Source organism: Rhodococcus sp. 5G237 (genome assembly GCF_053764735.1).
Window position 1 is genome coordinate 114,462 of sequence record NZ_JBSNCD010000009.1, and the last position, 57,671, is coordinate 172,132.

Below are 57,671 nucleotides of genomic sequence, written 5' to 3' on the forward strand. Positions count from 1 at the left end.
CTCATCGAATCTCCATCGTGGCGTGGGTGAGCACCGGTTGCCCGTCGCGCTCGGGACATGTGGCGAGCAGGGTGAGGGTGTCGCCGTCTCGCCAGACCGCCGTCTCGATCGTCTCCCCGGGGTACAGCGTGCCGGCGAAGCGGACCGAGAACGACCGGACCCGGGTCGGGTCTCCGTCGAGCACACCGTCGACGACGGCCTTGCACACGACACCGTACGAGGCGAGTCCGTGCAGGATCGGCCGATCGAAACCGGCCGCCTTCGCGAATTCGGGATCGGCGTGCAGCGGGTTCATGTCGGCACTGAGCCGGTACACCAGTGCCTGTTGCGTGCTTGTAGGTGACACCAGGGTCTTGTCGGCGTCCCGTTCCGGCACTGCGTTCGACACATCGGGCCCGGCGTCTCCGCCGAAACCTCCCTCACCGCGCGCCCAGATCTGCATCGCACTGGTCCACAACGGGTTTCCGTCGGCGTCCACTGCGGACTGCTCGAGCACGATCACGGCGGCTTTGCCCTTGTCCCACACATCGGAGATGCGAGACGAGACGGTCGCCGAACCCGAGATCGGGATCGGGGCGTACACGGTGACGGACTGGCCACCGTGCAGGATCCTGCGCAGGTCGATGTCGATTCCCGGCAGGCTCAGTCCGGCCGGTGTCACCGCACCGGCGGAGACACCCTGACCGGCGACCATCGCGAAGGTCGGCAGGACCCGCAGGTCTTTCTCGTACACCCACCGCAGTTCGGCGGGATCGAGCGAGTCGGCACCCGCACCCAGACCGAGGTGGTAGAGGATCACATCGCGTTCGGTCCACGAGGCGTCGCGGACGGTGGGCGCAGCGGAGAGCGCGACATCGGTATCGATGGGCATGGGCGTCACTTTCCGGGTTCGGGATCGCGGGGCAGGCCGAGAAGCCTCTCACCGATGATGTTCAGCTGGACGTTGGTCGTCCCACCGGCGATGGACATGCACTGCACGTTGAGGAACATGTGGGTGGCCGAAGTTCGGTCCTGGTCGTCGAGCAACGACGCGGGACCGGCCCAGTCCATCGCGGTCTCCCAGACCTGCTGGAGGTGCTCGACGCCGAGGAGCTTGGCGACGGAGGACTCGGCACCCGGCTGTGCACCGGCCAGCGAGCGGAGAGCGGTGCGCAGCCCCATGAGGCCACCGGACGCGGCATCGCCGAGCACTTTGCCGAGAACGGTGAGCTGTTCGTCGTCGGGTCCGCCGGGCATGCCGTTCGCGAGCGCCATGAGAGTCTCGCAGCCGGCACCGAAAGTCGAATCGTGTGAGAGGGAGACGCGTTCGTTCGCGAGGGTCGTACGGGCGAGCTTCCATCCGTCCCCGGGCTCGCCGACGAGGCACTCGTCCGGCACGAACACGCCGTCGAGGAACACCTCGTTGAACAGGGCTTCGCCGGTGATCTCCCGCAGCGGCCGGATGTCGAGGCCTTCCGTGTTCCTGATGTCGATCAGGAAGTAGGACAGGCCTTTGTGTTTGGGCGCTTCCGCGTCGGTGCGGGCGAGGCAGATGCCCCAGTCCGCGACCCGCGCCATCGACGTCCACACCTTCTGACCGTCGAGCCTCCATCCGCCGTCCACCTTGACGGCCTTGGTGGACAGGCCCGCGAGATCAGACCCGGCGCCGGGTTCGGAGAAGAGCTGACACCACACGAGATCCCCGCGCAGCGACTGCGGGACGAATCGCTCGATCTGCTCGGTACTGCCGTGCGCGATCAGGGTCGGCACCACCCAGTTGCCGATGATCATGTCGTGCGGTTCGAGTTCGGCGACGCGCAGTTCCTCGGCGACGACGAGTTGCGTGACGGCGTCGGCGGCCTTGCCCCATGGTTCGGGCAGATGAGGAGCGGTGTAGCCCTTCTCCGCCAGATACGCCTTCCGCGCTGCGTTCTCCAGCGACTTCGCCGGCTCGAGTTCGGCACGGACGTCGGCGCGAATCCGTTCCGCCTCGGGCGGAAGATCGACGCTCAGCACGCGGCGGGCACCGTCGAGCGTGAGGTGGGCGACCCGGCGCCGCCACGACGCCGTGGAGCCGAGCAGGATCCGGAGCGACTGGGCGCGCCGCATGTACAGGTGCGCGTCGTGCTCCCAGGTGTAGCCGATGCCGCCGAGCACCTGAATGCAGTTCTTGGTGACCTGGAAGGCGGCCTCCGGAGCGATGGACGCGGCGACCGCCACGGCGAGCGATGACTCGTCGTCCGCCGCGTCCTCTGCCTGCGCTCGCGCGGCGTCCCAGGCCACGACCCGGGCCTGTTCGGTGAGACAGAGCATCCGGGCGACGGTGTGCTTGACACCCTGGAACTGTCCGATGACGCGGCCGAACTGCTTGCGGACCCGCGCATAGTCCGCGGCGGTGGTGGTCGCCCAGTCCGCGAGACCGGCGGCCTCGGCGGCGAACAAGGTCGCGGCGATATCGACGATCCGATGCGAATCCGACCTCAGCACGTCCCCGTCGGACAACGTCAGGGCGCTCGCGGTGATCTCGGCGTTGCGGCGGATCACGTCGTAGCTGGGCAGGTTCGTGACCTCGACCCGGTCACGGGTCACGACGACGAAGACCCGCTCACCACCGTCGTCGGCCGCGAGCAGGAACACATCCGCGACCTGGCCGCCGAGGGCGGCACCGGAGGTTCCCGAGAGCATGACGGAATCGCCGTCGCGCTCCACTCGCAGGTCCCCCGGCTGCAGGGCGACCGCACCGAACAGCGAACCGTCCGCGAGCCCATCGAGTTCGCTGCGACGGCCGGCCTCGTCGAGGACCGCGGACACGATCACGGTCGGAAGGAACGGGCCGGGCACCATGGCTCGTCCGAGTTCCTCTGCGACGATTGCTGTTTCGAGCAAACCGAAACCGGCGCCTCCGACCTCTTCGGGCAGGTGCAATCCCAGCATGCCGAGTTCGGCGAACGAGCTCCAGTACGTCGGGCGGGCTTCCGTCTTCGCTTCGACGGCCGTGCGGATCACGTCGGGTGTGGCGTGCCGTGCCGCCCAGCCGCGTACGGAATCGCGGAGCTCGCGGTCCTCGTCGCTCAATCCCAGAGTCATGATCGGGTCCCTTCGGATAGCAGAATGTCCGGCGTCAGATGCGCTCGATGATGGTGGCGGAGGCCATCGCGCCACCCGCACACATCGTGACCAGCGCCGTCGAGCGGTTCGAACGCTCGAGTTCGTGCAGGGCACTGGTGATCAATCGCGAGCCGGTGGAACCGACGGGGTGGCCGAGCGCGATGGCGCCGCCGTTGACGTTGACCTTGCTCATGTCGGCCCCGTGGACCTGAGCCCAGGACAACACGACCGAAGCGAAGGCTTCGTTGATCTCGACGATGTCGATGTCGGACAAGGACATTCCGGTGCGCTCGAGTACCGCGCGAGTCGCGTCGATGGGACCGTCGAGGTGGTAGTATGGGTCGGAACCGACGAGCGTCGACGCGAGAATCCGGGCCCGGGGCCGCAGGCCCGCCTCCCGCGCCTTGTCCTCGCTCATCAGCAGCACGGCGGCGGCACCGTCGCTGACCTGAGAAGAGTTGCCTGCTGTGTGGATTCCGTTCTCGATGACCGGGCGGAGGCCCGCCAGCCCCTCGGCGGTGGTCTCACGCAGCCCGCCGTCACGAGTCACTGTCGCGATCTCACCGGTGGGCTCACCCTCCTTGGTCACGATCGGCGCCTGCACCGGGACGATCTCGCGGTCGAAGCGCCCCTCGGCCCACGCGGCTGCGGCGCGACGCTGCGACTCGAGTCCGAGAGCATCGACATCGTCACGTTTGATGCCGCGCTTGTGGGCGATACGTTCGGCAGAGGTGAACTGGTCGCCCATGTCGATCGACCAGTCGTCCGGATAGGGGTTGCCGGTGCCCGGTGCGTTGGCCTGGCCGAGGAACACCCGGCTCATGACCTCGACTCCGCATCCGATTCCCGCGTCGATCTGCCCGGACGCGATCAGTCCGGCCACCATGTGGACCGCCTGCTGCGACGAACTGCATGCGCAATCGATGGTCGTCGCGGCGGTCGTGTACGGGAGACCTGCGTGGAGCCAGGCCTGGCGGGTCACGTTGTTGGACTGCTCCCCCGCCTGGGTGACGGCGCCTCCGACGAGCTGACCGACCTGGTCGGCAGGCAGTCCGGTGCGGTCGAGAACGGCCTTCTGGGCGGCACCGAGCAACACCGCGGGGTGGACCCCGGCCAGCTGACCGCGTCGGCGGCCGATCGGTGTCCGCGCAGCCTCCACGATGACGACCTTGCTCATGCCTGCTCCCAACTGCTCGACGATATTGAAATTTATTCTAGTGACGAGGGTCGCAGATTACCGCGCCGTCCCACCGACCGGGACCACCCTTGTGGAAGCTCCGCGAAACCCGCCGGCTCAGTTCCCGGCGACGGAAAGATCCACCAACAGCAGATCGCACGCAACACGCAGGTCGGATTCGACCTCCGGAATCGACATCCGCCCGTTGAGGGCCGACCGGACCAGCCCGAACCACAAGGCCACCAGGAGACGCACGACGGTCGCGTCCCGGACCGTCGGCTCGGCGATGCCGGCCGCGGCCAAGAGCAGTCCGTCGAAGTGCCGATCGATCTTCGCCGCGTCCGGAACAGAGGCGGCGTTCGACGAGGCCGCGGACTGGATCATCGCGTTCGCCAACAACGGTGCGCGCACCAACGCCCGGGTGGCCTGCAGCAACACGTCGTAGACGGAGGCGGCCGGGGAACCGCCTGCCCGTGGCCGACTGGACAACCGAATCCCCATTCGGTCGATCCGGTCGACCATGACCGCCACGAAGAGATGCGTCTTCGACGGGAAGTAGCGGTAGAGGGTTCCGATGGCGACACCGGCGAGTTCGGCGACCTCCTGCATCCGGACCCGTTCGAGCTCTTTCGCTGCCCCCAATTGTGCTGCCGCGTCGAGGATCCTGTCGTATCGCGCGTGTTGTTCCGCCGAATTCGGTTCGGCGGCATCGCGCACCTCCGCAACCCTGGGCATGCCCGGCCCTCCCTCCCTCGTCCGCCGTGATCTCGAACCACCGTCGCCGACGAACGTTCCAGGCAAGCCGGTCGGCGGTCCGCTCGATCCCGGCCACCGAGACCGTCGGCGTCCCCGGATCGCGTACGGCTCCAGACTAGAATGAATACTAATTCCGGCGCGGTGCACTGACGAACCGCCGCAATCGAACAGGAGACGTTCCATGGGTGAATCCGTAAGTCTGGCCGGGCGCGCGGCGGTCGTGACCGGCGCCGGGGCCGGCCTGGGCCGCGCCGAAGCCCTCGCCCTCGCCGAGGCAGGCGCCGCCGTCGTCGTCAACGACATGGGCGACGCGGCGCACGAGGTGGCAGAGGAAATCGTCGCGTCGGGAGGCCAGGCCATCGCCGTCACCGGCGACGTGTCCGACTGGGCTCTCGGCGGTCGCCTCGTCGAGGAATCGGTCAAGGCATTCGGGTCCTTCGACATCCTCGTCAACAACGCGGGCATCATCCGCGACAAGATGATCTTCAACCTCACCGAGTCCGACTGGGACGACGTGATCCGAGTGCACCTCAAGGGCCATGCCGCCACCTCACATGCGGCGGCGGTGCACTGGCGTCAGGCGAGCAAGGCTGCGGGTGGACCGGTCTACGGCCGCGTCGTCAACACCTCGTCGGAGGCCTTCCTCTTCGGTTCCGCCGGACAGCCGAACTATTCCGCTGCGAAGGCAGGCATCACGGCACTGACACTGTCCACGGCGCAGGGGCTGGCGCGCTACGGCGTCACCGCGAATGCGATCTGCCCCCGCGCACGCACCGCGATGACCGCGGAGGCCTTCGGCGAGGCCGGCGCCACGACCGGACTCGATCCCCTGGCGCCGGAGCGCGTGGCCACCCTCGTGCGTTACCTCGCCTCGCCGGCGTCCTCGGAGATCACCGGACAGGTGTTCGTGGTGTACGGAAAAATGGTCGCGCTCATGGCGGCGCCGACCGTCGAGAACCGTTTCGACGCAGCCGGTTCGGCATTCACGGTCGAGGAACTCGACGAGCAGCTCTCGTCGTACTTCACCGGCCGCGGCCCGTACGAGACCTACGCCGCTTACAGCATCGCGGAACTCGAGAAGGTCGCGCTGGCCGTCGACTGAGCGACGTGTTTCAGCGACTAACAGACCACCCGGTCCTTCAGACCGGGCTGACGTGAGCGACGTTCGCTTCGGCGGCGCCCCTCGGAGCTTGCACACCGCGACCGTTCGAGGGGCGCCGCCCTCTTCCTCCGACACCACCCGATACCGAACCGCGCCGACCCAGCAGGATGATCGTGCCGTCGCCCTCCACCCGGGCCATATCCCCGAGAATCGACACACGGACCCCGTCGACAACGGGGAAGGTCGCGGCCGTCTTCACAGGGTCGCCCCAGTAGCCGAGCGGGACGTGCCCGGACCGGGCGACATATCCGACGGCACCCGAGCCCGGCTCGATCGGACGCAGCTGCTCGTCGACCACCCGTACCGCCGGTGTGGGCGTGAGCCGTACCGTTCCGTCCTCACCGACGGTGACTTCGCCGTCCATGCCTGACTCCGAGGAACCGAAGTTGTCGCGCACGATCACGTTGGGGAGCAAAGCAGTCAAGTGCTCGCGGACGGGATGCGAGAACAGCGCACCGCCGGAACCGACCACGAACAACGAGCTCAGATCGAACTCCGAGCCGTACACCGCGATCGCGTCGGCGAGGGCACGGGCGCCGGCGTCACCGACAACGGTCATCGTCATCACCCGTTCACGCTCGACGAGCGTCAGCGCCTCCACGGGGTCGAAACCGTGCATCGATACCTGGGTTGCTCCGAGGCAGAAGGCGCTGAACATACTCTGCAGGGCAGCACCGTGTACGAAGGGGCCGGTGAGCATCCAGGTCATCTGCGGAATGCTGGAAACGACGGACACGACTGTTGCCCCATCGGCGTGGTGTGCCCCGAAGGGACTACCTCCCGACAAGGCCGCGTGGAAGAAGTCCTCGTTCCGCCACATCACGGCCTTGGGCAGACCCACCGCCCCGGCGGTGTAGACGATCAACAGGTCGTCACCGCTTCGCGCAGCAAAGCCGCGCTCTGCAGACTCCCCGCTCGTCGCCTCGTCGACGTCGACTACCGTCACGTCCTTCCATGCCACATCGCATGCCTCCCCGACGGTGACGACATGCCGCACGGTGGGTGTTCGCGGAAGGACCGCAGCCGCATGCCCGGCCAAATCACCATCGAGAACCATGGCCGCGAGCTCCACATTGCCGATCAGGTAGGCCAGTTCCGCGTCGGCGTAACGAAAGTCGATATTGATCGGTACTGCGCGGATCTTGAGACACGCGAGCAGCGCCCGAACGAATTCATTGCCGTTGCGCATGTACAGACCGACGTGTTCCCCCGGGCGAACTCCCGCACGAACGAAATGCCGGGCGAGACGATTCGCATCCGCGTCGAGTTCGCAGTAGGTCGGCCGCTTGTCCCCATCCACGAACGCTGTGCGCGTGGGTACGGCATCGACGATCGCTTCGAACAGATCCGCAAGATTCAGCGACATCGAAGTCCTTTCGACGCGGAACAGGGACGACTCCAATGTCCCACGCCATCCCTCCGGTGAGCTGCACCACTTCCATTCAACGGAATGGTTCCGGATCACATGTTCAGTTCTCGCGAAAAACGCCCCGGCACTCTGGTGCCGGGGCGCTCGTCGTAAATCTCGCAGGATCAGGCGCTCTTGTCGCGACGCTCCCGATCGGCCTTGCGCGGAACGATCGTCGGAAGGACGTTGTCGTTCACGGTCTCGGCGGTGACCACGACCTTCGCGACGTCGTCGCGGCTGGGGATGTCGTACATCACGGGCAGGAGCACCTCCTCCATGATGGCGCGGAGCCCGCGGGCGCCGGTGCCACGGAGGATCGCCTGGTCGGCGACCGCTTCGAGTCCGTCCTGGGAGAACTCGAGTTCGACGCCGTCCATCTCGAACAGACGCACGTACTGCTTGACCAGAGCGTTCTTCGGCTCCGACAGGATCTGGACGAGCGATTCCTTGTCGAGATTGGTCACCGACGCGAGGATCGGCAGACGACCGATGAACTCGGGGATCAAACCGAACTTGATGAGGTCCTCGGGCATGACGTCGGCGAAGTGGTCGGTGGTGTCGATCTCGGCCTTGGACCGCACCTCGGCGCCGAATCCGATGCCGCGCTTGCCGACGCGATCGGAGACGATCTTCTCGAGACCGGCGAACGCACCCGCCACGATGAACAGCACGTTCGTGGTGTCGATCTGGATGAATTCCTGGTGCGGATGCTTGCGGCCACCCTGCGGCGGGACGGATGCCTGGGTGCCTTCGAGGATCTTCAGCAACGCCTGCTGCACGCCCTCGCCCGACACGTCGCGGGTGATCGACGGGTTCTCGCTCTTGCGGGCGATCTTGTCGACCTCGTCGATGTAGATGATGCCGGTCTCGGCGCGCTTGACGTCGTAGTCGGCGGCCTGGATGAGCTTGAGGAGGATGTTCTCGACGTCCTCACCGACGTAGCCGGCCTCCGTCAGTGCGGTGGCGTCGGCGATGGCGAACGGCACGTTGAGCATCTTCGCGAGCGTCTGCGCGAGGTAGGTCTTGCCACAACCGGTGGGACCGAGAAGCAGGATGTTGGACTTCGCGAGTTCGACCGTCTCACCGCGGGAGTCTCGGCCCTTGTCGCCGGCCTGGATGCGCTTGTAGTGGTTGTAGACCGCCACGGCCAGCGTGCGCTTGGCGGCGTCCTGGCCGATCACGTAGTTGTCGAGGAAGTCGCGGATCTCGGCCGGCTTGGGCAGCTCGTCGAGCTTGACCTCGCTGGTCTCGGCCAGCTCTTCCTCGATGATCTCGTTGCAGAGATCGATGCACTCGTCGCAGATGTAGACACCGGGGCCCGCAATGAGCTTCTTGACCTGCTTCTGGCTCTTTCCGCAGAAGGAGCACTTGAGCAGATCTCCGCCGTCACCGATACGTGCCATCAGTCAGGTCCCTACTTCCTCGTGTGCGTGCAACCGGTCCCGCAACCACCACACGGGGCGGTCCCGGGGAGCGGGCCCTTTGATCGACCGTACCCGGATGTCGGCGCGCAGGTCGACCGGTTCTGCGCGTTTCCGGTCATATTTGTACAGCACAACATGTGTCGACGATCACAGTCCCGGCGTCGGCGGCTCCGGAAGACACCGTGTCTCCCGGAACCGCCTGCGACGTTCTACTTCTGGGCCGAGAGCTTCCGGTACTCGAGGACCCGGTCGATCAGACCGTATTCGACGGCCTGCTCCGCCGTGAGGATCTTGTCCCGATCGGTGTCCTTGCGGATCTGCTCGGGATCCTTCCCGGTGTGCTTCGAGAGCGTGTTCTCCATGAGGGTACGCATGCGCTCGATCTCGGCGGCCTGGATCTCGAGGTCGGAGACCTGACCCTGGATGCCACCCGTGGCGGGCTGATGGATGAGCACGCGAGCGTTGGGCAGCGCCAGGCGCTTACCGGGGGTGCCGGCGGCGAGCAGGACGGCCGCGGCGGAGGCTGCCTGACCGAGGCACACCGTGGTGATGTCGGCGCGGACGTACTGCATGGTGTCGTAGATCGCCATGAGCGAGGTGAACGAACCACCGGGCGAGTTGATGTACATGGTGATGTCGCGGTCGGGATCGAGCGACTCGAGCACCAGCAGCTGAGCCATCACGTCGTTGGCGGACGCGTCGTCGACCTGGACGCCGAGGAAGATGATGCGCTCTTCGAACAGCTTGTTGTACGGGTTGGATTCCTTGACGCCGTAGCTCGAGTGCTCGATGAACGACGGGAGGATGTAGCGGCTCGCGGGCGAGGCAGGAGCTGCGCCGCCGAGCTGGCGCGGATCGAACATGTTGGTCATCGCTTCTCCAAGAATTCGGTGGTGTGAGGGCAGATCGGGCCGGGACCTAGTTGGCGGTACCGCCGGCCTGCTGCGCCCGGGAGACGACGTGGTCGACGAAGCCGTATTCGAGCGCCTGCTGCGCCGTGAACCAGCGGTCGCGGTCGGAGTCCTTGGTGATCTGCTCCACCGACTGGCCCGTGTGCTCTGCGATGAGCTCGGCCATCTCGCGCTTGGTGTGTGCGAACTGCTCCGCCATGATCGCGATGTCGCTCGCCGTACCACCGATACCTGCGGACGGCTGGTGCATCATGATCCGCGCGTGCGGGAGCGCGTAACGCTTGCCCTTGGTGCCGGCGGAGAGCAGGAACTGACCCATCGAGGCGGCGAGGCCCATCGCGAAGGTCGCGACATCGCACTCGACGAACTTCATCGTGTCGTAGATCGCCATACCGGCGGTGACCGAACCGCCCGGCGAGTTGATGTACAGGGAGATGTCGCGGGTGGGGTCCTCGGCCGACAGCAGAAGGATCTGAGCGCACAGCTTGTTCGCGATGTCGTCGTCGACCTGGGTGCCCAGGAAGATGATGCGCTCGCGGAGCAGGCGTTCGTACACCGAGTCGCTGAGGTTCAGCCCAGCGGTGGCCGAGGTCATCGCGGGACCGATGGATGTCGCCGGATTCTGAGGAGTCACGGGTACCTGCCTTCTCGTCGATCGTGGGTTGCTGACACTGACACTAACGAAACGGGGCGGCACCGGATGCCCGGTGCCGCCCCTCTTCGCTGAAAGCGGAAATTCGTGCCCCTGGGGTTTCGAATCTCCGTGGGTCGTCCGACTACTCGGAGGCCGAGTCCTCGGTGGTCTCCGCCTCGGCGTTCTCGCCCTCGGCGTCGTCGTCCTTCTTGGTGCCGAACAGCTCGGCGGTGTCGACGGTCGCACCCGTGGTGTCGGTCACGTTGGCGCGATCGACGACGGTGCCGAGTGCCTTGCCGCGGCGGACGTCGGCGAAGACGGCACCGAGCTGGTTGGCCTGGCTGATCTGCTGGATGAACTGCTCCGGCGGAATGCCGTAGCGCTGCGCCTGGAAGAAGATGCGCTCGGTCAGCTCCTGCTGCTCGACCGTGGTGTTCTCCGCCTCGGCGATCGCGTCGAGGAGCAGCTGGGTCTTCACCGAACGCTCGGCGGACTCGCGTGCTTCCTTGTCGAACTCTTCGCGGCTCGTACCCTGAGCCTCGAGCAGCTCGTTCAGCTTGGTCTCGTCGTGATCGAGCTCGTGGATCGCGTCGTGCAGCGCGCTGTCGACCTCGGCCTGGACGGCGGCCTCGGGAACCGGGATCTCGACGGTCTCGAGGAGAACCTCGAGGACCTTGTCGCGGATCTGGCCGGCCTGCTCGACCTGCTTGACGCGCTGGACGCGCTCGCGGAGGTCGGCCTCGAGCTCGCCGATGGTGTCGAACTCGCTCGCGAGCTGCGCGAACTCGTCGTCGGCCTCGGGCAGCTCGCGCTGCTTGACGGTGTTGACCTTGACGGTGACGACGGCTTCCTTACCGGCGTACTCGCCGGCGACCAGTGTGGAGGTGAACTCCTTCGACTCGCCGGCGGACAGGCCGATGATCGCCTCGTCGAGTCCGTCGATGAGTTGGCCGGAGCCGACCTCGTGCGACAGGCCCTCGGTGGCGGCCTCGGGAACCTCGTTGCCGTCGACCGTCGCGGACAGGTCGATGGAGACGAAGTCGCCGTCCTGCACCGGACGCTCGACGCCCGTCAGGGTGCCGAAGCGCTGACGCAGCGACAGCATCTGCTCGGCGATGTCCTCGTCGGTGATCTCGACGGGATCGACGGTGACGGCGATCTCGGAGAAATCGGGGAGGGTGATCTCGGGACGGACGTCGACCTCGGCGGTGAACGCCAGCTCGACGTTGTCCTCGAGCTTGGTGACGTCGATCTCGGGCTGGCTGATGACCTTGACGTCGTTCGCGGTCACGGCCTCGCTGTAGCGGCTCTGGATGGCCTCGTTGATGACCTGGTCCAGAACGGCGCCGCGGCCGACGCGGGCCTCGAGGATCTTGCGAGGAGCCTTACCGGGGCGGAAGCCCGGGATGCGGACCTGGCCGGCGAGGGCCTTGAAAGCGCGGTCGAAATCAGGCTGGAGCTCCTCGAAGGGCACCTCAACATTGATACGGACTCGCGTCGGGCTCAGCTGCTCGACGGTGCTCTTCACGGACATGCTCCTTCTGTCGTGCTCTCTTGTCGGTCGTTCGTGTCACTACTGAGCGCGCTGACGCTGTTCGATCTGGTCGGGATGACAGGATTCGAACCTGCGACCCTCCGCTCCCAAAGCGGATGCGCTACCAAGCTGCGCCACATCCCGGTCGTGAAGGCACCGCATCCGACCGCGGGACCCATCGCAGAATCCTACGGCCCCCCGATTATGAAATCCAAAGCGAGGTCCGGTACAGTCTCATCTCGCAAGCCGCAGCACCGGTCTACACCGGCGCCGCAGCCGCAACGGGGATGTAGCTCAATGGTAGAGCCCCAGTCTTCCAAACTGGCTACGCGGGTTCGATTCCCGTCATCCCCTCCACGGAGGAAGCCCGCCGGGTGCGCACAGCACCGGCGGGCTTCGTCGTTCCGGACCGATCCCCCGACGTCCGGTTTCCGGCAGGTGACATGCACATTTCTGGACACATCGTCCCGAGGGGTGTCATCATGCCGTCGAGGTTGAGAAGCAGCCCCACCACAGGTCGTCCGAATGCGACCTCGGCTGCAGTCCGCCACCGTCTGTGACATCGACAGTTCACTATCGTCGGTCACATCGACAGTTCACTACCGTCGGTCACATCGACCTCCGTGTCGGTTCCGTTCGGGCCGGCCCTGCCCACCCGCATTCCGACGACCGCACGTACCACCGCGTCGCCATCCCCGTCGTGTCCCCCGAGCGGACGCGACCGCGAACCGGTGGGGCGTCGTCGGATGACACCGCAGGGGGGTGTCGAGGAACCGGCCTCGCCCCACCTCCGGCCGGCCGGAGTCGGGAACGGCTCCGGTCGGTCCCCGGTCCCCCACCGAACCCCGTTCTCCGGTGTGAAATCCGAGTATCGTCGTCTCACCCCCGTAGGTCAGCGGTCGGTCGAGAAGGCGCCGGCGTCTCCGACGGCGCCGGCTGTACCGACGGCGCCTCGCTATGCAGGGAGGCAACGATGCCTCGGTGGCACGGACCGAATCCCCAATCGCCTGCGGCCGCCGCGGGCGCCGGACACGGCCTCCCGACATCCGCTCCGACCGTCGGCGTCGAGGAGGAGTTCTTCCTCGTCGACCCCACCTCCGAACGGCTCACCGCGAGCAACGACCTCGTCGTGGCCGCCGCTGCCCGACTCGGACTCGACATGGACTACGAACTCAAACGCACCCAGGTCGAGGTGAACACACCGGTCTGCCACAGCTCGACCGAACTGCGCGCGCGTGTCGTCGAAGGCCGGACCATCGCAGCCGCGGCCGCACGGGAGGCGCACGTGGGTCTGCTCGCCTCGGGTGTCTCGCCCACGCTCCAACAGCTCGCGTCCGTCACGGATGTGCCGCGCTACCGGACGATGGCCGAGCGGTACGGACGTCTCGTCGAGGAGCAGGAGGTCTGCGGCTGCCACGTCCATGTCGGTGTCGCGGACCACGAGACCGCCGTTCTGGTGTGCAACCACGTCAGGGTGTGGTTGCCCACCCTGCTGGCCGCGACGGCCAACTCGCCCCTCCATCGGGGCCGCGACACCGGGTACGCCAGTTGGCGGGCGATCATGGCCTCCCGGTGGCCGTGCGCGGGTCCTCCCCCACGGTTCACGTCGGCGGAGCACTACGACGCGATCGTCGCCATGATGATCGACAGCGGCAACATCCTCGATCCGGGCATGGTCTATTGGGACGTGCGTCCCTCGGCGCATCTGCCCACCGTCGAGGTGCGGGTGAGCGACGTCCCGGCGACGGTGGACGAAACGGTTCTCCTGGCGATGCTCGTCCGCGCGCTCGTCGCTACCGCCGAACGGGAGGTCCGGGAGGGCATCGCTGCTCCCCCGGTCGCCGACGAGATCGTCCACGCCGCCTATCTGTGTGCCGCGCGCGAGGGGTCGACCGGACGTGCCGTCGACGTGTTCACCGGGCGGCCCACCACCGCGCAGCAGTCCTTCCGCGCATTCCTCCGGTACCTCGGCCCACAACTCGAGGAGACCGGCGACCGCCGGTGCGCGGTGGCGATGTGGGAGGCGATCCTCGCCCGCGGCACCGGGGCGATGCTGCAGCGACGCGCGTTCGCCCGCCGTCACGCCGTCGCCGACGTCGTCGATGCCCTGCGCCGGGCGTTCGTCGACGGACCGCAGACTCCTCCCCTGTCCGGCGGCGCCCACCCCGCCCCGGACGTCCCTGCGCTCTGATCCCGCGACCTGCCGTTTGGAGGTCCTTCCCTCGGGTATTCGCGACCACACGAGCCACGACGAGGGAGCACGTATGCGCGCGATGGTCTATCGCGGCCCGTATCGGGTCCGCGTCGAAGAGAAGGACATTCCCCGGATCGAACATCCCAACGACGCCATCGTGCGCGTCGAGTTGGCGGCGATCTGCGGTTCCGACCTGCACCTCTACCACGGGATGATGCCCGACACCCGCGTCGGTACGACCTTCGGCCACGAGTTCGTCGGGGTGGTCCACGAGGTCGGTCCGTCGGTGCAGAGCCTGAAACCCGGCGACCGGGTCATGGTCCCGTTCAACGTCTTCTGCGGGTCGTGCTTCTTCTGCGCGCGCGGCCTCTACTCCAACTGCCACAACGTCAACCCCAACGCCACTGCGGTAGGCGGCATCTACGGCTACTCGCACACCTGCGGCGGCTACGACGGCGGCCAGGCCGAGTTCGTGCGGGTGCCGTTCGCCGACGTCGGCCCCACGATCGTGCCCGACTGGATGGACGGCGAGGACGCCCTGATGCTCACCGACGCCCTCGCGACCGGCTACTTCGGTGCACAGCTGGGTGACATCGTCGAGGGCGACACGGTCGTGGTCTTCGGCGCCGGGCCGGTGGGCCTGTACGCGGCGAAGTCCGCCTGGTTCATGGGCGCCGGCCGGGTGATCGTGATCGACCATCTCGAGTACCGGCTGGAGAAGGCCCGCACCTTCGCGCACGCCGAGACCTACAACTTCGCGGAGTACGACGACATCATCGTCCACCTGAAGAAGATCACCGGTCATCTCGGGGCGGACGTCGCCATCGACGCCGTCGGCGCGGAGGCCGACGGGAACTTCCTGCAACACGTCACGGCCGCGAAGCTGAAGATGCAGGGGGGCTCGCCGGTCGCGCTGAACTGGGCCATCGACGGTGTCCGCAAGGGCGGCACCATCTCGGTGATGGGCGCTTACGGCCCGATCTTCAGTGCCGTGAAGTTCGGCGACGCACTCAACAAGGGCCTGACGCTGCGGATGAACCAGTGCCCTGTCAAACGCCAGTGGCCGCGACTGTTCGAACACGTCCGCAACGGCTACCTGAAACCGAACGACATCGTCACGCACCGCGTCCCGCTCGAACACATCGCGGAGGCCTACCACATGTTCTCGTCGAAGCTCGACGGGTGCATCAAGCCGATCATCGTCGCCGACGGGAGCTGAGGAGGACCACCATGGCCTACACGGCAGACAAGCCCGAACCGCCCGAGACCCCCGACCAGCTGCGGGCCCGCATCCCCGGGTGGGGAGTCGATCTGGATCCGCGCGACCGTCCGTCGGTGCCGAAGGAACGCTTCGCGCCCGAGGCGACCGGTGCGCACTGGGACTTCCCCGAACGCCAGCCGGGACACGAGAGCCGCGAACGTTCGATCGAGCACGCCTTCGTCACGCCGGTCTTCGGCACCACGGCGCCGCTGAAGGGACTGTCCGGTGTCGTGCGCAGGCACGCCTACCGCCGGTACAGCGAGGGTCGCGCCGCGCACTGGTTGCTCCTGATCGGCGCCGACCGCATCGACGTCGCCGAGAGCCGGGTGCGGGCGCTGTTGCAGGGCCGTCCCGACAATCCGGTGACCGAGAGCGGCCTCCGAGCGGAGATCACCGCGCACGGTGGGGCGTCGCGACGTCGGAGTTCGCGTGCCGACGTCAATCACCAGTGGCTCGATCCGTTCGTCTCGGGCGCACCGTGGATCGCCGCGGCGGGTCTGGGCGCAGTGGCCGTCGGACGTTGGAGAGGGCGAGCACGGAGGTGAGGACCGGCACGTGGGGACATCCCGAATCCAGCAACGACGTGTCACCTTTTCGACTCGATAGTGCAAAGCAAGAGTCAAGCGCGGGTGTGGGTCGTTCACGATATGAGACCGTCCCTGTTGTGAAGGACACCTCCGACGACCTCGCCCGGGACTGCTCCCCCGGCTCCTCGGTCGTCGCCGCCGTCCTTCTCGACGCCACCCCCGACTGGGATCGGGTCGCGGCGGTGCTCGCGCCGGGCAACCACGAATCGCCCAGCTTCCGCCACCGGGTGGTGGAACTGCCGTTCGGTCTCGACCCGCCGCGACGCACCGGGCATCCGGGCTCGGATCCACCCTGGCATCTCGAGCGGGTCGAGCTACCCGCCCCGGCGAGTTTCGAGGAGGTACTCACCTACGCCCGGACCGCACCCGACCCCTCCGGTCTCCGGCACCCGCGCTGGGAACTGACCCTGCTCGACGGCCTCGACGGCGGCCAGTCGGCGCTGGTGATCCGTCTCCGCCACCTCGGCTCCGCTCTGGCGCCCGGTCAGTCCGATTCCATGTTGTCGTGGGCGAAATCGGTATCCGAGCAGAGCGCCGAGTCGTTCCGCACCGCCGCGCACGTGTTCACCTCGCTGGGCACCGGATTGATCAACGCGCTGCTCGGACGCACCGGCGAGCGCGAGGAGCCCGCACCCCGCGCCCCGCGACTGCACGTGCTCGACGCGGATCTCACCGCCCTGCGTCACGCCTGCGAACGCGCGGGTTGTCGCGTGACGAGCGGGTTCTCCGCGGCGATGCTCCTCGCGTGCAGCGAGTACCGCCGTCGACACGGTCGCTCGATCGACGGCCTGCGCGTCGTCGTCCCCGGACCGGACGGCGGGGCGGTGCCCATGGCACCCGAGGATGCGGCGGACATCCAGGCGATGGACGCAGTCGATCTCATGCGGCGCATCGACATCTCGTTCCCGTCCTCCGCCGGTGCACAGGCCGACATCGCCGTCGGTCCGCGGGACGTGGTGGTGTCCACGCTCCCCGGTTCCCACGCGCCGCTCTACGTCGGCGGCGCGAAGATCGAGCGGTACTACGGCTTCGGTGCGGCCGACGGCGCGATGATGACGGCCTCGGCGATGTCCTACCGCGACACCTGCTGCATGGGCCTGGCGGTGGACCCCACGGTCGTCCCCAACCGCGATTCGTTCGATTCGTGCCTGCAGGAAGGGATGCGCGCCATCCTCGGGGAGTGACTCCCCGCGTCGGTACGCTGGAGAACAGGACCCTCCCCCACCGGAAGGATCGGGCCGTGGAACTTCTGCTCATCCTCGCCGCCGTCGGTGCCGTGGTGTACTTCGTCTCCCGCTCCCAGAAGAGCACCACCCGTCACCGCACCGTCACCCTCGACGACGCCAAGGCCGACGCACGGCAGGCGATCGAGCGCCTCGGCGGCCAGATCTACAACCTGACCGGCACCGACGACGCCTCGCGTCAGGCGCTGGCGGACGCCTCCGAGCGCTTCACCGCCGCCGGCTCCCAGATCGAGCAGGCGAACTCGCCGATGCAGGCGCGTCTCGCGAAACAGACCGCGCTCGAAGGTCTGTACTACATCCGCGCCGCGCGCCTGGCGATGGGCATGGACCCGGGGCCGGAGATCCCGACGCTCGACGGACAGAAGTCCGCCGGCGAGGTCACCGAGAAGCGCACCGTCGACTTCGAGGGCCGCACCATCGCCGCGTCGCCGTCACCGTCCTCCGCCACGCCGAACTACTACCCTGGCGGCCGCGTCGCGGGCCGGCCCGTCCCTGCGGGCTGGTATTCGGAGCCGTGGTGGAAGCCCGCCCTGGTCGCGGGCGCGTGGGGCGTCGGCTCGATGCTGCTCTTCTCGACGATGTTCGCCGGGATGGCCGGTGTCCCCTACGACGCGCAGGCATTCGAATCCGGTGTCGGTGATCCGTCGGCGGAGACAGGTGCGGGCGACGACTTCGGCGGTGGTGACGAGTACGGAGGGGGCGACGAGTACGGAGGCGGTGACGACTTCGGCGGCGGCGACTTCGGTGGCGGCGACGGCGGCGGCTTCGATTTCGGGGGCTTCGATTTCTGATCCGGGTCAGCTCGGCTGACAGACCGGGCACCAGAACAGGTTCCGCGCCTGCATGACCGAGTGCAGAACGGGAGTCCCGCAGATCCGGCAGGGTTCGCCGGCACGGCGATAGACGTACGTCCGGGGCCTGTTCTTGGCGTAGGCCGGTGCGCCCTGGTCGTGTTCGGGTCGCACGACGTGCATGCGCCCGTGCTCCACACCGACGTTCATCAGTTCGACGAGGTCGACCCAGATCGCGTCGAATTCGCTGCGGGACAGCTTGTTTCCCGCACGTTCGGGATGGATGCCGTGACGGAAGAGCACTTCGGCCCGGTACACGTTTCCGACCCCGGCGATCACCGCCTGGTTCATGAGCAACGCCCCGATCGCGGTGCGTGATCTGCCGATGCGACGCCACGCCCGCTCGGGATCGGCGTCGGGACGTAGCGGGTCGGGACCGAGTCGGGCCTCGATCGCCTCGACCTCGCCGGGGGTGAGCACCTCGCACGCCGCCGGACCTCGCAGGTCGCTGCCGTGGCGCGCGCCGATCATCCGCATCCGCACCTGTCCGACCGGTTCGCCGAGCGGCAACTCGCGGTCGGTGAACTCACCGTAGATACCGAGATGCACGTGGACGGCGAGACCGCCCTCGTAGTGGTGGAAGAGATGCTTGCCCCACGCGTCCGCGTGGGTCAGGACGCGCCCGTCCACGGCGGCGGCACCGTCGGCGAACCGCCCCTGCGGACTGGACACCCGCACCGGCGCACCCGAGTACCACTCGTGGTGCAGCCGGGCGAGCCGGTGCAGGATGTGTCCTTCAGGCACGGATCAGGCAGGCGCGCCGGGAACTGCCGGGGCCTCGCCGGTCTTCTCGTACTCGGCGAGGATGTCGATGCGGCGCTGGTGACGCTCCTCGTTCGACCACTCGGTCGACAGGAAGGCATCGACGATCGCGAGGGTCTCCTCGAGGCTGTGCATGCGGCCACCGATGCCGATGAGCTGCGCGTTGTTGTGCTCGCGCGCGAGCTTGGCGGTGTCGACGCTCCAGGCGAGGGCGCAGCGCGCACCCGGCACCTTGTTGGCGGCGATCTGCTCGCCGTTGCCGCTGCCACCGAGCACGATGCCGAGGCTGCCCTTGTCGGCGACGGTGCGCCGCGCGGCCTCGATGCAGAAGGCCGGGTAGTCGTCGAGGGCGTCGTACTCGAACGCACCGCAGTCGATCGGCTCGTGGCCGTTCTTCTTCAGGTGCTCGATGATCTCATTCTTCCGTTCGAAGCCCGCGTGGTCGGCTCCCAGGTAAACGCGCATGGGCCGAGTCTAACGAGGCCCGTTCGCTTCCCCGCACGCGCCGTTCGCCGTGCGAGGGGGCGAGTCGGAGCACACCCCGCCGGAGGCGGGTCAGAGCACGCCGTAGCGCGGCGGGTGGGTGCCGCTGAGCGTCCACCGGCCGATGTGCTGGAGCTTCCACCGGGTCGCGTCGTGCAGGGTGTGGGTGCGGGCGTCGCGCCAGTAGCGCGACAGATTCGCGGCTCCCGATGCGCTGCGGGTGCCGCCGAGTTCGAACAGGATGTTCGCCGTCTCGACGGCGGCGCGGGTCGCGGCGACCTTCGCGGTCGCGACCTCGATGGAGGCCGCGGCGGTGGTCTCCGCGGTCGGGTTCGCGCGTGCGCGGTCGACGGCCCGTCCTGCCTCCGCGAGCAATGCCTGGGCGGCGCGGACGGTGACGGTCGCCTCCCCTGCGATCTGGACGAGCAGCGGATCGTCCACTGCGCGTTCCGAATCCGCCTCGAAGTGCGGACGCGCACGACCTGCCTGGACGACGGCCTCGGCGAGCGCGCCGGTCGCGATACCCACGTCGATCGCCGAGTGCAGCAGCTGTGCCTGGGCGCCGTAGGTGGTGGGCGCTTCGAAGATCGGCGTGTACGGCACGACCGCCGCGTCGGGGACCTCGATGTCGTCGAGGGTGACGGTGCCGCTGGCGGTGGTGCGCTGGCCCATGCCGTCCCAGTCGTCGACGACCGTGAGTCCGACGGTGTCGCGCCGGACGAAGGCGACGGCCTTCGGGGTCGACGCGTCGGTCGCGTCCGGATCGTCGGCAAGACTGGCTCGCACCGCGATCCAGTCGGCGAACAACGCACCGGTGCTGTAGAACTTGCGGCCGGTGAGGACGTAGCCGTCGCCCTGCCGGCGCAGCACCGTGCTGTCGATGTTCACCGCACGCGACCCGCGTTCGCTCTGGGCATTGGCGAACAGCGCACCGCCGAGCACCTCGCCGTTGAAGAAGCGCTTCTGCTCGTCGCTGCCCTGGGATCGGATCGCCTCGAGGAAGGTGAAGTGCGAGTGCGGGATCTGGGCGATGCTCGGATCCGCCGAGGCGAGGATCCGGAAGATCTCGGCGACCACTTCGTACGGAGCGGCGATGCCGCCGTATTCGGTGGGCACGGTCACCGCGAGCAATCCGGAGGCCGCGAGCGCGCGGATCTCGTCGCGCGGCAGTTCCCGTTCGGCATCACGACGTGACGCGCCGGCCGCGAACTCGTCGGCGAGCGCAGAAGCGACGCGCAGGGCCTCGTCGGTGTCGGCGAGGCGGGTCGCGGTGCGTGAGGTGGTCATCGCGTCACCTCCGGCGCGAGCGACGCGCTGGTTGTGACGAGCAGGGTACGGGGACAGGGAACAGCCATGATGCATCACGGTAGTCCGCGCCCGACCCGAAGCCGAGAATTGAATTCGGGATGAGCACAAGTCTGTACGGCGGAGCGTTGCGACCTTCGGTCCCGAGCGTGGCGAACCCCGCCCCGGCAGGTCAGCGGCGCATCGCCCAGACCTTCGGGCCGCCGTCCGGCAGCTCCACGACACCGGTGACGACGAATCCGAGACGTTCGTAGAGCGCGACGTTCGCCTCAGAGGAGGTCTCCAGACAGGCCGCGACCCCCTGCCGCTCGGCCGCGCGAAGTCCTGGTTCGAGGACGGCCCGTCCCAGGCCGCGCCCCTGCGAGGCGGGATCGACGCCCACCGTGGCCAGGAACCACGCGGGCTCGCTCGGCTGCAGCTCCGCGGTGGCCTGCTCGGCCAGTTCTGCGGCGAGGGCACGATTGCCCCGCAGTTCCGTCACCCGATCGGCGACGGACACGAACGCCTCCTCGAGCCCGGTGGAGCCGGGCGTCGTCCAGACGGCCACCGCATCGACGTCATCGGAGACCCACACCTCGCCGCAGCGCATGCCGATCTCGGTGAGGAAGAGCCCCTGCAGGTCGCGGACCCGGGTCTCGTGGTCCCGGCCGTCGACGGTGTAGCGGGTGAACGGATAGTCGCGGAACGCTCGTCCGAGCGTTGCCGTCGCCTTCTCGACATCGTGCACCGTCGCCGGCCGGACCACATGATCGTTCGACACGCCGTGGCACTCTACCGAGCGCCACGGCCGTGCCCGGTCAGGAGAAGTCGGGCTCCTCGTCGCGGCTGCGCTTGAGTTCGAAGAAGTGCGGGTAGGACGCGAGGGCGACCACGCCGTCCCACACCTTGCCGGCCTCTTCGCCGCGCGGAATCTTCGACAGGACGGGCCCGAAGAAGGCGATGCCGTTGACATGGATCGTCGGGGTACCGACGTCCTGGCCCACCTTGTCCATGCCGGCGTGGTGGCTCGTGCGCAGAGCCTCGTCGTAGGCGTCGCTGTCGGCGGCCTCGGCCAGCGAGGCATCGAGGTCGAGTTCGGCGAGCGACGCGGCGATCACGTCCGCGAAGTCCTTGTTGCCCTCGTTGTGGATGCGGGTGCCCATCGCCGTGTACAGCGGGGAGAGGATGTCGTCGCCGTACTTCTGCGCCCCGGCGATCGCGACGCGCACCGGGCCCCACGCCTTCGTCATCAGCTCGGCGTACTCTTCCGGCAGGTCGCGCCCCTCGTTCAGCACGGCCAGGCTCATGACGTGGAAACGCGCCTCGATGTCGCGCACCTTCGTGACCTCGAGGATCCAGCGCGAGGTGATCCAGCACCACGGGCACAACGGATCGAACCAGAAGTCGGCGGTGTCCTTGCCGGTCGTGGACGCGGCGGTCAGGTCGCTCAAGAGATCTCCTCACAAGAGTTCGTACGGGCCGGACAACTACGAGCATGTTCAACACGGCCCCGTCGACGATTCTTCCTGAACCGGGCCGCAGTGCGGGCGGTAGCCGTAACGTCGGAGCCGGGAAGCAGGTCCGGCACGCATCACAGTGGAGGCACCACGATGTCGGGTGAGGAAACGTTTCTGATCGTCGGCGCGGGTCTGGCCGGTGCCAAGCTGGCAGAGGAACTGCGCGCCCGCGACTTTCCCGGGCGCATCCTGCTGATCGGCGCGGAGGAGCACCTGCCCTACGAGCGACCGCCGTTGTCGAAGGACTACTTCGCCGGACGCAAGCAACTCGCCGACTTCACGGTGCACGACGGCGACTGGTACCGCGACCACCGCGTCGAACTGCTGCTCGGCACGAAGGTCACCGCGATCGATCCGGCCGCCCACACGGTGACGTTGCCCGACGGGTCGACGTTGCACTACGACAAGCTCGCTCTCGCAACGGGCTCGACGCCCCGCACGGTCCCGATTCCCGGAGCCGACGCCGAACGCGTGTACGTCATGCGCACCGTCGAGGACTCCGATGCGCTGCTCACCGCGATCCAGGGCGAGACCGACCATGCGGGATGGCTGGCCGTCATCGGCGCGGGATGGATCGGCATGGAGATCGCCGCGAACGCCCGCGGCCGGGGCGCGGGGGTGGTGATCGCGGAGACCGCGAAGCAACCCCTGCTCGGTGCACTCGGCGAGGAGATGGGCGCGGTGTTCGCCGACCTGCACCGCGCACACGGGGTCGATCTGCGGACGAACACCTCGGTGCGCGAGATCGTCGCCTACGACGGTCGCGCGAGCGGCATCCGGTTCGGTGACGACAGTGTGGTGCCCGCCGACGCCGTGCTGGTCGCGGTCGGGGCGCGCCCGAATGTCGACCTGGCCCGCGACGCCGGGCTCGCGGTCGACGACGGCGTGCTCGTTGACGCCTCGATGCGGACGAGCGATCCGGACATCGTGGCCGTCGGCGACATCGCCTCGGCGGAGCACCCGCTGCTCGGCACCCGGGTGCGCGTCGAACACTGGGCCAACGCCCTGAACCAGCCGGCCGTCGCGGCCGCGACGATGCTCGGCCGCGAGGCAACCTACGACCGGCTCCCCTATTTCTTCACCGACCAGTACGACCTCGGCATGGAATACGTCGGGCTCGCTCCCCGCGACGCGCGGGTGGTCACCCGCGGCGACGTGCAGGACCGGCAGTTCCTCGCGTTCTGGCTCGACGACGAGCAGCACGTCCGGGCGGGGATGAACGTCAACATCTGGGATGCCGGGGACGACATCCGCGCTCTCATCGCCTCGGGGCGGCCCGTCGACGTCGGCCGGTTGACGGACACCACGGTGCCGTTGTCCGACGTCGCTCCGTGAGGGTTCGCCGATCATGATGGGATGGACGCCGACCGACATTCCGTCGTGAGAAGGAGTTCTCCCGTGGCACCACCGAATCTGACCCGCGAGCAGGCCGCCGAACGGGCCGCGATCCTGTCCGTCGACAACTACAGCATCGAACTGGATCTCACCGACGGTGCCGGCGCGCCGGGCACCACGACCTTCCGGTCGGTGACCACCGTGCGATTCGACGCGACCGCGGGCGCCTCGACGTTCATCGACCTCATCGCGAAGACCGTGCACTCGGCGACCCTCAACGGCGAACCCGTCGACGTGTCCGGATACTCCGAGGAGACCGGCATCGCCCTCACCGGGCTCGCCGCCCACAACGAACTCGTCGTCGACGCCGACTGCCTGTACACGAACACCGGCGAGGGCCTGCACCGGTTCGTCGACCCCACCGACGACGCGGTGTACCTGTACTCGCAGTTCGAAACGGCCGACGCCAAGCGGATGTTCGCGTGCTTCGACCAGCCCGATCTCAAGGCCACCTTCGACCTGAAGGTCACCGCGCCGCAGGACTGGGCCGTGATCTCCAACGCCGACACCGTGCAGACCGCCGCCGCGCAGCCGGGTCTGCACATCTTCCGCACCACCCCGCGGATGAGCACCTATCTCGTCGCGCTCATCGCCGGTCCGTACGCGGTGTGGTCCGACGAGTACACCGACGAGCACGGCACGATCCCGCTGCGCATCTTCTGCCGAGCGTCGCTCGCGGAGTACATGGACGCCGACCGGCTGTTCACCGAAACCAAGCAGGGCTTCGGCTTCTACCACGCCAACTTCGGGATCCCCTACGCCTTCGGCAAGTACGACCAGCTGTTCGTGCCCGAGTTCAATGCCGGGGCGATGGAGAACGCCGGCGCGGTGACCTTCCTGGAGGACTACGTCTTCCGGTCCAAGGTCACCCGCTACTCCTACGAGCGCCGCGCCGAGACCGTCCTGCACGAGATGGCGCACATGTGGTTCGGCGACCTCGTCACCATGCGCTGGTGGGACGACCTGTGGCTCAACGAGTCGTTCGCGACGTTCGCGTCGGTGCTGTGCCAGGCCTCGGCCACCGAGTACACAAACGCGTGGACGACCTTCGCGAACGTCGAGAAGTCGTGGGCCTACCGGCAGGACCAGCTGCCGTCGACACACCCGATCGCCGCCGACATCCCCGATCTCGCCGCGGTCGAGGTCAACTTCGACGGCATCACCTACGCCAAGGGCGCGTCGGTGCTCAAGCAACTCGTCGCCTATGTGGGGCAGGAGCCCTTCCTCGCCGGCCTGCGCGAGTACTTCCGCGACCACGCCTACGGCAACGCCACCTTCGACGACCTCCTCGCCGCGCTGGAGAAGGCCTCCGGCCGCGACCTGTCGGACTGGGGTGCCCAATGGCTCAAGACCACCGGCCTGAACATCCTGCGACCGGACTTCGAAGTCGACGACCAGGGACGCTTCACGCGTTTCGCGGTGGTGCAGGAAGGTGCCCAGCCCGGCGCCGGTGAGTTCCGCGTGCACCGCCTCGCGATCGGTGTGTACGACGACGACGGCTCCGGCAAGCTCGTCCGCACGCACCGCGTGGAGATCGACGTCGACGCCGCCGAGCGCACCGAGGTCCCCGATCTGGTGGGTGTACCGCGCGGCGCGTTCGTGCTCGTCAACGACGACGACCTGACGTACTGCTCGGTGCGGCTCGACGAGGAGTCGCTCGCGACCGTCATCGACCGGGTCGGCGCCATCGCCGAGTCGCTGCCGCGCACCCTGGTGTGGTCGGCGGCGTGGGAGATGACCCGTCAGGCCGAGATGAAGGCGCGCGACTTCGTCGCCCTCGTGCAGCGCGGGATCGCCGCCGAGACCGAGGTCGGTGTCGTCCAGCGTCTGCTCATGCAGGCGCACACCGCGCTGGAGAGCTACGCCGACCCGTCCTGGGCCGCGGAGCAGGGCCGGGCGGACTTCGCCAACCGCCTGCTCGAGCTCGCCCGCGAGTCCGAGGCCGGCTCCGACCATCAGCTCGCGTTCGTCAACGCGCTCACCAGCGCGTACCTGTCGCCTTGGCACACCGAGGTGCTCGAGGAGCTGCTGGGCGCCGATCCGGCGACGGTCGGCCTGCCCGGGCTGACGGTCGACACCGATCTGCGCTGGCGGATCGTCCAGGCGCTCGCCGCGGCGGGTGAGGTCGACGCCGAGGGTGTCGAGTCGCCGTTCATCGACGCGGAGGCCGAACGCGACCCGACGGCTGCGGGTGCCCGCCAGGCGGCGGCCGCCCGCGCGGCACGTCCGCAGGAGGCCGTCAAGGAACAGGTGTGGCAGACGGTCGTGCACGACGACAGCGTCCCGAACATCACGGCGCGCGCCGTGATCGGCGGTTTCGCCCCGGCCGGTCAGGGCGAACTGCTCGAGCCGTACGTCGCTCGGTACTTCGCGGAGGTGCCGGGAGTGTGGGAACGCCGTTCGAGCGAGGTCGCGCAGACCGTCGTGATCGGGCTCTACCCGTCGTGGTCGATCAGTGAGCAGTCGGTGGCGGCAGCCGACGAGTTCCTCGCCGGCGACCATCCGCCGGCCCTGCGGCGACTCGTCGTCGAGGGTCGCGCCGGGGTCGTGCGCTCGTTGAAGGCACGCGCGTTCGACGTGTCCTGACGCACCGACCTCACCGAACGACTGTGGGCGGTGCCCACATGAGACGACTGTGGCCCGCTGCCTCTCCTTCACGGAGTGGCAGCGGGCCACAGATGGTTCGTGGGCTCCGTATCAGGGAGCGACCATGGCGTTCGCGATGACGCGGACAGCACTGGTGATGCCGTCGAGCAGATTCCCCTGACCGAAGGACGACACGGCCGCGGTGACGCCGAGCTGCAGCACCCGGTCGGTGGCGCGGTCGGCGGCGGTGCGACCCGAGCGGACCTCGATGCTCCGCTGGTTCGGGAAGACGGCCACGAGGACCGAGTTGTCGGCGTCCGGCGTCGTCGGCATCAGGGCGTCGGTCGCCGCAGCCGGATTCACGTCGTCACCGATGTAGACGGTGAACCGCACGTTGGTGATCCGCATCGCGTGCGTGAGCGTGTCGTCGAGGGTGATGAGGTCGCGGTCCTTGAACGGCGCACCCGTGAAGGCCTGCCCGAGACCGCGCACGGCGGAGATGCGTCCGCTCGCGGTGAGTGCCGCACCGTGCGGGAGGTTCTCCGGCGCGACGGCCGGACGCTGGATCACGTCACCACTTGCCACTTGCGGTACCTCCGATCAGCTCCGCCGAGGTCAGAGCGGCATGACCGTGACCATGATGCGGGTATTTCCAGGGATGGGTCGATTCGTCGGTCGCGGTCCACAGGAGCGGTCCGTGCTCCCATTTCCGGTCGAGCGTGTACGGGTCGTCCGACGGCGTGGAGCCCGGGTACTTGCTCATGACGAAGGACAGCCCACCGAAGACCAAGACGATCAGCAGCGGGATGCCGACGAAGATCAGGGTTGTCTCGAGAATGCTCACAGCCAAACGTTAGCCCAGCCGGGCCCGAAAGGCCTCATACGCCCCGGAGAACGACCCGATCAGGCCGCGCCCTCCCCCAGATAGGGCAGCCAGGTGGGGTGCAACTCGGGCAGGGTCGCGAGCAGGCGCCAGTGCCGGCCCTTGGGCGGATTCGGCACCACACGCAGGGTCCATCCGAGCTCGGTGAGCAGCTTGTCGGCCTTGCGATGGTTGCACGGCGCGCAGCACGCGACGCAGTTCTCCCAGGTGTGCTCGCCGCCGCGGCTGCGCGGCACGACGTGGTCGATCGTCTCGGCCTTGCCTCCGCAGTAAGCGCACCGGTTCCGGTCGCGGTGCATGAGCGCGGCCCGGGTGAGCGGCACCCGGGCGTGATACGGAACGCGCACGTAGTTGCGCAGACGGATCACGGACGGCAGTTGCACGGACCATTCGGCCGACCGCACGAGCGGGGCGAGCGGATCGTCGTGCACGGTATCGGCCTTGCCCCCGGCCATCAGGACCACGGCCCTGCGGGCGGGCAGGGCGGTGAGCGGCTCGTAGGTGGCGTTGAGCAGCAAGACTCGACGTTTCAACCAGTCGGGTACCGTCGCGGTGCTGTCGTGCACCACGCGCAGTGTGGTAGCCCCCGGCACCCCTGCAGGGGCGTCCGCGGGCGGGAGTTGTCGATGCGAGCTGCTGCTGTGCTTCATACGACCTCCGAAAAGACTGGGAACAGTGGACCACGGATGCTCCCGAATCGCACCCCGAATCAGCGGACCGGTCCAGGTCGGGACGGTGAACATCCGGTGACGGTCCCGTCCGGCACGGCTCGTCGGGCGGTGTGCGGTCGGGAGCGGGCACAATGGACGGTCGAGAGGGACGGTGAACGAATACAGATGAGTGACGAGCAGACCTTCTACGAGGCGGTCGGTGGCGCCGAGACGTTCCGCCGGCTCACTGCACGGTTCTACGAGGAGATCGCACGGGACGAGATCGTCCGGCCCCTGTATCCCGAGGAGGATCTCGGTCCGGCCGAACGGCGCATGCGGATGTTCCTGGAGCAGTACTGGGGCGGCCCGCGCACCTACTCCGAGGAACGGGGCCACCCGCGGCTGCGCATGCGTCATCATCCTTTCCGGATCGGGCCGCTCGAGCGCGACGCCTGGTTGCGGTGCATGCACACCGCGATCGCGTCGATCGACGAGAAGACGCTCGACGACGAGCGCCGTCGGCAGCTCGTCGACTACATGAACATGGCGGCCGACTCGATGATGAATTCCCCTATCTAGGAGTCGGCGTGTCCGGGGTCAGCGGCCCAGTATCCGGCGCAGGCGGTCCTCCACCTTCTGGGTGAACCGCGCCGCCGGAGACAGATGACGACGCAGAATGGCGTGCTTGCGCACGTATTCGGGGACCTCCCACAGAGCGGTGGTCCCGGCTCGGAAGAGCGCCGCGTCCCCGGCACGCAAGGTGCGCGGCTCGGAGTCGACGGACGAGACGACGACCGAGCCCTCCACGATGTGGACGATCTCGTCGACGCCGAAATGCCAGTCGAAGCGACCGGCCGTGCAGTCCCACACGTGTGTGGTGGTGGTGCGGTCGGCGCTGGTCGCCCACTGACCGCTGCGTGCCACGGGGGTACCCTCGCGGATCCACGCAGGATTGATCGGGTCGTCGCGCAACTCCACGTCGTCCAGCCGGACCGCGACGATCGATGTCGTATTCATGCCGTTCGTCCTATCATGCGACCCGGTCCCGACGGAACGGCCGCGGGCACCGTTCGCCCTGCCTTTCGCCTTGTCGTCTGACACGATGACTCTCGTGGCCCACCCCGCAGCACCGACCTCCGGACGAGGCGACCCGACGGCGCCGTGGTGGCGCAACGCGGTCTTCTACCAGGTCTATCCACGCTCGTTCGTCGACGCGAACGGTGACGGCATCGGCGACCTCGCGGGTGTGCGCAGCCGCCTCGGCTATCTCGAACTGCTCGGTGTCGACGCGATCTGGCTCAACCCGGTGATGCGTTCGCCGATGGCCGATCACGGCTACGACGTCTCCGACCCCCGCGACATCGACCCGCTGTTCGGGGATATCGCCGATCTCGAAGCGCTGGTCGCCGACGCCCACGCCCGCGGCATCCGGGTGGTGATGGACCTCGTACCGAACCACGTCAGCGTCGAGCACCGCTGGTTCCGGGCCGCGCTCGAAGCCGGACCGGGCAGCCGCGAACGCCGGCGCTTCCACTTCCGCGACGGGCGCGGCCCGGACGGCAGCGCGCCACCGAACAACTGGCCGAGCGTCTTCGGCGGGCCGGCCTGGACCCGCATCACCGAACCCGACGGCACGCCCGGTCAGTGGTATCTGCACGTCTTCGCTCCCGGTCAGCCCGATCTGAACTGGGACGACGAAGAGGTCGTCGAGGATCTCGACAAGACCCTGCGGTTCTGGCTGGACCGGGGCGTGGACGGTTTCCGCATCGATGTGGCCCACGGCATGGCCAAGCCCGCGGATCTTCCCGACCACGACGGGTGGGAGACCAACGAACTGCTCGGGCACTCCCCCGCCGACCCGCGGTTCAACAATCCCGAGGTGCACGACATCCACCGCCGCATCCGGCGGGTCTTCGACGAGTACCCCGACTCGGTGGCGATCGGTGAGATCTGGGTCGACGACCACGAACGGTTCGCCGAGTACCTGCGCCCGGACGAACTGCATCTCGCCTTCGACTTCCACCTGACGCTGTCGGACTGGGACGCCGACGCCGTCCGCGACGCGATCGAGAAGGGCCTGGCGGCGGTGACGTCGGTGCAGGCCTCACCGACGTGGACGCTGTCGAACCACGACGTCGACCGCGAGGTCACGCGGTACGGAGACGGTGAGGTCGGGCTCGCACGGGCACGCGCGATGATCCTCGTCGCCCTCGCCCTCCCGGGAGCCGTGTTCGTCTACAACGGTGCCGAACTGGGGTTGCCGAACGTCGACCTGCCCGAGGAGGTGCTGCAGGATCCGGTCTGGGAACGATCCGGCCACACCGAACGCGGACGCGACGGATGCCGCGTGCCGCTGCCGTGGGAAGGCGAGGCACCCCCCTTCGGATTCACTTCCGCCGGGTCGGCGTGGCTGCCCCAGCCCCCGGAGTGGTCGGCCCTGACCGTCGAGAAGCAACTCGAGGATGCGAGTTCGACGCTCTCGCTGTATCGCCGGGCGATCGAGATCCGCACGGAGCGAAGGCGACCGATCAGCACGGAGCGAACGCGACCCATCAGCACGGAGCGAAGGCGGGCCGAAGGCGGCGAGATCGGCTGGTACGGAAGCCCGGCGGGGTGCCTGGCCTTCCGCCGTTCCGACGGCCTGACCTGTGTGCTCAACGCCGGCGACGTCGCGGTCGATCTGCCTCCCGGTGAGGTGCTGCTCGCGAGTGCGCCGCTCACCGGACACGCACTGCCGCCGGACGCCGCCGCCTGGCTGGCGTGAGACCTCGTCAGAGGACGCTCAGACCGAGCCCGCCGCCGCGTCGCAGGTAGACCGACCCGAAGCGGGCGTCGAGGCGCATCCAGGTGGCGTGCGCCCGCACCCGGACCACCTCGGTGGGATCGATGTCCGTCGAGTCGACGCTGTCACGACCGGCACCGGGCACGAAGCCCATCGCACCGAGCGCGAACACCATGCGCATCGGCACGCCCACGGTCGTCCCGGCGCCGCTCACCTCGAGAACCTCCTGGGCGAGCAACGACGCCGGTGGCCCTTGCGCGCCGTGCTCGCGGGTGAGCGCGACGCCGCGTTGCGCGAGTTCGACGAGGATCCGGGCCGGCACGTCGTCGACGTGGACGTAACCGTCGTCGGGCGGAAGTGCGCCGCGCCAGGCGGAATCCATCGCCCAGCCCGGGTCGACCTGGGTGCGCGGTTCGGACCCGGCGAGGAGCGCGGCGCGCAGCGATTCGGCGGCCACGCAGGTGTCGGCCGGAGCCACGGTTCCGCGGACGACGCGTCCGGCGAGTACCTCGAAACCGGTACGTGTCCACACGCCGAGCAGTCCGTCGCCGCGGCGACGCAACCGCACCACCGCGGCCTCGTCGAGACGCGCGGCCCGGGCCAGGAAGGCGGCGAGATCGACGCTGTCGTCGGGGCCGGCGAGCGTCAGGAGGCGCTCTGCGTGTCGGATCCGGTCGTCGGTCACGTCGCCCTCGTCACTTGCGGTGCCACCGTCAGTTTCGTTGCCACTGCCGCAGGAACTCTCGTTCGTCGTTGCTGAGTCGGCGCAGGCGCTGGGTCTCGATGTCGAACGCCGCGATCTGGGTGGACGCGACCACCGCCGGCGCCGAGTCGACCGGAGCACCGCTCGGCCGCACCTCGTACCCGATCGTGAAGTCGACGGCCCGCACCTTCTCGGTCCACATCAGCACGTCGAGCGGACCGTCGTCGTGGCGCAGCTGACCGCGATAGCGCACGTGGAGGTCGGCGATGACGGCACCTTCGCGCAGGTCGCGGGTGGGGCGACCGTCGGCGAACAGCCACGGGATCCGTGCTTCCTCGAGGAGCGTGACCATCCGCGCGTGGTTGATGTGCTGGAAGACGTCCATGTCGGACCACCGCACCATCACCTCGGTGTGGAAACCGAACTGTTCGCCCGCACCGCTCACTCGTTACCTCCGATCGGATGCGCCCGTGCGCACCATGCCCCTGATCTGTCGTGCCGCCACCGACAAGGTGGCGAGGTCCAGACTTCCAGACGCGAAGATCTCGTCGAGCGCCGCCCTCGCACGGACGAGTTTGGATCCGTTGGACGACTCCCAGTCCTCGATCATCTCCTCGGTCGATTCCCCGGGTTCGGCGCCGGCGAGCACGTCGAGGACGATCGAACGCAACGAGCCGTACAGGTCGTCGCGCAGCGCGAGTCGCGCCAGCGAATGCCAGCGGTCGCCCCGTTCGAGACCGGAGACCGCCGTGAGCAGGCGGTCGACGCCGAGTCGCGCGTCGAGGGCGTAGTAGAGGTCGGCGACCTCCGCCTCGTCGCGCTGCTCGATGTCGGCGATGTCGATGACGTCGAGCAGCGGGAACTGGTCGAGGAGCCGGAAGACCACGCCCGTCAGCTCCTCTGGTGCTCCCCGCTCGAGGAGCGGACGGGTGCGGCGCACGAAGTCCTCGGCGTGGTGCCCACGCATCCAGTCCGCGACCCGCGGTGCGAGACGCGCGAATGCGTCGCGGTAGCGGCTGATCTCGGCCCCGACCGCGAGGGGCTGTGGCCGCGTGGCGAGGAGCCGGCGCGACGCCCGGTCGAGCACGCGGCGGGATTCGAGCAGCAGGTCGTCCTCGATGTCGACGCGCAGCCCGGCGGTCCGGATCTCGTCCCACAGGGCCGGTAACCCGAAGATGGTGGTGACGGCGGCGTAGGCGCGGATGGCGTCGGTCGCCGTCGCCCCGGCCTCCTCTGCGAGCCGGTAGACGTAGGTGGGGCCGCCGTTGTCGACGGTGGTGTTGGCCAGCATGGTGGCGACGATCTGCCGGCGCAGCGGAAGCGCCCGGATCCCGGCCCGGAACCGCTCGCGCAGCGCGGACGGGAAGTAGGCGGGGAGGATCGCCGCGAAGGTCTCGCTGTCGGGCAGGTCCGTGGCGAGCAGGTCGTCGACGAGGGCGAGTTTGACGTGGGCGAGGAGCTGCGACAGCTCCGGCGACGTCAATCCCTCCCCCGCCGCTTCACGACGGTCGAACTCCGCCTCGTCGGGCAGGGCCTCGAGGTCGCGGTCGAGTCCGCGATCGAGTTCGAGGGCCGCGAGCAGACGACGGTGTACTCCCAGCAGGGACGGCGCGACGGCCCGCTCCAGTCCGAGCACGGCGTTCTGGGAGATGTTGTCGGCCAGAACGAGTTCGGCGACGTCGTCGGTCATCGACGCGAGCAGCGGATTGCGGTCCTCCGCCGCGAGCTCACCGGCGGTCACCATGGCGTCGAGGAGGATCTTGATGTTGACTTCGTGGTCGGAGCTGTCGACACCGGCCGAGTTGTCGATCGCGTCGGTGTTGATCTTTCCGCCGGCACGGGCGAACTCGATGCGGCCGCGTTGCGTGACACCGAGATTGCCGCCCTCGCCGACGACTCGGGCGCGCAGCTCCCGCCCGTCGACGCGCACGCCGTCGTTGCTCTTGTCCCCCACGTCCGCATGGGTTTCCGTCGACGCTTTCACGTAGGTGCCGACGCCGCCGTTCCACAACAGGTCGACGGGTGCGCGCAGGATCGCGCGGATCAATTCGGGCGGTGGGAGTTCCGTGACATCGTCGGGCAGGTCGAGCACCGCCCGCGCCTCGGGGCCGACGGGCACCGACTTGGCCGTCCGGTCCCACACCCCACCCCCGGCCGCGATGAGCTCTGCCGAGTAGTCCTTCCACGACGATCGCGGCAGTTCGAACAACCGGCGCCGCTCCTCGAACGACCGCTCCGGATCGGGATCGGGATCGAGGAAGATGTGCCGGTGGTCGAAGGCCGCGACGAGCCTGATGTGCCGGCTGAGCAGCATGCCGTTGCCGAAGACGTCGCCGCTCATGTCGCCGATGCCGACCACGGTGAAATCGTCCGTCTGCGGGTCGGATCCGAGTTCACGGAAGTGACGCCGGACGCTCTCCCACGCACCGCGCGCGGTGATGCCCATCTCCTTGTGGTCGTAGCCGGCGGAACCACCGGAGGCGAACGCGTCGCCGAGCCAGTAACCGTATTCCGCTGCAACGGAATTCGCGAGATCGGAGAACGACGCCGTGCCCTTGTCCGCGGCCACCACGAGATACGGGTCGTCGCTGTCGTGACGCACGACCCGTTGCGGCGGGACCGTCTCGTTGCGGGCAGCATCGAGATTGTCGGTGATGTCGAGCAGACCGGCGATGAAGCGCCGATAGCACCGTTCGCCGCGCTCGCGGACGGCACGACGATCCGCCTCGGCGTCGCCGGTCGGACGGGGCGAGTGCTTGACGACGAAGCCGCCCTTCGCCCCCACGGGCACGATCACCGCGTTCTTCACGGCCTGCGCCTTGACCAGGCCGAGCACCTCGGTGCGGAAGTCCTCCCGGCGGTCCGACCAGCGCAGACCACCGCGGGCGACGGGACCGAACCGCATGTGGACGCCCTCGACGGCCGGGGCGTAGACGAACACCTCGAAAGCCGGTCGCGGCTGGGGTAGTTCGGCGATCCGCCGCGGCTCGAACTTGAGCGACAACGCCCGGCCGTCCGGACGCTCGTGCCCGATCCCGCCGGCCACGTGGAAGTTGGTGCGCAGGGTCGCACGGATCAGGGAGAACAGTCCGCGGAGGATGCGGTCGGTGGCCAGTGCGGTCACCTCCGCGATCGTGGTCGTGATTTCCTCGGCGATCTGCTGTTCGCGTTCGGCGGAGGCATTCTCCGGATCGAACCGGGACTCGAACAGTCCGACGAGCAGGGCCGCGGTGCGCGGGGCGCCGAGCAACACACCTTCGATGTTGTACTGGCTGTACGGGAATTCGGTCTGGCGCAGGTACTTCGCGTAGGCCCGGACGAGCACGACCTGCCTCCAGGTGAGCCCGGCGCGCAGCACGAGCTGGTTGAACCGGTCGGTCTCGACCGCACCCCGCCATGCCACGGTGAAGGTGTCGGTGAGGCGACCCGCCAGCGTCGGATCGGTCTCGACGATGTCGGGCTCGATGTCCTCGGGCAGGCAGAGCCCGAAATCGTAGATCCAGCAGTCGATCCCGTCCGATCGTGGCAGCCGGTAGGGTCGCTCGTCGACGACCTCCACGCCGAGGCTCTGCAACACCGGGAGGATACGGCCGAGGGTGACCGTCTCGTCCGCGACGTACAGGGTGAAGCGCAACGACAACGGATCGTCGGATCCCGGCCGGTACAGGTGCGTGTCGAGATCACCGGAGTCGAGCGCTTCCAGACGCCGCAGGTCGTCCAGGGCGCGTTCGGAGCCGAAGTCCTCCTTGTACGCCTCGGGCACGACCTCGGAGTACCGCTGCACCAGCAACGGATCGAGATCGCCGGTCGCGGCCGCCGCCTCACCGAGCCGATCGGCCCAGTTGCGGGTCACCTCCGCGAGCATCGCCTGGATCCGCAGACGGTTGTCCTCGGAGGTGTCCACCTCGCGACGCGCGCGACCGGAGAACCGGATGGTCACATGCAGCAACGCGAGGTCGCGTTCGGAGACACGCGCGGTGTAGTCGAGTACGCCGCTGCCGAACTCGCGCAACAGGATGTCCTGGATCGCGACGCGCACCTTCGTCGTGTAGCGGTCGCGCGGCAGGTAGACCAGGCACGAGATGTATCGCCCGTAGGTGTCGACGCGGACGAACAACCGCACCTGCCGGCGGATGTCGACCACCGCGGTGACGGTCTCGTAGAGGGTGTCGGTGTCCATCGAGAACAGTTCCGCGCGGGGCACCGTCTGCATGATCTCGAGCATCGCCTGACCGCTGTAGGACGACAGTTCGACCCGCGCCCGCGCGACGACCTCCCGCACCCGGCGCGACACCACAGGGATGTCGAGGATGTTCTCGTGCAGAGCGGTCACCGTGAGGACACCGAGGAAACGGTCCTCTCCGACGACCGCGCCGTCGGCGTCGAGCCGGGCGACGCCGACGAAGTACGGGTAGACGGACCGGTGCACGGTGGCGGGAAGCGCGCCCTGGGTGAGCACGAGCAGCGGGCGGCGGCCCGTGCCGACCTCACCGGGCAGGTCGAGCGGGTCCGCGACCGAGGCGTCCGTGCGCAGCACTCCCCTGCCGCTGCCGGGTACGGGTGTCGCACGGACATGGTCGGCGCCGCCGTCGGGTACGAAGTCGTATCGGCGGTAGCCGAGCAGTGTGAAATTCCCGCCGCTCAACCATCGCAGCAGCTCGGCGGTTTCGGTGAGCTGGTCGGCAGTGTACTGCGCGGGCGGATCGGCGGCCAGGTCGTCGAGCGCGTCCGCGAGGTCGCGCTGCAGGGCGTGCATCTCCGCGGAATCCGACGCCACCTGCCGCACGTCGGACAACACGCGCCGCAGGCCGTGATCGATCTCCTCGACCGACTCGTCGTCGACGGGCCCACGCAGCTCGATGTGCATCCACGATTCGGCGGCTCCGCCCGAGGCCCGTCCGCCTTCGTCGGCCAGGCTCTCGAGGTCGCCGTCGGCAGTGCGACGCGCCGACAGGACGGGATGGATGACCGTCCCCACCGAGACGCCCAGCCGGGAGAGCAGTGCCAGCACCGATTCGACGAGCAGCGGCATGTCGTCGGTGACGATCTGCACGGCGACGCCCATGCCGTCGGTGCGGCGCACGCCGACGACAGCGGTGTCCGGTGCGCGGCGGCGACCGAGGCGGACGTGCTCGAACGCGGCCGCGCCGTGGTCGGTGGTGAATTCTCCGGAGCCCTGATAGATCCGCTCGAGGACTGCCTCGGGGGGAGTATCACTGCCCGTTGAATTTGTCTGCGCCACAGCCGGATCGGCCATCGACACCCCTCCTGCTCTATCGGGCGGATACACCGCGCGCCGCGGACGGACTCGTGATCGAGCCTATCCGCGGCGCGCAGTCGGGGGGTCGGAACCGGCGGGTCGGTAACCGGCTCGGCCGGCCGACACGATGTACCGGCTCAGCCGGTGGGCGCGACGGCGCGGTGCCGGTCGAGCACCGCCCGTACCTCGTCGGTCAACGGCCGGGACGTATCGGTCTCGGGATCGAAGCCGACGAGCACTGTGTCGGCGACGGCGCACACCGCGCCCTCCCGGTCGAGGATCGTCTGGCGCACCGTGAACGAGCTCGTGCCGAGACGCAGCACCGCCGTCTCGACCTCGATCGGTGCCGACGAGTCCTTGAGCGGCCGCAGGAACTCGACGTCCATCTTCCGGACGACAACTGCGTCGCGCGACGGCAACTCGCTCAGGAAGAACTTGATGCGTCCTTCCTGCAGGTACTCGACGACCTTGGCGTTGTTGACGTGTCCGAGCCGGTCGGAGTCGCCCCAGCGCACCTCGATCGGGCACCGGTAGTGCCGGTGCCCGTCAGGCTCAGTCACGCGTGAGCTTCCGGTGCGTGACACGGTGCGGACGTGCGGCGTCCGCACCGAGGCGCTCGATCTTGTTCGCCTCGTAGGCCTCGAAGTTGCCCTCGAACCAGAACCACTGGCCCTCTGCGACGTTGCCCTCCCACGCCAGGATGTGGGTACAGGTGCGGTCGAGGAACCAGCGGTCGTGGGAGATCACGACGGCGCAGCCCGGGAACTGCTGCAGCGCGTTCTCGAGCGACGACAGGGTCTCGACGTCGAGGTCGTTGGTCGGCTCGTCGAGGAGGATCAGGTTGCCGCCCTCCTTGAGCGTGAGCGCCAGGTTCAGGCGGTTGCGCTCACCACCGGACAGCACACCGGCCGGCTTCTGCTGATCGGGGCCCTTGAAACCGAACGCGCTCACGTAGGCACGCGAGGGCATCTCGTTCTGCCCGACCTCGATGAAGTCGAGACCGTCGGAGACCACCTCGAAGACCGTCTTCTTCGGATCGATGTTCGCGCGGTTCTGGTCGACGTAGCTGAGCTTGACCGTGTCGCCCACCTTGACGGTGCCGCTGTCCGGCTCCTCGAGACCGACGATCGTCTTGAACAGAGTGGTCTTGCCGACACCGTTGGGGCCGATGACACCGACGATGCCGTTGCGCGGCAGCGTGAACGACAGGTCCTTGATCAGGACGCGGCCGTCGAAGCCCTTGTCGAGGTGCTCGACCTCGACGACGACGTTGCCCAGACGCGGCGGCGTCGGGATCTGGATCTCCTCGAAGTCGAGCTTGCGGTGCTTCTCGGCCTCCGCAGCCATCTCCTCGTAACGGGCCAGACGCGCCTTGTTCTTCGTCTGCCGGGCCTTGGCGCCGGAGCGGACCCACTCGAGTTCCTCGCGGAGCCGCTTCTGCAGCTTCTGGTCCTTCTTGCCCTGCACCTCGAGGCGCTCGGCCTTCTTCTCCAGGTAGGTGGAGTAGTTGCCCTCGTAGGGATGCAGCTTGCCGCGGTCGACCTCGCAGATCCACTGCGCGACGTGATCGAGGAAGTACCGGTCGTGCGTGACGGCCAGCACGGCGCCCGGGTACGACGCGAGGAACTGCTCGAGCCACAGCACCGACTCGGCGTCGAGGTGGTTGGTGGGCTCGTCGAGGAGCAGCAGGTCGGGCTTGCTCAGCAGCAGCTTGCACAGCGCGACACGGCGGCGCTCACCACCGGAGAGGTGGGTGACGGGCTCGTCCGGCGGAGGGCAGCGCAGCGCGTCCATGGCCTGCTCGAGCTGCGAGTCGAGATCCCACGCGTTGGCGTGATCGAGCTCCTCCTGGAGCTTGCCCATCTCCTCCATCAGCTCGTCGGAGTAGTCGGTGGCCATGAGCTCGGCGATTTCGTTGAAGCGGTCGAGCTTGACCTTGATCTCGCCGAGGCCTTCCTCGACGTTCTCCTTGACCGTCTTCTCCTCGTTGAGGGGCGGCTCCTGCTGGAGGATGCCGACGGTGGCCTCCGGATCGAGGAAGGCCTCGCCGTTGCTGGGCTGATCGAGCCCGGCCATGATCTTGAGAATCGACGACTTGCCCGCGCCGTTGGGTCCGACGACGCCGATCTTCGCGCCGTGGTAGAAGCTCATGGTGACGTCATCGAGGATGACCTTGTCACCGTGCGCCTTGCGCACCTTCTTCATCGTGTAAATGAACTCCGCCATGACCACCAGCGTATCGGGCGACGGTCGATAACCCACATCGTGCGAACACGACAGGTGGGGCCGGCGCCGGAGTCCGGCAGGTGCCGGAGCCTCCGGCCGGGTCACACCAGCTCCGCTGCCGGGGTCACAGCAGCTCCGCTGCCGGGGTCACAGCAGCTCCCGCTGTCAGGGGTGCAGCAGCTCCGCGACGAAGCCCGTGGTGTCGGGTAGCGACGCGAACATCGTCTCCGAATGCCCTGTCGGGTACGTCCTGAACTGCGCGTTCGCGCCACCGGCCCACAGGTCCGCGATCAGTGTGAACGCGAGGGGCGCGGGCACCGTCGCGTCGCGCAGGCCCTGGGCGAGGAACAGCGGCCGGTCGTATCCGGCGGTCGGCACGGCCAGGTAGTCGGTGAACGCCGCACGGAACCGGTCGTCGCTCAGCGGTCGAGCGAGGACCTCACCGACGCCGACCTCGCCGTACCGGTCGCTCAGGTCGTCGTAGCAGAGGCGTTCGGCGGCGTCGACGATCTCCCGTCCGAGGGGTGTGAGATATCCGTCGAGGTCCAGGGCCGGATCGGCGTCGCGCAGGCCCGCGAAGATGTAGGCGGCGAAGGTGGTGAGTCCGTCGAGACCGAGATCGGGAAGGCCCGGGAATCCGAGCGGGAACAGGTACTCGAGGTTGGACGGGGCGCCGGTCGTGAGCGTCCCGCGGAAGTCCAGTTCGGGTGCCCGGGCGGTCGCGGCGCGCGCGGTGTGCAGGCCGGTGTGCCCGCCCTGGGACTGCCCGATCACGACCCAGCGGTCGGACAGCGACGGTTCGACGGCGCGTCCCGCCCTCACGATGTCGATGACGCTGTTCGCGGCGCTCTGTCCGTCCAGATAACGGTGCAACCCGTCCGACCCGAGACCCGGATAGTCGGCTGCCACGACGGCGTAACCCTGCCCGAGCCAGTGGTCGAGATAGGCGGTGTCGCGCGGTGTACGCGGCAACCGCGAGGGTGCGCACGAATCGTCGAGGCCGACGGTGCCGTGCGCCCACGCGACGACGGGCCACCCTCTCTCGGGAGGCGTGCCGTGGGGAAGGAACAACGCCCCGGTCGCGGTGGTGGGAGCGCCGCTGCGCCACTGCGTGGTGTAGGTCAGGGCCCGCGCCGAGGACGCGCCGGGTAGCGACAACCCGAGCTCGAGCGGGGCGACATCGACGACGGTCCCCGGCGTGTCGACGACGGCCCCCGGTGCCGGACTCGCGTGCACCGCGGGAGGTGCGAGGAGTGGCGTCAGCAGTGCCAGTGCACAGGTGAGCAGCAGGGCCGGGACACGCGCGGTACGGGTCACGTCGTGGACGATACGGGTCGTGCGGCCGGTGCGTTCGCATTCGTCCGATTCGCCGGATCGGGATTGAGTGATCCGCAGGACGGGCACCCTCCAGGCATGACATCCCATTCCCACGGATCCGCGCCCGCCACATCCCCCGCGACCCGCACCGGGCGCGACATCGCCCGCGTCGTGGCCGTGGCGGTGAGCGCTCCGCTTGCCGTCGTGGTGTCGTTCTTCGGTTCGGGTGCGGCCGGTGGGACGCCGGTCGCGGAAGCTGCAGGTGGTGCGTTGTCGGCGGATTCCACGGCGGTCGCGCCCGGAGGCCCGGCCTTCTCGATCTGGACCCTCATCTACGCCGGTCTGCTCGCGCTCGCGGTGTGGCAGGCACTGCCGGCGAACCACACCGACGCGCGTCAACGCGCCGCGGGCTGGTGGATCGCTGCGTCGATGCTGCTGAACGCAGCGTGGATCACGGCGATCCAGTTCGATCAGGTCTGGCTGAGTGTCGTGGTGATCGTCGCGCTGCTCGCCGTGCTCGTCCGGGTGTTCCTGATCTTCACGCGCGTCCTGCCGTCGAGCAGGCTCGAAGCGGTGGTCGTCGACGGCACGATGTTCGTCTACCTGGGCTGGGTGTCGGTGGCGACCGTCGCCAACACCGCCGCGGCGCTGCGTTACGAGGACATCGATCCGTTCGGCTGGGGAGCCGACGTGTGGGCGATCATCGTGCTGGCCGTCGTCGCCGCCGTCTCCGTGGTCCTCGCGACGGCAGGTCGGGGCCGACTGGCCGTGACCGGTGCGCTCGTGTGGGGTCTGGCATGGATCGCGGTCGCCCGCACGGGTGACGGCGGTCTGGTGTCCACTCCCGCAGCGGTCGCCGCCGTGACAGCCGCGGTCATCGCGGTCGTGGCCACCGTGGTGGCGCGCATCGGCGCCGAGCGCTCCCCCACCCGCACGACAGCAGCCGCCTGATTCCCTCGGACGTGCACATCTCGTCGGTCCGCTTCGGCGTGGCGCGACGAGATGTGCGCGTCGGAGCGGGTGCGGTCAGCGACCCTCGTGGTCGCGGCGCGCCAGCTCCGCGAACATCGCGTTGTGTGCCGCGAGATCGGCGTCGTCGTCACGCTCGGCGGCCCGGTCGACACGTCGCGCCGTGCGCCGGTCGCTGCGCGACCACTGGACGAGCAGAGCGAGCATCACGAGCACGAGCGGGATCTCGCCGGCCGACCACGCGATGCTGCCGCCGACCTTCTGATCGGAGAACAGGTCGTAGTTCCACGGCAGTGCCAGGCCGCGGTAGTAGCTCTCGGCCATCACCGTGCCCATGCTCATGAGGGTCACGCCGAAGAAGGCGTGGAACGGGAGCGAGCCGAAGACCATGGCCAGCTTCGTCACGGGCTGCAGATCGCGCGGCGACGGGTCGACGCCGATCACCACCCAGTAGAAGAGGTAGCCGCTCAGCAGGAAGTGCAGGTTCATCAGGACGTGCGCGGTGTGGCTGTCGATGAACGTGGTGAAGATCCCACCGAGATACAGGGCGTAGAAGCCGCCCACGAACATGACCGACGCGACGATCGGATGTGTGAAGAAGCGCGACGGCGGGCTGTGCAGGAACTCGAGGATCCATTCGCGCGGTCCGGGAGGGGCGTTGCGTCCGGCCGGCTTGAACGCACGCAGGGCGAGGGTCATCGCCCCGCCGAGCGCCAGGAGCACCGGGGCGAGCATCGACAGGGCCATGTGCGCGCCCATGTGCACGCTGAACATCGCCGGCGAGTACATCCCGACGCCCGAACTGGTGGCGACGAACAACACGAAGCAGCCCGAGAACCAGGCGATCGAGCGGCCGATCGGCCACGAGTCGCCGCGCTTGCGCAGCGTCCACAGTCCGACTGCATAGGCGGCGGCGAGCACGAGAGCAGCCGTGCCGAAGATCAGGTCGAAACGCCACTGCCCGAAGAACAGGCTCACGAACGACGGCGGTACGTCGAGCTGGTAGCCGAGCTCGACCTCCTGGATCGTCGGCACCGTAGCCGGCGGCGGCGGGGGCGTGCGGCCGAGTCCCACGGCCAGACCGATCGTCGCGGCGAGGACGAACGCCTCGACGAGGGTGAACCGCACGAGCGCGGACCGGCTGGTGGGGTCGGCTTCGAGTGCCGGCAGTGCCCGGCGGCGCTGCGCCCAGCCGAAGATGCCGAGCAGGACCAGCGCGACGATCTTCGCGAGCAGCAGCCTGCCGTAGGTGGTCGTGGTCAGGTCGTCGAACGACATGCGGACCGCGGCGTTGATGACGCCGCTGACGGCCATGACGACGAAGGCGAGTCCGGCGACGAAGGAGAACCGCCGGGCCGCGATGTCGGTGTGCTCACCGCCCCGCATGGAGTGCGCGAGCAGGGCGAACAACCCGCCCGCCCAGACGGACGCCGCGACGAGGTGCAGCACGAGGCTGTTGGTCGCCATGTCGTGCGAACCACCCGACGATGAGTGCCCGGTCAGGGCGATCGGCATGAGTGCGACGACCGACAGCAGCAGCAGATAGGGCGTCCACGACCAGCGCACCGTGAGCCGGATCAGCAGGGCGGTGATCAGGGCGAGCACCGTCGTCCAGGCCCAGGCCGACGCAGCCTCCACCTGACCGAGCGCCGAGAAGAGGTTCTCCGGCCGGATCGCCTCGCTCAGCGGGCTGCCGGAGGTGTCGGACAGGGTCAGCGGCACCATCAGCGCCGCCGTGACCGCCCACACCGTCGCCGCGACGCCCGCGGTCCGCACGGCGCGGTAGCCGCCGACGTCGAGCACACCCCCTCGTTGCGGGGGCACGAGGAAGGCGGCGAAGAACAGCGATCCGATGGTGATGACGGTCGCGATCTCGGAGATCGCGCGGACCGCGGGCAGACCGTAGGTGGTGAGCGGACCGGGGTCGGGGATGCCGAGCAACACCAGAGCCTGCGCAGCGGACAGCCCGACCGCGAACGCCGCGACGAGGGCGGCGAGGAGGCCGAGGAGGATCAGCAGTGCCGGCGGGTTTCCCCTCGTAGGGGCGGGCGCCGGAGGCTGCGCGGGAGACGCGAGCTCGGATGTTGCCATGCCTACCAGGGTAGGACGTCCACGCCATGACCTACGACACGCCGTCGGAGCCCTCCGGGGCCGGTAGCGGTGCCTGTGACGACGTCGACGGCGTGCTGCAGCGCGAGGAGTGTGTCGGCCGCCACCATCGCGTCGCAGTGCGGGAGCGCCGCGGACATCGACCCGGTGGAGGGTGTGAATCCGGACTGCCCGGCCCGGGGGTTGAGCCACACCACCCGGTGGGCGCGGCGCCGGATCCTGGCCAGGACGTGGGCGAGTGCGGTGGGATCGTCGCTGTCCCAACCGTCGGACGCGACGACGACGATCGCTCCGCGCAGCAGGTGTCCGTGATGGGAGGCGACCACCTCGGCGAGGGATCCGGCGATGCGCGTGCCCCCGAACCGGGTCCGCACACGCTCGTTGGCGACGTCGATCGCCTGCTCCACCGACCGGTGCCGCAGGACCGGGGTCAGACGCGTCGCTGTGGTGGAGAACACGAAGACCTCGGCCGTTCCGGTGTGCGCAAGAGCACGGACGAGATGCAGATACACCCCGACGTAGGGGCGCATCGACCGGCTGACATCGCAGAAGACGACGATCCGCCGCCGCCGTCGATCGGGGCGGGTGCGGATCAGCCGGAGCGGCTCGAACCCGGTACTGCGCGAGGCGGCGATGCTCGCCCGCACGTCGACGCGACCGGTGCGGCGTTCGACCCGGCGACGGGTGCGGCGGGTGGCCCATCGGACCCCGGCCTCCTCGATCCACGATTCGAGCAGTGCGAGTCGTGCGGGGTCGAGGTCGTCGAACCGCTGGTCGGCGATCGCCGCCAGTGCGCTCGCGACCTCGCGGCCGGGCCGATCGGCCGCCCGCTCCCCCTCCGCCGATTCGACGACGGTCCGGGTGACCCATGGGACGTCGTGGCCGCCGGCCGGAGCGTCCCGTATGCGGCGGGGCGCGTCCGTCGTGGGCGCCGCGCGCGGGCCGTCGTCCTCCGGCCCGGTGCGGCGGGCGTGTGGGTCGAGTGGGAGCGGAGCATCGCCGAAGATGCGGTCGAACACCGCGTCGAAGGTGGCGAGGCTCTCGTGCCGGTCGACGAGCGTGAGCCGCGCCGTCCAGTACAAACGGCTCCGGGTGCTCGGGGGGCATACGCGCAGAGCACGCGTGAGGGTCGCCGCTCCGTCCGCCGGTACCACGATCCCGGCGGACCTGAGCCGGTCGACCAGTCCGACCGCGAAGGCTGCGTGATCGACCCCGGGAAGCAACCGAGCGCTCACGACACCTCGGTGGAGACGAACCGGGTCAGCGCCTCCCCCAGCGCATCGACGTCGTCGGGAGTCTTCGCCAGTGCCGCGAGCGACATCGCCGCTTCGGGCCGGACGAGGTCGGCGACGCCGAGCGCCGCGAGGGCCGATACCCAGTCGATGGTCTCCGCGATCCCCGGCGCCTTGTCGAGATCGAGCCCGCGGGCCACCGCGACGAAATCCGTGGCACGTTCGACGAGCGCGGCGTTCGCCGACGGTACCGTGCGACGCAGGATCGCCACCGCGCGGGCACGGTCGGGAAAGTCGATCCAGTGGTACAGGCAGCGCCTTCGCAGTGCGTCGTGCAGGTCGCGGCTCCGGTTGGAGGTGAGCACCACGACGGGCGGGCGGGTCGCGGTGAGGGTGCCGAGCTCCGGGACGGTGACGGCGAACTCCCCCAGGAATTCGAGCAACAGCGCCTCGAATTCGTCGTCGGCGCGGTCGATCTCGTCGACGAGCAGGACGGCGGGTCCGTCGCCGCGATGGCGGACGCAGCGCAGGATCGGGCGTTCGAGGAGATACTCCTCGGAGTACAGGTCGGCCTCGGCGGGAACCTCGCCGCGCGCTTCGGCGAGCCGGATCGCGAGCAGTTGACGCTGGTAGTTCCAGTCGTAGAGGGCCTCGGCGACCGACAGTCCCTCGTAGCACTGCAACCGGATCAGCGGGCTACCGAGGATCTGCGCGAGGACCTTCGCTGCGGTGGTCTTGCCGACCCCGGGTTCGCCCTCGAGCAACAGTGGTCGGCCCAGCGCGACCGCGAGGTGGATCGCGGCGGCGGTGCCCTGATCGAGCAGATGGTCGTGGTCGTCGAACCTGGCGACCACGTCGTCGACGTCGGTGAAGATGCCCGGGGACGACGGATCGCTCACGCCACGTCGTCCTTCTCGTAGCGGCGGCGGCAGCCCGGGCAGCAGAACCACACCGTCCGCCCGGCGACGACGAGGTGCGGGGTCGACTCGGTGACCGTGACGGTCATCCCGCACACCGGGTCGACGGCCGTGCGCGGCTTCGGGCCCGTCTCCCTCGGCACCTCGATGCGTTGCGCGCTCTCCTCGGAGGATCGGGCCAACCCACCGCTGCGCGCGACCCGCACGATGTCGGCGACGATCGACAAACCGATCTCCGCCGGGGTGCGGGCACCGATGTCGAGGCCGACCGGGGTGTGGATGCGGGCACGCTCCTCGTCGGTCGGCTCCACCTCGTCGAGCACCGCGGCACCCCGGGTGCGACTCGCGACCAGGCCGACGTATCGGCTCCCGGCATCCAGAGCCGCACGGATCACACTCGCCTCGTCGCCCCCGTGGCTCGCGACGATCACCACCGACGCCTCGGCGGGCACGCGCGTCCCCCGGATCGGTTCCACCGAGTACTCGACGCGCCGCGCGAAGTCGCCCACGGCCTCGGCGACGGGCGAGTCCCCGAAGACGGCCACCACAATCGCGGGCATCCGCGGTTCGAGGAAGATCTCGGTGGCCCCACCGGACATGCACGGGTTGACCGCGATCGTCGCTCCCGGGGCGTCGGGGAACTCGCCGGCCCCGGCGGGCAGCACCCGCAGGAGCATGCTCTCCCCTCGTGCGAGCACCGTGCGGGACGCTTCGCGCACGGAACTCTCGGTGCACTGCCCGCCGACGAACCCCTCGATCGTGCCGTCGGCGAGGACGAGTGCCCGGTCGCCCGAATGTGCGGACGTCGGTGGTTGCGCCCGCACGACCGTCGCTTCGACGAACGGTCGTCGTTCACTGCGCAACTGCTCCGCCCGCACCGCGAGATCCATGTCCCCGTCCTCCGATCGCTCCACTGGCATCCTCCGGTCGCGTCGCTCAGATCGGCGGGGTCGCGCGGCCCTGCATGGCCTCCCACACCCGCGACGGCGTCAGCGGCATATCGGCGTGCCGGACGCCGAACGGCTTCAACGCGTCGACGACCGCGTTGACGATCGCGGGTGGCGAACCGACGGTGGCGGATTCGCCGATGCCCTTCGCGCCGATCGGATGGTGCGGCGACGGGGTGACGGTGAACGCGGTCTCGAGCGTCGGCACCTCGAGGGCCGTGGGGATCAGATAGTCCATGAACGAACCGCCCAGGCAGGTGCCGTTCTCGTCGAACGCGATCATCTCCATCAGGGCCATGCCGATCCCGTCGACGATGCCGCCGTGCACCTGACCCTCGATGATCATGGGGTTGATGCGGGTGCCGCAGTCGTCCACCGCCAGGAACCGGCGGATCTTCACCTGCGCGGTGCCGGGATCGACGTCGACGACGCAGAAGTAGGCCCCGTAGGGGTAGGTGAGGTTCTCGGGGTTGTAGCAGATCTGCGCTTCGAGACCACCTTCGAGACCCTCCGGCAGGTCGCCGGCGCCGTGGGCGCGCATCGCGATGTCCTGGATGGTCACCGACGCTCCCGGGTCGCCCTTCACGTGGAAGCGGCCCTTCTCCCATTCGAGGTCGGCGACCGAGACCTCGAGCATGCCCGCGGCGATGATCTTCGCCTTGTCGCGCACCTTCCGCGCGACGAGCGCGGCGGCTGCCCCGGACACCGGTGTCGATCGACTTCCGTAGGTGCCGAGCCCGAACGGGGTGTTGTCGGTGTCGCCGTGCACGACGTCGATGTCGTCGGGCGGGATGCCGATCTCCTCCGCGACGATCTGCGCGAAGGTCGTCTCGTGCCCCTGTCCCTGCGACTGCACCGACAACCTCACGACGGCCTTGCCGGTGGGATGGACGCGTAGTTCGCATCCGTCTGCCATGCCGAGACCGAGGATGTCCATGTCCTTGCGCGGACCGGCTCCGACGGCCTCGGTGAAGAACGACATGCCGATACCCATCAGCTCACCCCGCGCGCGGCGTTCGGCCTGTTCGCGACGCAGTTCGTCGTAGCCGACGATGTCCATGGCCTTGCGCATGGTGGTCTCGTAGTCGCCCGAGTCGTACTTCCAGCCGGTCTTGCTCGTGTAGGGGAACTGATCGGGGCGCAGGAGGTTCTTCAGGCGCAGTTCCGCGGGGTCCATGTCGAGGTCGTGGGCGAGGCAGTCGACGAGCCGTTCGACGAAGTACACGGCCTCGGTGATGCGGAACGAGCAGGCGTAGGCGACGCCGCCGGGTGCCTTGTTCGTGTAGACGGCCGTCATGTGGCAGTAGGCGGCCTCGATGTCGTAGCTGCCGGTGAACACACCGAAGAAGCCGGCCGGATACTTCACCGGGGCGGCGGTGGCGTTGAAGGCGCCGTGATCGGCGAGGACCCGCGACCGGATCGCGAGGATGCGGCCTTCCTTCGTCGCCGCGATCTCGCCGACCATGATGTAGTCGCGCGCGAAGCCGGTGCTCATGAGGTTCTCGCTGCGGTCCTCCATCCACTTGACCGGGTGCCCGGTGACCAGCGAGGCAACGATCGCCCCGACATAGCCGGGGTAGATGGGGACCTTGTTGCCGAATCCTCCGCCGATGTCGGGTGAGATGACGCGGATCTTGTGCTCGGGCAGACCCGCGACCAGCGCGTACAGCGTGCGGTGGGCGTGCGGGGCCTGCGTGGTGGACCAGAGCGTCAGCTTCCCGGAGATCCGGTCGTAGTCGGCGACCGCACCGCAGGTCTCCATCGGCGCGGGATGCACGCGTGGATAGACGATCTCCTGCCGGGTGACGACGTCGGCCTTCGCGAAGACCGCGTCGGTCGCCGCGGCATCGCCGGCTTCCCAGTCGAAGCAGTGGTTGTCGGTCTTGCCGTCGAGATCGGTCCGGATCACCGGTGCCTCGGGCGACAGGGCCGTGCGCACGTCGACGACCGGGTCGAGCATCTCGTAGTCGATGTCGATCAGTTCGAGGGCGTCGCGCGCCGAGTAGTGGTCGTCGGCGACGACGAAGGCGACCTCCTGACCGTGGAAGCGCACCTTGTCGGTGGCCAGCACGGCCTGTACGTCGTTCGACAGCGTCGGCATCCAGGCGAGCCCCTTCTCGGCCAGATCGGCGCCCGTGATCACCGCCCGCACCTTCGGGTGCGCGAGGGCGGCGGACGTGTCGATGCCGTTGATGCGGGCATGCGCGACCGGCGATCGGAGCACCGCGAGATGCAGCATGCCGGGCAGACGGACGTCGTCGACGTAGTTGCCGCGGCCGCGCACGAACCGCGGGTCTTCCTTGCGCAGCATCCGGCCGTGTCCGCACGGCTTGCGATCGTTGTCCTGTTCCTCCGGGCGTGTGTCCGGTTCGACCGCGGTCATCACGACACCTCCGTGGGTTGCGCCTTCGAGGAGTGTTCGGCGGCCCACCGGACCGACCGGACGATGGTGGTGTAGCCGGTGCAGCGGCAGATCTGCCCGGAGATCGCCTCGCGGATGGTCGCCTCGTCGGGGTCGGGATCGCGGTCGAGCAGGGACCGCGCGGTGATCATCATTCCCGGGGTGCAGAAGCCGCACTGCAGTCCGTGGCAACGCACGAAGCCTTCTTGCACGGGGTCGAGGACACCGTCGCGTTCGAGTCCCTCGACGGTGAGCACCTCGTGGCCGGCGGCCATGACCGCCAGCGTGGTGCACGACTTCACCGGCTCGCCGTCCACGGCGACGACACACGTTCCGCAGTTGCTCGTGTCGCATCCCCAGTGCGTTCCGGTCAGACCGAGGTGGTCGCGCAGGAAGTGCACGAGCAGTGTCCGGGGTTCGACGTCGGCGGTGACACTCTCGCCGTTGACCGTCATCGAGATCTGCATCGGTTCACACCCTTTCGGTGGCGCCGAGACGTTCGGCGGATCGGCGCAGGGCCCGCACCGTCAACTCCGATGCGAGGTGACGCTTGTAGGCGGCGGTGCCGCGCTGATCGGTCTCGGGATCGCATGCCGACGCGGCCGCCGCTCCCGCCTCGCGGAACAACTCCTCCGAGACCGGCGAGCCGCGCAACAGCTCGGACACCCTCGACAGCGCCGCCTCGTCGGCGCGCACCGCCGTCAGCCCGACACGCGCGTCGGTGATGCGTCCGTCGTCCGACATCCACAGCGCGGCGCCCGCCGCGGCCACCGCCCAGTCCCCCGCGCGACGCTCGACCTTCTCGTACGCGCTGGAGGCGGTGCCCTTCCGCGGCAGTCGCACCTCGACGAGCAACTCGTTCGGAGCGACCGCCGTCTCGTAGGCACCGAGATGGAAGTCGTCGAAGGCGAGCTCGCGCACCCCCGCCGGCCCGCGGACGACGCATGTCGCACCGAGCACCGCGCAGACCGTCGACAGGTCCTCGGCGGGGTCGGCCTGGCAGATCGACCCTCCGAGCGTCCCGCGATTGCGGACGACCGGATCGGCGATGACCTTCTCCGCGTCCCGGAAGATCGGGAAGATGTCGGCGAGTTCGTCGGATTCGAGCAGTCGACGGTGGCGCACGAGGGCACCGATGCGAACGACCTCGGGTTCGACCGTGATGTGGTCGAGTTCGTCCCCGAGGTCGTTGATGTCGATCAGGTATTCCGGATTCGCGAGCCGCAGTTTCATCATCGGGAGAAGGCTGTGTCCGCCGGCGACGACGCGGGCACCTTCTCCGTGCCGGTCGAGCAACTCGACGGCGTGCTCCACTCCGGTTGCGCGCGCGTAGTCGAACGGGCCAGGAACCTGCATGAAGAACTCCCACCCTCGGGCGGACGCATCGGTTGTCCCCCGCCGATCCGTCCGCACTTCCCCCTTCGGCGCCCAGGTTAGCCCCGAGCCACGATCCGTGGGGCGAAACGGACGATCTGGACCGAACCCCCCATGTCCGGGGCGGCGAGTGGAGAGCCGACCGTCCTCGTCAGGAGCTCTCGGCGGCGCGAGCGGATAGCGTGGAAGGAGCCGACCGGCCGACGCGACGGGAGCACCACGCATATCCATGGACGTGATCAACGAATTCATCATCGGCCAGGCCGCAGCCCTGTGGGTCTACCCGTTGCTCTTCGCCGTGTGCACGCTCGACGGCTTCTTCCCACCGGTGCCCAGCGAGACCGTCCTGGTCACCCTGTCGTCCCTCTCGGGTTCGACGGGACGTCCCTATCTGTGGATCGTCATCGTGCTGGCGGCGCTCGGCGCGATCATCGGCGACAACATCGCCTACGCGATCGGACGGAAGGTCGGCACCGAACGGTTCCGATGGATGCGCCGCCCGAAGGCGCAGGCCGCCTTCGCGTGGGCGCGGCGCGGACTCGACAAGCGCGGCGCCGCAGTGATCCTCACGGCGCGATACATCCCGATCGGTCGGATCGCCGTGAACATGACGGCCGGAGCGACCCGCTACCCGCGACAGAAGTTCGTGCCGCTCACGATTCTCGGCGGTACGACCTGGGCGCTGTACTCGGCGTTCGTGGGGCGTCTCGTCGGCGGCTGGTTCGAATCGCAGCCCCTGTTCGGCGCCGCGGTCGCCATCTGCGTCGCAGTGGTCCTGGGTGTCGGAATCGACCATCTCATCCAGCGGTTCAAGACCGGTCGAGTGGACATTCCCCGGGGCGAATCGAGCCCCGACGACGAACGCGGCAGCACGCTCGAGCGCTGATCCCGGCGGGTACGAGGGTGTGTGCGGCGACCACAGGAAGCACCCGCTAAGATTCTGGCCGCGCCTCCGTAGCTCAGATGGATAGAGCAAGAGCCTTCTAATCTCTAGGTCGCAGGTTCGAGTCCTGCCGGGGGCACCTCCGACCGTCGGCGCAGTGCCCGCCGCGGGGTCGCACATCGTACCGATGAACCGGGCAATCCACCCGACGGACAGGCCGTTCGGACCGTGTGTTTCTCATCCCACCTTGGAGGCGGGCTAACACATGCTAAGGGCCACACCCTATAGTTTTCGTCGTAAAACCCTTGTTACAGAATCCTCACAGAGTCAGGTAGGTGGGCGTGTCGACATCGGACCGCATCGAAGAGATCTACGAGCAGGTCAAGGCCCGCAACGCAGGTGAACCCGAATTCCACCAGGCTGCGGCCGAAGTGTTCGAGTCTCTGCATGTCGTGCTCGAGCGTCACCCCGGATACTTCGAATCCGGCCTGATCGAGCGCCTGTGCGAGCCGGAGCGACAGATCATCTTCCGCGTGCCGTGGATCGATGATCAGGGCAACGTCCACGTCAACCGTGGCTTCCGCGTGCAGTACAACAGCGTTCTCGGCCCCTACAAGGGTGGCCTGCGCTTCCACCCGAGCGTCAACCTCGGCATCGTCAAGTTCCTCGGCTTCGAGCAGATCTTCAAGAACGCCCTCACCGGCCTGCCCATCGGCGGCGGCAAGGGCGGCTCGGACTTCGACCCCAAGGGTCGCTCCGAGCAGGAGATCATGCGCTTCTGCCAGTCGTTCATGACCGAGCTGCACCGCCACATCGGTGAGTACACCGACGTCCCGGCCGGTGACATCGGCGTCGGCGGCCGCGAGATCGGCTACCTGTTCGGCCAGTACAAGCGCCTCACCAACTCCTACGAGTCCGGCGTCCTCACCGGCAAGGGCCTCACCTGGGGCGGTTCGCAGGTGCGCAAGGAGGCCACCGGTTACGGCGCGGCCTACTTCGTCAACGAGATGGCCAAGACCGCCGGCACCTCGCTCGAGGGCCGCACCGCCGTCGTCTCGGGTTCGGGCAACGTCGCGATCTACGCCATCGAGAAGATCCACCAGCTCGGCGGCACCGCGATCGCGTGCTCCGACTCCTCCGGCTACATCGTCGACCGCAAGGGCCTCGACGTCGCTCTCCTCAAGGAGATCAAGGAGGTCCGCCGCGGACGCATCTCCGAGTACGTCGACGAGCGCGGCGACGCCGAGTTCTTCCCCGGCGGTAACATCTGGAACGTGCCCTGCGACGTCGCACTGCCGTGCGCCACGCAGAACGAGCTCGACGAGGAGTCGGCCAAGACCCTCGTCAACAACGGCGTGAAGATCGTCGCCGAGGGCGCCAACATGCCCACCACCCCGGGCGGCATCAGCGTCTTCCGCGACGCCGGAGTCGCCTTCGCACCCGGTAAGGCCGCCAACGCCGGTGGCGTGGCGACCTCCGCGCTGGAGATGCAGCAGAACGCCTCGCGCGATTCGTGGCACTTCGACTACACCGACGAGCGCCTCGCCGGCATCATGGCCGACATCCACGGCCGGTGCGTCGAGACCGCCGCCGAGTACGGCAAGCCGGGCGACTACGTCCACGGCGCCAACATCGCCGGCTTCGTGAAGGTCGCCGACGCCATGTTCGCACTGGGCGTCATCTGACGCTGTGTTCGCACCGGGCGTCATCTGACGACCGATTCTTCATGCGAAGTGCGGGTACCGAGGAGTTCGGTACCCGCACTTCGTGTTTCGGGTGAAGAATCCTCGCCTCGGGGAGGGCGGGGACGGCTGTTCTAGCGGACGATCTCGCGGCGGTCGTCGGGGAGCCGGCGTGTGCGACCCGCCTTGTCGAGCCGGTCGAGCAACGGCAGGACCACCCGCCGTGTCGTTCCCAGCCGCTCGCGCGCGGCACTGGTCGTGAACGGCTGGTCCAATTCGCCCAGCAGCTCCACGGCCGTGTCGGCGGCGTCGGGGAGCAGGACGATGCCCGGGCCCGCCCGCCACAACCGTCCGCTGCGTTCGGCCGCGCCGAGGGCCCGGTCGTCGAGGCCGAGCTCGCGCAGGCGATCGGCGGTCGGAGCCGCGAACGGAGCGGCCGACAGATCGCGGCGCACCTGCTCGACGGCCTTGCGGATCTTCGGCGGTAGACCGTCGGCACCGGGAGCGATCACCCGTCCCCCGACCACTTCGAGCGGAGGTCGCACCAGCGCCCGGACGAGGTCGGGTGTGGGAAGACGAAGTTGCGACGCCAGCACCGTCAACGGCGCCGCCGGATCCAGTGGGTGGGCGCGGGCGTGGGCCTGCACGAGTGTGGGCAGCCGGTCGGCGACAGCCTTCGCGAGGCCGGGTGCGACGAGCCACGGCCCGACCGTCAGGTGCTCTCCCCGTTCGAGCGGGATGCCCAACTGTCGCAACCGTTGCCGATGCAGGAGTCCGCGGCGGGCGAGTTCGTCGGCCAGGCGCGGCGTTCCGTCGGCCCCCGCCAGTTGCAACGCGCGGCGTGCCGCCGCGCCGCGACGCCGGAATCGGGGTGGATCGGGATCGAGAACGTCGGCCCGCCAGATCATCCGGCGGCCCGGGTCGCGCAGCAGGGCGCGGTCGCCGATCCGCAGGGGCAACGGGCGGTCGAGGGTGAGCCGGACGAGATCGTCGCCCAGCGGACGGCACCGGACACCGACGTCCGCGGCTCCGATGTGCAGCACCGGAGCGACGGGCGGCCGGTCGTCGCCGCTGATCCGCACGTCGACGACGGAGGTGTGGTGCCACGCGCCGGGCGTGACGAGCACACCGCCCCGTCCCAGGTCGTCGACCCGGCCGGTGAGATTGAGGGCGACCCGGGCCACGCCACTCACCGCGGTCCGGTCGCGACCGAGTGCCTGCAGGCTGCGGACCCGCAGCGGTGTGTCCCCGAGCGCGAGGGTGTCCCCCACGCGCACCGTGCCCGCGGGAAGCGTTCCGGTGACGACGGTTCCGGATCCACGCACGGTGAACCGGCGATCCACCCAGAGCCGGACGTCGGCCTGCGGATCGGGGTCCGGAAGCGAGGCGACCATCCTCGTCAGGGCGCCCCGGAGATCGTCGAGGCCCATCCCGGTCCGCCCACTCACGGCGACGACGGGAGCCCCCGCCAGACTCGTACGGGCGACCTCCGCCGCGGCCCGCGCGGCCGCGGGTCCCGGATCGGCGAGATCGGCGCGGGTGACGGCGACGACCGCGTGACGAACGCCGAGCGCGTCGAGCGCTGCGAGGTGTTCGGCCGCCTGCGGCATCCACGGATCGTCGGCGGCCACCACGAACAGCGCGGCGGGGACCGATCCCACTCCGGAGAGCATCGTCGTGAGGAATCGCTCGTGTCCGGGGACGTCGACGAAGGCGACCTCCCCCACCTCGGACCAGGACGTCCAGCAGTAGCCGAGCTCGATGGTCAGTCCTCGTCGCCGTTCCTCGGCGAGCCGGTCCGGATTTGCACCGGTGAGCGCCTCGACCAGCGTCGACTTGCCGTGATCGACGTGACCGGCGGTCGCGACGACGTGCATCAGGATCCTTCGCGAGTAGCCACGCGCGTCACGGCGTCGATCAACTCGCCGTCCTCGGCGGGGTCGACCGCGAGCAGGTCGAGCAGCAACCGGCCGCGTTCGACGCGGCCGACGACGGGGTGCTCACCGAGCCGCAACGGGAGTGCGAGGTGTTCGGGCAGGGCGATCGCGACGCTCGGCAGGACGACGTCCGGGGCGCCGCCGCCCCCGACGACGCCGTCGGAGTCGACCACCTCGGGGTCGCACTCCGGTGGCAACGCCACGCAGATCGCCTGTGCGCGGGCACGGAGATCCTCCGGGCGGGAGGCCAGCGCCGCCGCCACGGGTGGCATCGGTCCCGTCAGGGTCGCTTCGAGAGCGGCCAGGGTGAGCTTGTCGACGCGCAGCGCCCGCGCGAACGGGTCGCGCCGCAGACGTTCCACGAGTTCGGCCCGCCCGAGCAGCAGGCCGGCCTGCGGGCCGCCGAGGAGCTTGTCGCCCGAGGCGGTCACCAGGTCGGCGCCGGCACGCAGCGCGGTGGTGGCGTCGGGTTCGTTCGGCAACCGCGGATGCGGCGCGAGCAGACCGGATCCGATGTCGACCACGACGGGCGGTCCGAGCCCGGTGAGTTCCCGGACCGACACCGACGACGTGAAGCCGCTGACGGTGAAGTTCGAGGGGTGCACCTTGAGGACGAAGGCGGTGTCGTCGTCGACGGCCGCGGCGTAGTCGCTCAGGCGCACGCGGTTGGTGGTGCCGACCTCACGCAGCGTCGCGCCCACGGATTCCAGCAGTTCCGGGATCCGGAAGCCGTCGCCGATCTCGACCAGTTCGCCCCGTGCGATCACGATCGAGCGACCACCGCGTGTGAGCACCCGGGTGACCAGGGCGAGAGCCGCGGCACCGTTGTTGACGACGTGGACGCCGCCGGCGTCGGGTACCTGTTCGGCGAGCGCCTCGAGGGCGCCGCGTCCTCGCCGTCCGCGCCGGCCGGTGGCCAGGTCGAGTTCGACGTCGGTGGCACCCGCCGCGGTGGACACGGCCTCGACCGCCGCTCGGGACAGCGGGGCGCGACCGAGATTGGTGTGCACCACCACGCCGGTCGCGTTGACGACGCGGCGCAGGGTGGTCGCCTGTTGCGGCAGCGACGCGACCGCGACGTCGGCGACGGCATCGGGCGCGATCTCGCCGTCGCGGCACCGTTGCTGGGCCGCGACGACGGTCTGCTTGACCAGTCGGGCGCCGAGCCGGTCGACGGCCTCTCGCAGGCGCGGATCGGCCAGGACCTGGTCGGTGCGGGGAACGTCCCGTCTCGGATCCGGCACGCGCTCCCATCCCACGGTCGACGAAAACATTTGGCGGAGGCGGACGGGAATCGAACCCGCCCAGCCCAGATACTGGGCCACAACGGTTTTGAAGACCGCGACCGTCACCAGACGAGAACCACCTCCGCGCTCACCCTAACCGAAGTCGGGCCCTCGGTTACGACTCGCCCGTATGTTTGGGTTCATGACCGCACACGTCGACCTTCCCGAGGGCGCCATCCGACTCACCCAGTACGCCGCCGGCGGCGGTTGCGCATGCAAGGTTCCGCCGGGCGAACTCGAACGGGTGCTCGGCGGTTTGCAGGGTGGACGGGCCGCCGGCGAACTCTTGGTGGGCGTGGAGAACGGCGACGACGGTGCCGCGGTCCGGATCGATCCGGCGCCCGATGGGAGCGGCCGGGCCGTCATCGTGACGGCCGACTTCTTCACCCCGGTCGTCGACGACGCCTACGACTGGGGACGGATCGCCGCCACCAACGCCATGTCCGACGTCTACGCGATGGGTGGCACGCCGATCATCGCGGTCAACCTCCTGGGCTGGCCGCGCGAACTCATCCCGTTCGAACTCGCCGCCGAGGTGATGCGCGGTGGCGCCGACGCGTGCGCCGAGGCGGGTGCTCATCTCGCCGGCGGGCACAGCATCGACGACCGGGAGCCGAAGTACGGGCTGGCCGTGACCGGTCTGGGCGATCCGGATCGCCTGCTGCGCAACGACGCTGCCACGCCCGGCCTGCCGCTGACTCTCACCAAGCCGCTCGGTCTCGGCATCCTGAACAACCGGCACAAGGCCACCGGCGAGCGTTTCGAGGAAGCGGTCGCCGTGATGACGACTCTCAACCGCGAGGCGGCGCAACTCGCGCACGAGGCCGGTGTCCGAGCCGCCACCGACGTCACCGGTTTCGGTCTGCTCGGGCACCTGATGAAGATGATGCGGGCCAGCGGTACGACCGCCGTGATCGACTCCGCGGCCGTGCCGTACGTCGCCGGGGCGCGGGAGTCGCTCGCGGAGGGATTCGTCCCCGGCGGGAGCCGGCGCAATCTCGACTGGGTACGCGACGCGGTCGACTCCGAGGTGGACGACGACGAACTGCTCCTGCTCGCCGACGCCCAGACGTCCGGCGGTCTGCTGGTCGTCGGTGAGCTGCCCGGCCATCCGGTCATCGGCGAGGTGGTCCCCGCGGGGGAACACGCGATCCGGGTGCGCTGACCCCGTTCATCGTCGGACATGCCGACACACCTGCACCGGATTAACCGGCACGAACCGGGGGTAGACGGTAGCTTCGGAACGAGAGCGCAGGAAAGGAGCACCGATGGCGGAGAAGGACACGTCCCTCCCCTGGCCCGTCCTGCGCCAGTTCCTCGGCAAGGATCTGCTCGGGCGCGGCAAGGCCGCACGGTCCCGTCGTACCGAGGAGATCGAACCGCGCACCTCCACGGCCGATCGTGTCGCCCGCAGCGTGTGCCCCTACTGCGCTGTCGGATGCGGACAGAAGATCTTCGTCAAGGACGAGCAGGTCGTCCAGATCGAAGGCGATCCCGACAGCCCGGTGAACCGCGGGCGACTGTGCCCCAAGGGTTCGGCGAGCAAGAACCTCGTCACCAGCGAGCTGCGCGAGACCCGAGTCCGCTACCGTCGGCCCTACGGCACCGAATGGGAAGACCTCGATCTCGACACGGCCATGGAGATGGTCGTCGACCGCGTGCTGAAGACCCGCCGCGAGACCTGGCAGGAGTTCGACGACAAGGGCCACCGTGTCCGGCGCACGATGGGTATCGCCAGCCTCGGCGGTGCCACGCTGGACAACGAAGAGAATTACCTCATCAAGAAGCTGTTCACAGCGATGGGGGCGGTCCAGATCGAGAATCAGGCCCGCATATGACACTCCGCCACCGTCCCC

General features: G+C 68.8%; 49 protein-coding genes and 4 tRNA genes (2 of these 53 cut by a window edge). 17 read left to right on the forward strand and 36 right to left on the reverse strand.

The features are described from left to right. The 5 genes from ACWPOC_RS20975 to ACWPOC_RS20995 all read right to left on the reverse strand — a co-directional run. On the reverse strand, window positions 1–5 hold the start of the coding sequence (locus tag ACWPOC_RS20975; RefSeq protein WP_016691875.1) for a PaaI family thioesterase. It extends 652 nt beyond the left edge of the window; 5 of the gene's 657 nt are visible here — the first part of the coding sequence; it begins with the start codon at window positions 3–5; its stop codon lies beyond the left edge, outside the window. After that, the gene (locus ACWPOC_RS20980) at window positions 2–871 is read right to left on the reverse strand and encodes a MaoC/PaaZ C-terminal domain-containing protein (RefSeq protein ID WP_455409271.1); all 870 of its coding nucleotides are present in this window, start codon (window positions 869–871) and stop codon (window positions 2–4) included. Before ACWPOC_RS20980 ends, ACWPOC_RS20975 begins: the two co-directional genes overlap by 4 nt. Before the next feature lie 5 nt (window positions 872–876). Continuing rightward, a complete protein-coding gene (locus ACWPOC_RS20985; protein ID WP_159418631.1) occupies window positions 877–3,066 on the reverse strand; it encodes an acyl-CoA dehydrogenase in 2,190 nt (729 codons plus the stop codon). 34 nt (window positions 3,067–3,100) lie between these two features. After that, complete coding sequence (locus tag ACWPOC_RS20990; protein WP_159418632.1) at window positions 3,101–4,264, reverse strand: steroid 3-ketoacyl-CoA thiolase; 1,164 nt, start codon at window positions 4,262–4,264, stop codon at window positions 3,101–3,103. 117 nt (window positions 4,265–4,381) lie between these two features. Beyond that, window positions 4,382–4,999: a TetR family transcriptional regulator gene (locus tag ACWPOC_RS20995; protein WP_159418633.1), complete on the reverse strand. Its 618-nt coding sequence runs from the start codon at window positions 4,997–4,999 to the stop codon at window positions 4,382–4,384. 202 nt (window positions 5,000–5,201) lie between these two features. Here ACWPOC_RS20995 and ACWPOC_RS21000 point away from each other — a divergent pair, with 202 nt between their 5' ends. Then, window positions 5,202–6,122 carry a 3-oxoacyl-ACP reductase gene (locus ACWPOC_RS21000; protein WP_120282193.1) on the forward strand — a complete coding sequence of 307 codons (921 nt, stop codon included), beginning with the start codon at window positions 5,202–5,204 and terminating at the stop codon, window positions 6,120–6,122. 37 nt (window positions 6,123–6,159) lie between these two features. On the opposite strand, the gene ACWPOC_RS21005 is transcribed toward ACWPOC_RS21000, so the two are convergent. From ACWPOC_RS21005 to ACWPOC_RS21030, 6 genes are all read right to left on the reverse strand, one after another. After that, window positions 6,160–7,548 carry an AMP-binding protein gene (locus ACWPOC_RS21005; protein ID WP_268655525.1) on the reverse strand — a complete coding sequence of 463 codons (1,389 nt, stop codon included), beginning with the start codon at window positions 7,546–7,548 and terminating at the stop codon, window positions 6,160–6,162. Window positions 7,549–7,715: 167 nt separating this feature from the next. Next, a complete protein-coding gene (clpX, locus tag ACWPOC_RS21010; protein WP_016691868.1) occupies window positions 7,716–8,993 on the reverse strand; it encodes an ATP-dependent Clp protease ATP-binding subunit ClpX in 1,278 nt (425 codons plus the stop codon). A gap of 230 nt (window positions 8,994–9,223) precedes the next feature. Then, window positions 9,224–9,886 (reverse strand): ATP-dependent Clp protease proteolytic subunit, encoded by a 663-nt coding sequence (locus ACWPOC_RS21015; RefSeq protein WP_016691867.1) that lies wholly within the window; start codon window positions 9,884–9,886, stop codon window positions 9,224–9,226. 46 nt (window positions 9,887–9,932) lie between these two features. Next, on the reverse strand, window positions 9,933–10,559 hold the full coding sequence (locus tag ACWPOC_RS21020) for an ATP-dependent Clp protease proteolytic subunit (RefSeq protein ID WP_016691866.1): 627 nt from the start codon (window positions 10,557–10,559) through the stop codon (window positions 9,933–9,935). A gap of 142 nt (window positions 10,560–10,701) precedes the next feature. Next, window positions 10,702–12,087 carry a trigger factor gene (gene tig, locus ACWPOC_RS21025; protein ID WP_367269340.1) on the reverse strand — a complete coding sequence of 462 codons (1,386 nt, stop codon included), beginning with the start codon at window positions 12,085–12,087 and terminating at the stop codon, window positions 10,702–10,704. A gap of 73 nt (window positions 12,088–12,160) precedes the next feature. Continuing rightward, a tRNA-Pro gene (locus ACWPOC_RS21030) sits at window positions 12,161–12,237 on the reverse strand. A gap of 139 nt (window positions 12,238–12,376) precedes the next feature. On the opposite strand from ACWPOC_RS21030, the gene ACWPOC_RS21035 reads away from it, so the two are divergent. The 6 genes from ACWPOC_RS21035 to ACWPOC_RS21060 all read left to right on the forward strand — a co-directional run bounded on the left by ACWPOC_RS21035 (window position 12,377) and on the right by ACWPOC_RS21060 (window position 18,170). Then, a tRNA-Gly gene (locus ACWPOC_RS21035) sits at window positions 12,377–12,450 on the forward strand. 616 nt (window positions 12,451–13,066) lie between these two features. Next, a complete protein-coding gene (locus ACWPOC_RS21040) occupies window positions 13,067–14,284 on the forward strand; it encodes a carboxylate-amine ligase (RefSeq protein WP_455409272.1) in 1,218 nt (405 codons plus the stop codon). Window positions 14,285–14,357: 73 nt separating this feature from the next. Then, entirely contained in the window at window positions 14,358–15,506 is a 1,149-nt protein-coding gene (locus ACWPOC_RS21045; protein ID WP_059383906.1) for a zinc-dependent alcohol dehydrogenase, read from the forward strand. An 11-nt stretch (window positions 15,507–15,517) separates the two neighbouring features. Continuing rightward, window positions 15,518–16,093, forward strand: coding sequence for a hypothetical protein (locus tag ACWPOC_RS21050; RefSeq protein ID WP_120282191.1), 576 nt, complete (start codon window positions 15,518–15,520; stop codon window positions 16,091–16,093). Between the two features lie 119 nt (window positions 16,094–16,212). After that, on the forward strand, window positions 16,213–17,319 hold the full coding sequence (locus ACWPOC_RS21055) for a wax ester/triacylglycerol synthase domain-containing protein (RefSeq protein ID WP_455409273.1): 1,107 nt from the start codon (window positions 16,213–16,215) through the stop codon (window positions 17,317–17,319). A gap of 56 nt (window positions 17,320–17,375) precedes the next feature. Further along, complete coding sequence (locus ACWPOC_RS21060) at window positions 17,376–18,170, forward strand: hypothetical protein (RefSeq protein ID WP_006551135.1); 795 nt, start codon at window positions 17,376–17,378, stop codon at window positions 18,168–18,170. A gap of 6 nt (window positions 18,171–18,176) precedes the next feature. On the opposite strand, the gene ACWPOC_RS21065 is transcribed toward ACWPOC_RS21060, so the two are convergent. From ACWPOC_RS21065 to ACWPOC_RS21085, 5 genes are all read right to left on the reverse strand, one after another. Next, window positions 18,177–18,974 carry a DNA-formamidopyrimidine glycosylase family protein gene (locus ACWPOC_RS21065; RefSeq protein WP_120282189.1) on the reverse strand — a complete coding sequence of 266 codons (798 nt, stop codon included), beginning with the start codon at window positions 18,972–18,974 and terminating at the stop codon, window positions 18,177–18,179. Between the two features lie 3 nt (window positions 18,975–18,977). Then, complete coding sequence (locus ACWPOC_RS21070) at window positions 18,978–19,457, reverse strand: ribose-5-phosphate isomerase (RefSeq protein ID WP_016691858.1); 480 nt, start codon at window positions 19,455–19,457, stop codon at window positions 18,978–18,980. Between the two features lie 90 nt (window positions 19,458–19,547). Then, complete coding sequence (locus tag ACWPOC_RS21075) at window positions 19,548–20,762, reverse strand: SfnB family sulfur acquisition oxidoreductase (protein WP_455409274.1); 1,215 nt, start codon at window positions 20,760–20,762, stop codon at window positions 19,548–19,550. A gap of 190 nt (window positions 20,763–20,952) precedes the next feature. Next, entirely contained in the window at window positions 20,953–21,540 is a 588-nt protein-coding gene (locus ACWPOC_RS21080) for a GNAT family N-acetyltransferase (RefSeq protein ID WP_120282186.1), read from the reverse strand. A 37-nt stretch (window positions 21,541–21,577) separates the two neighbouring features. Beyond that, a complete protein-coding gene (locus tag ACWPOC_RS21085) occupies window positions 21,578–22,210 on the reverse strand; it encodes a mycothiol-dependent nitroreductase Rv2466c family protein (RefSeq protein ID WP_120282185.1) in 633 nt (210 codons plus the stop codon). Window positions 22,211–22,369: 159 nt separating this feature from the next. On the opposite strand from ACWPOC_RS21085, the gene ACWPOC_RS21090 reads away from it, so the two are divergent. Both ACWPOC_RS21090 and pepN read left to right on the forward strand, forming a co-directional pair. Continuing rightward, window positions 22,370–23,611, forward strand: coding sequence for an FAD-dependent oxidoreductase (locus tag ACWPOC_RS21090; RefSeq protein ID WP_120282184.1), 1,242 nt, complete (start codon window positions 22,370–22,372; stop codon window positions 23,609–23,611). Window positions 23,612–23,674: 63 nt separating this feature from the next. Next, complete coding sequence (gene pepN / locus ACWPOC_RS21095) at window positions 23,675–26,257, forward strand: aminopeptidase N (RefSeq protein ID WP_120282183.1); 2,583 nt, start codon at window positions 23,675–23,677, stop codon at window positions 26,255–26,257. A 111-nt stretch (window positions 26,258–26,368) separates the two neighbouring features. Here pepN and ACWPOC_RS21100 read toward each other — a convergent pair whose 3' ends face one another. From ACWPOC_RS21100 to ACWPOC_RS21110, 3 genes are read right to left on the reverse strand one after another with little or no spacing between them, the layout of a single operon-like run. After that, the gene (locus tag ACWPOC_RS21100) at window positions 26,369–26,842 is read right to left on the reverse strand and encodes a DUF5130 domain-containing protein (protein WP_120282182.1); all 474 of its coding nucleotides are present in this window, start codon (window positions 26,840–26,842) and stop codon (window positions 26,369–26,371) included. Next, window positions 26,829–27,101, reverse strand: coding sequence for an aa3-type cytochrome oxidase subunit CtaJ (ctaJ, locus tag ACWPOC_RS21105; protein WP_016691850.1), 273 nt, complete (start codon window positions 27,099–27,101; stop codon window positions 26,829–26,831). Before ctaJ ends, ACWPOC_RS21100 begins: the two co-directional genes overlap by 14 nt. A gap of 59 nt (window positions 27,102–27,160) precedes the next feature. Continuing rightward, window positions 27,161–27,790, reverse strand: coding sequence for an HNH endonuclease (locus ACWPOC_RS21110; protein ID WP_080597645.1), 630 nt, complete (start codon window positions 27,788–27,790; stop codon window positions 27,161–27,163). A 186-nt stretch (window positions 27,791–27,976) separates the two neighbouring features. Between ACWPOC_RS21110 and ACWPOC_RS21115 the strand changes: the two genes are divergently transcribed. After that, window positions 27,977–28,369: a globin gene (locus tag ACWPOC_RS21115; protein ID WP_120282181.1), complete on the forward strand. Its 393-nt coding sequence runs from the start codon at window positions 27,977–27,979 to the stop codon at window positions 28,367–28,369. 18 nt (window positions 28,370–28,387) lie between these two features. Here ACWPOC_RS21115 and ACWPOC_RS21120 read toward each other — a convergent pair whose 3' ends face one another. Further along, window positions 28,388–28,807: a cupin domain-containing protein gene (locus ACWPOC_RS21120; RefSeq protein WP_120282180.1), complete on the reverse strand. Its 420-nt coding sequence runs from the start codon at window positions 28,805–28,807 to the stop codon at window positions 28,388–28,390. Between the two features lie 85 nt (window positions 28,808–28,892). Here ACWPOC_RS21120 and ACWPOC_RS21125 point away from each other — a divergent pair, with 85 nt between their 5' ends. Next, a complete protein-coding gene (locus ACWPOC_RS21125; RefSeq protein WP_120284158.1) occupies window positions 28,893–30,554 on the forward strand; it encodes a glycoside hydrolase family 13 protein in 1,662 nt (553 codons plus the stop codon). A gap of 7 nt (window positions 30,555–30,561) precedes the next feature. On the opposite strand, the gene ACWPOC_RS21130 is transcribed toward ACWPOC_RS21125, so the two are convergent. The 6 genes from ACWPOC_RS21130 to ACWPOC_RS21155 form a co-directional block, all read right to left on the reverse strand. Continuing rightward, a complete protein-coding gene (locus tag ACWPOC_RS21130; RefSeq protein ID WP_120282179.1) occupies window positions 30,562–31,257 on the reverse strand; it encodes a hypothetical protein in 696 nt (231 codons plus the stop codon). Between the two features lie 28 nt (window positions 31,258–31,285). Next, entirely contained in the window at window positions 31,286–31,720 is a 435-nt protein-coding gene (locus ACWPOC_RS21135; protein ID WP_120282178.1) for an acyl-CoA thioesterase, read from the reverse strand. A 3-nt stretch (window positions 31,721–31,723) separates the two neighbouring features. Further along, window positions 31,724–36,532 carry an NAD-glutamate dehydrogenase gene (locus tag ACWPOC_RS21140; RefSeq protein WP_455409275.1) on the reverse strand — a complete coding sequence of 1,603 codons (4,809 nt, stop codon included), beginning with the start codon at window positions 36,530–36,532 and terminating at the stop codon, window positions 31,724–31,726. 140 nt (window positions 36,533–36,672) lie between these two features. Further along, window positions 36,673–37,095 carry an acyl-CoA thioesterase gene (locus ACWPOC_RS21145; protein ID WP_120282177.1) on the reverse strand — a complete coding sequence of 141 codons (423 nt, stop codon included), beginning with the start codon at window positions 37,093–37,095 and terminating at the stop codon, window positions 36,673–36,675. Further along, complete coding sequence (gene ettA / locus ACWPOC_RS21150) at window positions 37,088–38,761, reverse strand: energy-dependent translational throttle protein EttA (protein WP_120282176.1); 1,674 nt, start codon at window positions 38,759–38,761, stop codon at window positions 37,088–37,090. Before ettA ends, ACWPOC_RS21145 begins: the two co-directional genes overlap by 8 nt. A 165-nt stretch (window positions 38,762–38,926) precedes the next feature. After that, window positions 38,927–40,078, reverse strand: coding sequence for a lipase family protein (locus ACWPOC_RS21155; RefSeq protein ID WP_455409276.1), 1,152 nt, complete (start codon window positions 40,076–40,078; stop codon window positions 38,927–38,929). A gap of 96 nt (window positions 40,079–40,174) precedes the next feature. On the opposite strand from ACWPOC_RS21155, the gene ACWPOC_RS21160 reads away from it, so the two are divergent. After that, window positions 40,175–41,029 (forward strand): tryptophan-rich sensory protein, encoded by an 855-nt coding sequence (locus tag ACWPOC_RS21160; RefSeq protein ID WP_120282174.1) that lies wholly within the window; start codon window positions 40,175–40,177, stop codon window positions 41,027–41,029. A 75-nt stretch (window positions 41,030–41,104) separates the two neighbouring features. Here the strand turns inward: ACWPOC_RS21160 and ACWPOC_RS21165 are convergent, their stop codons facing one another. The 7 genes from ACWPOC_RS21165 to ACWPOC_RS21195 are packed head-to-tail and all read right to left on the reverse strand — an operon-like array spanning window position 41,105 to window position 50,009. After that, complete coding sequence (locus tag ACWPOC_RS21165; protein WP_159418648.1) at window positions 41,105–43,138, reverse strand: cytochrome c oxidase assembly protein; 2,034 nt, start codon at window positions 43,136–43,138, stop codon at window positions 41,105–41,107. A gap of 2 nt (window positions 43,139–43,140) precedes the next feature. After that, window positions 43,141–44,391, reverse strand: a complete 1,251-nt coding sequence (locus ACWPOC_RS21170) for a vWA domain-containing protein (protein ID WP_120282172.1) — start codon at window positions 44,389–44,391, stop codon at window positions 43,141–43,143. Further along, the gene (locus ACWPOC_RS21175) at window positions 44,388–45,287 is read right to left on the reverse strand and encodes an AAA family ATPase (RefSeq protein WP_455409277.1); all 900 of its coding nucleotides are present in this window, start codon (window positions 45,285–45,287) and stop codon (window positions 44,388–44,390) included. Before ACWPOC_RS21175 ends, ACWPOC_RS21170 begins: the two co-directional genes overlap by 4 nt. Beyond that, entirely contained in the window at window positions 45,284–46,195 is a 912-nt protein-coding gene (locus ACWPOC_RS21180; RefSeq protein WP_183070799.1) for an XdhC family protein, read from the reverse strand. Before ACWPOC_RS21180 ends, ACWPOC_RS21175 begins: the two co-directional genes overlap by 4 nt. Window positions 46,196–46,241: 46 nt before the next feature. Beyond that, window positions 46,242–48,635 (reverse strand): aerobic carbon-monoxide dehydrogenase large subunit, encoded by a 2,394-nt coding sequence (locus tag ACWPOC_RS21185; RefSeq protein ID WP_120282169.1) that lies wholly within the window; start codon window positions 48,633–48,635, stop codon window positions 46,242–46,244. Beyond that, the gene (locus ACWPOC_RS21190; protein ID WP_019289024.1) at window positions 48,635–49,120 is read right to left on the reverse strand and encodes a (2Fe-2S)-binding protein; all 486 of its coding nucleotides are present in this window, start codon (window positions 49,118–49,120) and stop codon (window positions 48,635–48,637) included. Before ACWPOC_RS21190 ends, ACWPOC_RS21185 begins: the two co-directional genes overlap by 1 nt. A 4-nt stretch (window positions 49,121–49,124) precedes the next feature. Continuing rightward, entirely contained in the window at window positions 49,125–50,009 is an 885-nt protein-coding gene (locus ACWPOC_RS21195) for an FAD binding domain-containing protein (protein WP_455409278.1), read from the reverse strand. 247 nt (window positions 50,010–50,256) lie between these two features. On the opposite strand from ACWPOC_RS21195, the gene ACWPOC_RS21200 reads away from it, so the two are divergent. From ACWPOC_RS21200 to gdhA, 3 genes are all read left to right on the forward strand, one after another. Next, the gene (locus ACWPOC_RS21200) at window positions 50,257–50,913 is read left to right on the forward strand and encodes a DedA family protein (RefSeq protein WP_120282167.1); all 657 of its coding nucleotides are present in this window, start codon (window positions 50,257–50,259) and stop codon (window positions 50,911–50,913) included. 62 nt (window positions 50,914–50,975) lie between these two features. After that, window positions 50,976–51,049, forward strand: a tRNA-Arg gene (locus ACWPOC_RS21205). 202 nt (window positions 51,050–51,251) lie between these two features. Continuing rightward, window positions 51,252–52,595, forward strand: a complete 1,344-nt coding sequence (gene gdhA / locus ACWPOC_RS21210; protein WP_060651241.1) for an NADP-specific glutamate dehydrogenase — start codon at window positions 51,252–51,254, stop codon at window positions 52,593–52,595. Between the two features lie 131 nt (window positions 52,596–52,726). Here gdhA and selB read toward each other — a convergent pair whose 3' ends face one another. The 3 genes from selB to ACWPOC_RS21225 all read right to left on the reverse strand — a co-directional run bounded on the left by selB (window position 52,727) and on the right by ACWPOC_RS21225 (window position 55,899). Beyond that, a complete protein-coding gene (gene selB, locus ACWPOC_RS21215; RefSeq protein WP_120282166.1) occupies window positions 52,727–54,469 on the reverse strand; it encodes a selenocysteine-specific translation elongation factor in 1,743 nt (580 codons plus the stop codon). Then, window positions 54,469–55,773 (reverse strand): L-seryl-tRNA(Sec) selenium transferase, encoded by a 1,305-nt coding sequence (selA, locus tag ACWPOC_RS21220; RefSeq protein ID WP_120284154.1) that lies wholly within the window; start codon window positions 55,771–55,773, stop codon window positions 54,469–54,471. Before selA ends, selB begins: the two co-directional genes overlap by 1 nt. A 31-nt stretch (window positions 55,774–55,804) precedes the next feature. Next, window positions 55,805–55,899: transfer RNA gene (locus ACWPOC_RS21225), tRNA-Sec, on the reverse strand. A 58-nt stretch (window positions 55,900–55,957) separates the two neighbouring features. Here ACWPOC_RS21225 and selD point away from each other — a divergent pair. Together selD and fdh are read left to right on the forward strand one after the other, a co-directional pair. Then, entirely contained in the window at window positions 55,958–56,980 is a 1,023-nt protein-coding gene (gene selD, locus ACWPOC_RS21230) for a selenide, water dikinase SelD (RefSeq protein ID WP_120282165.1), read from the forward strand. Between the two features lie 103 nt (window positions 56,981–57,083). After that, window positions 57,084–57,671 carry the 5' end (the start) of a formate dehydrogenase gene (gene fdh, locus ACWPOC_RS21235; RefSeq protein ID WP_455409279.1) on the forward strand. Its footprint extends 2,784 nt past the window's final position, so only the first 588 of its 3,372 coding nucleotides appear in the window; the start codon lies at window positions 57,084–57,086; its stop codon lies off the right edge, out of view.

Excerpts from the sequence above, each read along its gene's own strand:
- ACWPOC_RS21200 (WP_120282167.1), top strand. The coding sequence starts at position 50,257 with ATGGACGTGATCAACGAATTCATCATCGGCCAGGCCGCAGCCCTGTGG.
- ACWPOC_RS21185 (WP_120282169.1), bottom strand. The coding sequence starts at position 48,635 with ATGACCGCGGTCGAACCGGACACACGCCCGGAGGAACAGGACAACGAT.
- ACWPOC_RS21110 (WP_080597645.1), bottom strand. The coding sequence starts at position 27,790 with ATGAAGCACAGCAGCAGCTCGCATCGACAACTCCCGCCCGCGGACGCC.
- ACWPOC_RS21115 (WP_120282181.1), top strand. The coding sequence starts at position 27,977 with ATGAGTGACGAGCAGACCTTCTACGAGGCGGTCGGTGGCGCCGAGACG.
- ACWPOC_RS20995 (WP_159418633.1), bottom strand. The coding sequence starts at position 4,999 with ATGCCCAGGGTTGCGGAGGTGCGCGATGCCGCCGAACCGAATTCGGCG.
- ACWPOC_RS21180 (WP_183070799.1), bottom strand. The coding sequence starts at position 46,195 with ATGGATCTCGCGGTGCGGGCGGAGCAGTTGCGCAGTGAACGACGACCG.
- ACWPOC_RS21070 (WP_016691858.1), bottom strand. The coding sequence starts at position 19,457 with ATGCGCGTTTACCTGGGAGCCGACCACGCGGGCTTCGAACGGAAGAAT.
- ACWPOC_RS21040 (WP_455409272.1), top strand. The coding sequence starts at position 13,067 with ATGCCTCGGTGGCACGGACCGAATCCCCAATCGCCTGCGGCCGCCGCG.
- ACWPOC_RS21015 (WP_016691867.1), bottom strand. The coding sequence starts at position 9,886 with ATGACCAACATGTTCGATCCGCGCCAGCTCGGCGGCGCAGCTCCTGCC.
- ACWPOC_RS21125 (WP_120284158.1), top strand. The coding sequence starts at position 28,893 with ATGACTCTCGTGGCCCACCCCGCAGCACCGACCTCCGGACGAGGCGAC.
- clpX (WP_016691868.1), bottom strand. The coding sequence starts at position 8,993 with ATGGCACGTATCGGTGACGGCGGAGATCTGCTCAAGTGCTCCTTCTGC.
- ACWPOC_RS21005 (WP_268655525.1), bottom strand. The coding sequence starts at position 7,548 with ATGTCGCTGAATCTTGCGGATCTGTTCGAAGCGATCGTCGATGCCGTA.
- ACWPOC_RS21165 (WP_159418648.1), bottom strand. The coding sequence starts at position 43,138 with ATGGCAACATCCGAGCTCGCGTCTCCCGCGCAGCCTCCGGCGCCCGCC.
- ACWPOC_RS21075 (WP_455409274.1), bottom strand. The coding sequence starts at position 20,762 with ATGACCACCTCACGCACCGCGACCCGCCTCGCCGACACCGACGAGGCC.
- selD (WP_120282165.1), top strand. The coding sequence starts at position 55,958 with ATGACCGCACACGTCGACCTTCCCGAGGGCGCCATCCGACTCACCCAG.
- ACWPOC_RS21120 (WP_120282180.1), bottom strand. The coding sequence starts at position 28,807 with ATGAATACGACATCGATCGTCGCGGTCCGGCTGGACGACGTGGAGTTG.
- ACWPOC_RS21050 (WP_120282191.1), top strand. The coding sequence starts at position 15,518 with ATGGCCTACACGGCAGACAAGCCCGAACCGCCCGAGACCCCCGACCAG.
- ACWPOC_RS21000 (WP_120282193.1), top strand. The coding sequence starts at position 5,202 with ATGGGTGAATCCGTAAGTCTGGCCGGGCGCGCGGCGGTCGTGACCGGC.
- ACWPOC_RS21090 (WP_120282184.1), top strand. The coding sequence starts at position 22,370 with ATGTCGGGTGAGGAAACGTTTCTGATCGTCGGCGCGGGTCTGGCCGGT.
- selB (WP_120282166.1), bottom strand. The coding sequence starts at position 54,469 with ATGCACGTCGTCGCGACCGCCGGTCACGTCGATCACGGCAAGTCGACG.
- ACWPOC_RS20990 (WP_159418632.1), bottom strand. The coding sequence starts at position 4,264 with ATGAGCAAGGTCGTCATCGTGGAGGCTGCGCGGACACCGATCGGCCGC.
- ACWPOC_RS20985 (WP_159418631.1), bottom strand. The coding sequence starts at position 3,066 with ATGACTCTGGGATTGAGCGACGAGGACCGCGAGCTCCGCGATTCCGTA.
- ACWPOC_RS21045 (WP_059383906.1), top strand. The coding sequence starts at position 14,358 with ATGCGCGCGATGGTCTATCGCGGCCCGTATCGGGTCCGCGTCGAAGAG.
- ACWPOC_RS21160 (WP_120282174.1), top strand. The coding sequence starts at position 40,175 with ATGACATCCCATTCCCACGGATCCGCGCCCGCCACATCCCCCGCGACC.
- ACWPOC_RS21190 (WP_019289024.1), bottom strand. The coding sequence starts at position 49,120 with ATGCAGATCTCGATGACGGTCAACGGCGAGAGTGTCACCGCCGACGTC.
- ACWPOC_RS20980 (WP_455409271.1), bottom strand. The coding sequence starts at position 871 with ATGCCCATCGATACCGATGTCGCGCTCTCCGCTGCGCCCACCGTCCGC.
- ACWPOC_RS21140 (WP_455409275.1), bottom strand. The coding sequence starts at position 36,532 with ATGGCCGATCCGGCTGTGGCGCAGACAAATTCAACGGGCAGTGATACT.
- ACWPOC_RS21195 (WP_455409278.1), bottom strand. The coding sequence starts at position 50,009 with ATGCAGGTTCCTGGCCCGTTCGACTACGCGCGCGCAACCGGAGTGGAG.
- ettA (WP_120282176.1), bottom strand. The coding sequence starts at position 38,761 with ATGGCGGAGTTCATTTACACGATGAAGAAGGTGCGCAAGGCGCACGGT.